Genomic DNA, 55,272 nt, shown 5'->3' with positions numbered 1-55,272 from the left:
CACGCATCCTAGTGGACTGTAACTGTTGGCGCCGACCGAAAACTGAGCCACTGGGGGTGCAGCGTAATTCTTGGACTGGTTTCAGTTGATTAAGCCCAGACTTTCGCGGTACTCGATGGGGCTGAGGGAACCCAACGACATCTTGATCCGTTTTTCGTTGTACCAGAGGATGTACTCGTGCACCGCTCGGATGAACACCTCGATGGTGGTCGACTTCCAATCCCGCGGGTAGAACATCTCATTCTTCAGGCGCCCAAAGAAACCTTCGCAGGCCGCGTTGTCCGGTGAGCACCCCTAACGCGACATCGACCGCGTCAGGTTCGCACTGTGCATCCGATCAAGCCAACCTGGCCAGCGGTAATGGGCGCCACGGTCGGAGTGAATGATCGGCTTGCTGTCGCACGATTGCACCGTGTCAATGGCCGCATCGAGCATCGTGTTCACCAACTCGGAGTCCGGTCGGGTACCAAGCGTCCAGCTCACCACCATGCCATCGAAGCAGTCGATCACAGGCGAGAGGTAAACCTTTCCAGCTGGGATCTGGAACTCCGTAATGTCGGTGAGCCACTTCTCATTCGGTGTCGCCGCCTGGAAGTCACGATTGAGGATGTTGTCGGGCGCAGGGCTGATCTCTCCGAGGTAGGACCCGTATCGACGCTTTTTGCGCGAGGGAACACTCAAGCCTTCCTGCTTCATCAGACGCTGCACGACTTTTTCAGACAGGTGCAACTGGCGTCTGCCCAGCGCCGCACGCATGCGCCGGTAACCATAGCTGCGGTGGTTGCTCTGAAACACATCGGCAGCGGCAACGCGGGCATCAGCGTATTTGTCAGGCCTTCGCTGGCGGGCGCAGTGGTAGAAGTAGGAACTGCGAGCCAGGCCAAGTTCGCCAAGTAGCTCTGTGAGCGAGTAGATGGGCTTCAGGGCGTCAACCAGCAGAGTCTTCTCCCGATTGCTCAGGAGCTGAGGGTTGACGCCCAGGCCTTTTTTTAGCAGTTCATTGGCCTTCTTCAAGATGTCATGTTCGAGCTGAAGACGGTGAATGCTCTGTTGAAGCGACTCGACTTGGCGCTGCAGTTCGGCAGCATCAGGCACTGGCGGTGAATTGTTTTGACGTTTCATGGATGCGGGTACCTCGCGGCCTAGCAACTGGTTTTTCCAGTTGTACAGCGTAGGCCGACACACCGCCAGCTTCTGGGCGATTTCTTGTGCGCTGGACTTTCGGGTGCAAAGCTCAATCACCGCTGCACTTTTAAGCTCGGCTGAGTGCAGGGTGTTCGGTGCCCGGCCCACCATTCGGTGGCGAACTTCGGGGTGCAACTCGTCAATCCACTCGGTCAGTAACTCCCGACCGGGATATCCCAATGCCCGCATGGTCGAGGCAATGCACCGATCGTGATCAAGGTAGTGCTTCACCGCCGCATGCTTCTGCAGATCGGAATACTTCTGTCCTGATCGCGAATACCCGACTCGCAGGTTCTGGCTCTGCTCGTACTCCCGGTACCAGCCAATGAGGGAGTTCTTGGTCGGATAGCCCAACTGGCGGATGGTGGCCCTGAGGCGCTTGCCAAGCTTGATGTAGAGCTTGACGGCTCGGATTCGGTCTTCGTAGGAATACATGAACTACCTCCATGTAGTCCAAGTTTTTAGCCGCATCCCCACTGGGTCACATTTACGTGGAAATCAACACTAACAGATCGACTGTGCGTCTGGCTTTTCAGCGCGCCTCGTGTCGAGGACACTTGAATCACAAGCTACCACCAGCGCGGAAACCGGCGGTATCAGCCATTGACGCGCGCTAACTTCTTTCACCGAGCGCAACTCATCAGACGCCTGACCGCCGCGCTGAACCCCACGATGAAGGACTGCTTTTGAAGGTGTGCAGCGGTCGGTCGCCTCGCAGAATGACGAAAGGCTGGTTCCGACGAAAGCTGTCATTGGGCTGCAAAACCGGCCGGCCTCTGTCAGCCTTCAACCGTCGCTGGGACCACGAAAATGAGTGTCAGCTCATGGCCGCAGCTCCACCTCAGCCGATCGAACTGCGGGCATACAAATCGCATAGGCCTGCGTGTGAAATCTCCTGCCCCGCGTGAACTCCTTCTAGGGCCTGTCACGCACGAATCACAGGCATGTCCTCCCATCGGGTTGTGTACTGCGGGGTACGTCGTTCCTGCTTCATGGCCCAATGCCGGCGATCACCTGCAAGCCCGGTGCTGGCGAGCAACACGGTACCCCGACCGTAGCGCCGGTTGATCTGATCAAGTGTCCCCATCAACCCACCCAGGTCCTTGTCCTGCTCTGGTTCCAGGTCCAGTTCATCCTGTTGTACCGAGTCCGGCTGCAGTTCGAGCAGCATCACACCTGCCTTGGCGTACAGAAAACCGGGCCTAAAAATCTGAGCCAAACCAGCCAGCGCGGCTTCCGCAATCCGGGTCGAATCGGCCGTCGCTCGTCGTAGAGGCACAACGATGGACCCGCTGTACTGGGGGTCTGGTCGGAACGGACTGGTTCTCACGAACGCGTGAACCAGGTTGGCCAATCCGTGCTGGCGACGCAGCTTCTCCCCTGCCCTACTGGCGAACTCACTGACGGCTTCTTTCAGATCGGCAAGCTCGGTCACCGGCCGACCGAATGAGCGCGTGCAAGCGATCTCCTGTTTGTCAGGGGCCACGTCCTCCAGGTCTACGCATGGCTGTCCCTGCAACTCTCGGACTGTGCGCTCCAGCACCACCGACCACCGGGTGCGCACGGTGGCCAGGTCCATCCGCGACAACTGCAGAACGGATTCAACCCCGGCCTGCTTGAGCTGGAATGAAATCCGCTTCCCCACCCCCCAGACCTCATCCACCGCTGTGTTGGCCAGCACCGATTCCAAGGCGCCACGGTCCAGGCTGGCCAGGTTGCAGACCTGGGCCATCTCGGCGGGGTAACTGCCCGGTTTGCGTTCGGCGGTCTTGGCAATGTGATTCGCCAGCTTGGCCAGGGTTTTGGTGGGTCCCAGTCCGATGCAGCAAGGGATACCCACCCACCGCAGCACACGCTCGCGGATCGTTCGGCAACGCTTGATCAGATCCCCCCGAATGCCGCTCATGTCGATGAAGGACTCGTCGATGGAATAGATCTCCTGACGATGGCCCAAGCCCGCGACCAAGCTCATCATCCGGTCACTGAGATCCCCGTACAGGCAGAAATTCGCGGACAGTGCGACCAACCCGTGGGTCTCCTGCAGCTGTTTGATCTTGAACCACGGAGCGCCCATGGCAATGCCCAGGGCCTTGGCTTCGTTGGAGCGCGCAATAGCACAGCCATCGTTGTTGGACAACACGATGACGGGTTGACCGTTCAGGCTCGGTCTGAATACGCGTTCGCACGACACATAGAAGTTATTGCCGTCCACGAGGGCATAAAGTGATGCGGCCATAAGGGGTCCCAACTCAAGCGCAACCGCTCAGCACTTGAACTGCTTGATCGATGCAATCACGACGCCCCACACCTCTACCGTCTGCCCCTCGGTGGGGACGATGTCGGCAAAGGTGGGATTGGCCGCCATCAGCTTGAGCCGACCACCGCGCATCCAGAGCTGCTTGCAGGTGAACTCGTTGTCCACCACAGCGACCACGATCTGTCCGTGAGCCGGCTTGACCGCCCGGTCCACCAGGACGACATCGCCATCAAAGATCCCCACGCCCTCCATGGAGTGCCCCCGGATAACCATGCTGTACGTGGCCTGGGGATGGGTGACCAGGCGTTCGAGGATGTCGATGCGTTGGGCCTGGAAATCCTCGGCTGGCGATGGAAACCCGGCATGTACAGGGGTCTCCAGTTCCAACACCGAGATAGGAAACTGGCCCAGAGGAATGGGTAGCTCCCCAGCGGAAGATCGCCCTCTTCTCTGCGCATCTGCAAAATCGGTGAAACTGTACATTTATCCAGTATATTCTCAGGACCGATTTCTGCGAAGAATCTTCGAGCGTCAAGTCACGGCAAGGGGTATGTGTGCCACGCGGTCCCTGAGGCAAACTGGTGGCGATTCCACAACCGCGGAGGTGGTCATGTGCTACTCGGCTCAGGTCTGGGCGGACTACAGGAGGTACGTGCGCGAATGGGGCGCAGACATCTCCATCAAGGAATTCTTTGACCTGTTTTTCCGGCGTGCGGGTGGCGAACGGGTGATCATTCCTCGCGCCATGGAGGCCTCCTTTGAAGACTCCACAGGACCAGATGGCGAGCGCATTCGAGCCCTCATCGAACAGCACCGAAACCAGCAGCGGCAACAGTTGCGGGATGACCTGGAAAAGCAGCGGGTTCGCCTGGCCGCCGCGGAAGCAGCGCTAACCGTGAAGACCACGAAAACAGCCACGGACAGCAAGCGCATCGCCAGCTCAAAGATCGCTGCAATCCAGAGGCGGTTGGATCAGTTGGACAACCCGGAACTGTTGCCCGGCGACTCGCGGATTTTTCCGGGGAGCTACGCCCTGGTCATGGTCTCCATCGATGGGCATCGGCAGGTCCTACCCATGCGCTATCAGTGCCGTCCGGCCGGCAAACCCGCTTCGTATGACACCCGTTTCCCGGGCACCTACAACGCGCGCAGAGACAACCTCGACGGGTTTTGGAGGGAGCAGTTCGGGCACACCGGCGCGCGTCAAGGTAGTTGTCGCCTGAGTCACGCAGCTTTGAGCTGAGTATGTTGAACGCAGGCAGCCATCTTGACCACCTCGTCGCGCTCGGGATTGAGGGTCACCACGTCGATGAGCGACCAGTCCCTTGTGGCGCCCGACCAGCGTGCCGGATGGCGCTGCTGGGCCTGGCGATACAGCGCGTGTCGTGCCGCCAGGATGGCCTGATCCTGCCCGGCGTGACGCTGCTGCGGGCTCACATAGCGGATACCGCTGTGGCGGTGCTCCACGTTGTACCAACGCACGAACTCGGCGGCCCAGGCGCGGGCATCGCCCAGCGTCTCAAAGCCCTGCGCCGGGAACTCCGGGCGGTACTTGGCCGTGCGGAACAGCGACTCGGCAAACGCGTTGTCGTCGCTCACCCGGGGCCGCGAGTACGAGGGCTTGATGCCCAGCCAGTTGAGCATGGCCAGCACCGTGGTGGCCTTGAGCGTGGAGCCGTTGTCGCCGTGCAGCACAGGTTTGCTGTCCATCGCCGCAATGCCCTCAGCCAGCGCGGTGCGCCGCACCAGATGCACGGCATGCACAGAGTCGTCGCTGTCGTGCACCTCGGCACCCACGATTTTGCGGCTGTACAAATCCAGGATCAGGTACAGGTGGAACCAGCGGCCCATCACCCTGGCGGGCAGGTAGGTCATGTCCCAGCACCACACCTGTCCTGGGGCCGTGGCGATGTGGGTGGTGGGCGGCCTTGTTGCCTTGGGCGTCTTGGCGCGACCACGGCGCTTGTTCTGCCCGGCGGCTTTGAGCACACGTGCCATGCTGGACTCGCTGCCCAGGTACACGCCCTCGTCAGCGAGCATGGGCACGATGCGCGCAGGCGGCACCGAGGCAAAGCGCGGTTCGTTGGCAACAGTCAGCAGCGCCACGCGCTCGGCCGCACTCAAGGCATGGCTGGGCATCGGGCGCACGGCGAGCGGCCTGCCATCGCCCGCTGTCAGGCCCGAGCTGGCCTTCCAGCGCTGAAGCGTGCGCAGCTCAATGCCGGCGATCTCACAGGCGGGCGCGAATCGGGCTCCGGCTGCATGCGCATCCTCGATGTCTCTGGCCAGGGCTTGGCGATCTTCGAGGCCGATCATTCGTCCTCGCCCTTGTTGAAGATCGCCGAGACTTTTTTTGAAAGCACCAGCAACGCGGCTGTCTCAGACAGCGCTCGGTCCTTGCGCAGCAGATCGCGTTCGAGTTCCTTGATGCGTTTGCGGTCCGCGCGTGTGGCCTGCGCACTGGCTGGCGCATCCTGCGGGTCGACCAGTGCGGTGGTGCAACTCACCCGCCATTTGTCCAGATCGGCCGGGTACACACCATGTTCGCGACACCAGGCGCTTTTGCTCGCCTCGTTCATCGCCGCCGTGGTGATCACGGCCTCAAGCCGGGCGCCCGCAGTCCAGGCCCGCCCTCGGGCGGGCCTGGACTGCGCATCCTCGCGCCAACGCTCCAGAGTTCCCGTTCCCACACCAACCTCGCGCGAGACCACCTCCACCGGCGCGCTCTCCGGTGGCAGCAACCTGGCTACTGCTTTGTCTTTGAATGCTTGTCCGTATCGAGCCACTGTCGTCCTTCATCTCCGCCCCCGGGTTCTTGGTTCTATCGGGGCGACAACTATTCTGACGCGGGGGGACACCCACGGGGTGCTGGTTGCAAACGCATTTTACGAAAACGTGCTGCTCCACCATGCCGAAGGACGTGATCTCAGGCCCGGAGAGGAGCCGCGGATGGTGGTGGTGGAGTTCACGACCGAACCACCCCAGGAGTTGCTGTTGGCGTGCTTGTGGTCGCACTGGACGGCACCAGGCGAGCCCGACTTGCTCTCGTTTGCGCTCATCACAGACGATCCACCGCCCGAAGTCGCAGCCGCTGGCCATGATCGGTGTGTGATCGCGTTGCGCCCCGAGAACCTGGACCAATGGCTCAACCCCGAGGAGCGGGACACGGATAGCCTGCTTAAGCTTCTGGATGATCGACCACCGCATTTGCACTATGTGCATTCACGGGCAACCTGAAGCTTTCAGATCATTCGCCATGTTGTGGTGGCCAAGTCATGGCTCAAGCTGAAACCGTGAACTTCAAGACCAGCCCAATCACCATCAGTGCGATGACGATTCGGCCCCAGCGCCAAGTGGTGAACCAGTAGCGGTGATTGACCCACACCGCGCGATGAATTCGTTCTGCCGAGAACAGGAGCGCAATCGCTACGACCATGGGACCTACGATCCCGACAGGCACATCAAACTGGCTTACAAGGAGCACCCAGACCATTGGCCAGGCCACTGCGTCGAGGGCCGAAAACCATCGACGACCGGTCCAATACGACGCATTGGCCCGAGGTTCACGCGCCACAAGCAGCCACATACCGCCTCCTTTCAATTCGTATTCTGCAGCTTCCATCCATGGCACAACTGCCCCTCTAGACAGCGGCACCGTCCAGAACTGCAAGGTAAACGAACTTCCTTCGCAAAGACTGCCACATCGAACTTGGCGGTTGAATTCGCATGGCAACCGCCTGTAAAAGATGTTCCACAGGTGGCAGTTCCGATGCCTATGCTGCACTTCAAAAAGTATGCCCCCTTCTCCCAGATGAACACCTGCCGACCCAATCAACCCGACAATTCGGACTTCAGGCCGAAGAAAAAACTGGTAACGATTGAGATGCGTTCGATACACGCGAAGTATGGACATGGCATGGCAGCGTTCCACTAAATGGATGACGTTGACGGGAAGCCCACAGAGGCCCTACGGGAGGAGCCCACCATGCTGGATCGTGACCATTTGGAAACGTTTGCCACAGTAGTCGAGCAGCAGAGCTTTGACCGAGCTGCAAGCGTCCTCAACATCACACGTGGCGCCGTTTCCCAGCGCATCAAAGCGCTGGAAGAATCGCTGTCCATCATTCTGGTCAAGCGTGAAAGACCGGTGGCGGCCACACAGGCAGGCGAGGTGCTGCTTCGACATGTGAAGGCGCTGCGCATTCTTGAAGGATCGGCGCTTCAAGAGTTGTCGCCCACTGCAAGGCCACACGCGCCCGTTGCGCTGGCAATCGCCGTGAATGCAGACTCCCTGGCCACCTGGTTCCCCGAAGTTCTCAGGGAGTTGTTGCTGAGCCAGTTGGTTGCCCTGGAAGTGATCGCAGATGATCAAGACCACACTTCTGCCCTGCTGGCTCGCGGGGATGTCATCGGGTGCATTTCAACGTCAGCCAAGCCGGCCGACGGGTTCTTTGCGGAATGCCTGGGTGCCATGGAATACCGCTGCTATGCGACGCCAGCCTTCGCCGCCACGCACTTTCCAGGAGGGCTCACTGTGCCCGCCGTGCTTTCAGCACCGGCTGTGTTGTTCAACCGCAAGGACTCGCTGCACGACGACTTCCTGAAGAGGCATTTCGGATTTGCTGTCGAGCGGTACGCCAGGCATTACCTGCCCTCACCTGTCGCTTTGCTCGAAGGTGTTGCTATGGGTGCTGGCTATGGGCTGATTCCCAGCTGGCAGGCAAGGCCTCTCGTTGATGCAGGCCAACTCGTGGACGTCTGCCCCAGCGTACTGGAGATGGTGGACCTGTTCTGGCACCACTGGGACCTTGAACCACCCATGGCCAGTGACATTACCGCCCTCATTGTCAAAGTGGCTCGACGAAGCTTGGAGCCTTCGGCCAGATTCGATCCATCACCGATGCAGGCCGGAGAACCTGCCAGACCAACCCCCGTCCACAAAGCGAAACCAAAGGGCAGTGGCAGCGGACAAGAGGCATCCGAGCACCAGTGACACCAGATCGGTGCCTTCGCCATGCTGCCCCATCCAGCCCACCAGATACACCACGACTGAAGCGGTGAAGCCCATTGCCATGATCCACCGCGCGTGCTGAGCAGGTATGACGATCCCCGTGACCATGGTTGCAAAGCAGACGCCGATGCTGGCGATGTAGACCACGTTGACCGACACCATGGTGTTCACGATGCCCTGGTCACGTGAAGCGAGGAATGCGCTCACGCCCAGGGCGATGAATGCAAACATTGGGTGGCGCGCCGAGCGATGGCCAGAAACGGCACACGCCAGTGCTTCTGACATGGCTCGCAAGACCGCTGCGCCTGCACCCAATGCGGCCACTGACAGTGAGATGAGCATCAGTTTGTCAGCGCCTTGCCCCGCGGATCCAGCGACCCGCCCCAGCACCCAGGGCACCACTTGCTTGGTGTCCGTCAAGGTGCCCAGCATTCCCCCCTTCTGCATGGCGACCACCACCGCCGACGGCAAGAAAGCGATCACAAACAGCAGCAGCCCAGCCAGAACGCAGCCACACACTGCGGCCACGGGCGAGCGCGCGGCCAACACGAACTGCTGATAGTCGGCACCGGTGCACACCAACAATCCAATGGCCAGTGCGATGGCGAATACGCGGGATGGTCTGAAGGTGGACAAGTCCTCGCTGAAAACGGGGATCGCCTGGAGGTATAGGTCAACGCCATCCGCAACAACCAGGGCATAGACCAGCACCGCAGCGCTCGCAAGGAGGCAAATGGCAAACACGGCAGATGCGAACCGCAGGTTCAAACGCGACGCGCCGTAGATCAGCAACAAAATCGTGATGTACCCGTTCACCTCACCAAGACCGAGCAACACCAGTACAGCCACTCCGCCCTGAATCTGGGCTGCCAGAACGCCCGACATCCAGATTAACGAGAGCAGAGCCACCATGCCTTCAAGCTGCGCCCCGTAAGCACGGCCAAACAGCGCCCAGACCGGGAGTCCCACGGCACACAGCTTCCGTGCAAAAACGGCCAACACCAGCATGCCGAAACCGGTTGCGACCCCGTAGATGCTGCCCGCCATGCCGTGAGAGAGCGCAAGCTCGCCCGAACCGAAAAGGAAGCCGATCCCGTAACTCGCAGAGACCAGCAGCGCAGCAACTTGCAGGCTGCCCAGCGACCTGTTCATTGAAACTGCCCCGGTCCTATCCATGTTGAAGTGACCGGGTCTGGGCCCGTGAAATACGAACAACAGACCTTGCCGCGCTCTTGAAAAACCCCCTGCCCTTTCAGCAGCCGGTGCGCCTCGGGCAGTCGGTAGTAAGGCACGGCCGGCAAGAGGTGATGGGTGAGGTGGTAGCCGTTGTTGCGCGGGTGGATGAGCTTGCGCCAGAAGCCGTGGCAAACCATGTCGCGGGAGAAGGTGAACACGCCGCCTGGTTGAAGGCCGAGGTGGTCACACATTTCACGAAAGGTGGTGATCAGATGAAAAGCGCTCGCCCTGGCCAGCAGCCACAAAGCCATGAAGGTGATGGTGAAGTCGGGGCCAGCCACGGTCCACATCAGCGCCATGGCACCGCCCCACCACGCGAGGATGTAGAGCTGACTGACGGTTCGGACCTGACACGAAAACAGGTGTCCACGAAACGAAGAAAGCCACGCGTTCAACGAAAGGACCTGGTCCAAGTAGTGCGACACCCAGGACGTTGAGGAATTCCGAGAAGAAAACAGAAGATCAGGATCTCCACCCTCGGTCCCCAGTTCCATGTGGTGTTTGAAGTGTGTTTCGCGGTAGCGGGACAGGCTGGAGAACAGCAAGGGCGCGATGAAAATTCGCGCCACCAGGTCGTTTCTCAGGGGATCCCGCCAAATATTTCGATGCCCCGCATCGTGGAGGATGTTGCCGAGCGCACGTTGACGGTTGGCGATCAGCACAACGGCCAGAGGCGCGCACATCTCGCTCCACCAAACGACCAGCGCCACCGAGCTGAGTACGATGAGCCAGTCGAAGGCTATGTCCAGCACAGCACGCCAAGGCTCTAATCGAAACAGCTGGCGGTGTGGATCACCCTGTTGGTGCAGCTCTGATCGAAGCGCGGCCATGTCCGCAAGGACATGCGAAGTCGTTGTCATGATGGACACCCCTTCCTCACGGCGTGTGGCTGCGGACGGCCTCGCAGCGCACGGGAGCGTATGTCGGAGCACAAGGCCCAGGCCGCGCCAAACGGTAGCAGGAGATCCCAGCAGCGTGCTGGTGGTTTAGGAACTTTGACCTCACGTCAATTCAGCTAAACCGGTCCTTTCAGCGGTGCACCCGCGTACTCCTGCACGCGCAGGATGAACTCCAGCCGACCATAATCAGCGCCGAAAGCCAACACCATTGCCCTGTGCAGGAGGCCATCGGATGATCGGAGAAAAAGACCAAGTTCGGCTGCAGCAGTTGATGGCCCCTGATCTTCGGCCAGAGACCTACGTGTACTGCACCTTCCCGGACCATCGCCTCCCTGTCGGCCTCGCTCCCATTTGCACGTTCACGGAGTCAGAAGGCCTGACGGCCATCGTTGAGTTCTCTCAAGCCATACGGGTCCAGGTGCCCTACATCTTCGAGGCCAAACTCATCACGCTCACCGTGCATTCGTCACTGGAGGCTATCGGCTTTCTTGCCATGATCTCCACAGCCCTGGCCAAGGCGGGCATACCTTGCAACGCGGTCGCCGCCTTCCACCACGATCACCTGTTCATTCCGGTGGACCGAGCCGACGATGCGTTCTCGTTGCTGAATGCTTTGAGCCAAAGCAGCGCACCGGCAGTGATTTGACGCGCAACGTGCACCGGGCTTTCGTCGTTTAGCCCGACTGAACCAGCTGCAGATTTGGTCGCCCTGACCGGATTTCCTTTGACAGCGCGAGACGGGCTTGTCTACCCTTCCCTCCATCCAGTCTGTTGAGACTTGATACGTGGGCCACGCAGTGTCAGCACTGAGCGGCCTGTCGGTCAACCAGGCCTGCAGGAGTGGGGATGAACAACCTTCAAACTCCCGAGGTGACGCCGTCAGCACCTTCGGTATTGGCTCGACCCCCGGTCAAACGTCGCATCGACCCCATCGACGCGCCCGCCCGACCCCTGGGGTCCAAACGTTCTGCATTGATCGCGAAGCGGGCCGGCATCTCGACGTCCACAGCAGGTCGCAATGCTCCGCCTGTTGCGGCAGGCGAGACCTCGCTGGCATCAGGCGATGGTGCTGTAACCTTCTTGCTGCGCGGGATCAACCATGGTCTGCTGATGGAGCGCACCCAACGTCAGGGTACGGGCATGCGGCTGGTACAGACGATGGTGTTTGGTGACGTGAAGAGCTTCGACCACTGGTGTGCCCATGAGCCCCTGAGGTTTGAAGATGGCCTGCTGTTCAGCAAGCTGGTGCGTGAAGGCCATGCGGCACTTGCAGACCAACGCCGATCCCAACCGGTTTGCATCGCGTGAGCGTGCCATCGTGGACAACGTTCGTGTTTTGAAGGTGCTTCCGCTGATCACAGATGTGAGGTCTTCCGGCGAGGTGATTTCACTGTTTCAAGAGGCCGTTGTAGGTCTCGGTGCGGATGCTGGCGTCTTTCTGAGTTGCCTTCGGGACGATGCGACCCGAACATCTCTTCGGTCACTGTGGGCCTGCGATCCATCATGGGCGGCGGAATACGCCTCTCACCGGTGGTTCGAACATGATCCCTGGTTGCGGTATGCATCGAGCAACGCGGAACCCGCCCGCTCCAGCAACTTGGCCTGCTCATCCACTGAAGAAGACGCCTTTGTCCAAGCAGCTGCAGAGCATGGCTTCGCCGCTGCCCTGATTGCTCCGGCTCCGAGCCCCGTGGGACTCTCCCGGGTGGGTGTCCTGTGCCTGGGATCTGCAGACTCCGATAGATTTGACGGCGAAAATTTTCCCCAGGTGCGGGTGCTGGCGCGTGCGCTGGCCATGGAGCTGCATCACTGGATCGCAAAATCCATGCGCGAGGAGCTGCTCCGAGGGGCGACCCTCACAGAAGCCGACTTGAACCTCCTGCGTCACGAGGCCGCCGGCCACAGCAGCAAGGTCATCGGCGCCGCTATGAATCTGGAGGCCAAAACCATCGACTGCCGGTTTCAGCGACTCAATGCCAAACTGGGGGCCCCTGACCGGCGTACAGCTGTTCGCATTGCCCGTCTTTACGGGCTGTTGTAGGCTGAGAGTCGTCACCAAGCTTGGCTTGGTCTATGACTGCTGGTGCCAATACCTGACTTTCATTTCCTGCGGCATGGTGTTCGCCTAAATCGAATTGGTGGACACCATCTTTGCCGCCTAGGTCTACTGCTTCAAAAGTGGGATGGCCGCGCGGTTGCGCCGATATATTGGGGGGAAGGCGCGCTTACTCAGTGCTTCATTGTTTCAGCGCGTACCATGCGACGCCGTTCCCGTCTACGGTGCATTCCACGGCCCGCTCCGCGATGAGGTAGTTCATGCAGGCCACGGCTTCCCCCGTGGCGAGACTCAGTTGCTGTCCGTCCTGCTCACCGATGGTGCGGTGAAACAGGGCAGGGAACACGTCCACAATCCGTTGCGGCCCACTACGCAACTGCTGACGCAGCCGCTTCAGCGCCTCAGTCTGGCCTGCCTTGAGCGAGTGCAGGCGTTCGTACAATCCGTAAAAGGGTTCGTTGTGAGAGGGAAGCACCAGCACATCAGCGGGCACATCCTGCAGCAGTTTTTCCAGCGAGTCGTACCACTCTTTGAGCGGGTTGGCCTGGGGTTCGCTGGCGAATACCGAGACGTTGGACGAGATTCGCGGCAGCACCTGGTCGCCAGCGATCAGCAGCTTCAAGTCCGGACAGTAGAGGCAGACATGTTCCGGTGAGTGGCCGCTTGTGCCGACCACCTGCCAGCCATGCGGGCCCAATGGAATGCGTTCACCGTCTTGCAATCGCCGGAAGCTCTCCGGCAGTGCGTGGATATGCTTGCCGAAGCTGCCGAAGCGGCTACGGTAGCTTTCGATGGCCACCTCCGACCAGCCGGCGCGCCGACAGAACAGCACGCCGTCGGGCGGTGCCTCGCGGCTCGTGTCGGCGTGCATCACGCGGCAGGTGAGGTATTCCAGGCGGCTCATGTGCAGCGGCACGCCAGCGCGGCGCGTGAACCAACCCGCCAGGCCGATGTGGTCAGGGTGCATGTGCGTGGCGTACACACCCTGCAGCGGGCGCGCCAGCGGACCTTGTGCCATGAGTTCCAGCCATGCTGCCACGGTGCCGGGGTCGTTCAGGCCGGTGTCCACCAACACCCATCCATCGTGCGTCTCGATGGCCCAGACGTTGATGTGGTCCAACCGGAATGGCATGGACAGCCGGATCCAGTGCACGCCAGAGGCGACTTCTACGGTCTGGCCAGGAGCGGGTGGCTCGAACGGGTACTGCAGTGCGGCGATTTCGGGCTTCGGCATGCGAATAATGGTTTGGGTGAAGGGTCAAATGCCTGTGAGTCCGCCCGTGCACAGCACGGTCTGGCCACTCACGTAGTCGGACTCGGGAATGCAGAACAGGTAGGCCGCACCGGCGGCCTCCTCCGGCGTACCAGCCCTGCCTAGCGGGATGCTGCGCTCCAGCATGGCCATCAGATCCGGGTTCACGCCCACCTTGATCTCACGCCCCTCGACCTCGATGGTGGCGTTCCCGTCCGAGGTGGCCTCGGTCGCACGGGTCTTGATGAGGCCATAGGCCACGCAATTGACCGTCGTATTCAAGCGGCCCCATTCCTTGGCCAGTGTCATGGTCAAGCCCATGATGCCGGCCTTGGCGGCGGAGTAGTTGGCCTGGCCGGCATTGCCGAAGACGCCTGAAACCGAGGAGATATTGACCACCTTGCGCACCACGCGGCGGCCCGCCTCTGCGTCGGCCTGGCTCAGCGCGCGAATCACCGGCTGGGCCGCCCGCAGTATGCGGAACGGCGCGGTCAGGTGCACATCCAGCATCGCGTCCCACTGCTCGTCGGTCATCTTCTGGATGACATTGTCCCAGGTGTAGCCAGCGTTGTTGATGAGGATGTCCAGCCCGCCGAACGCGCCGGTGGCGGTGCCGATCAGCCGGTCGGCGAAACCGGCGTCAGCCACGCTGCCGCAGCAGGCCACCGCTTCGCCGCCCAGCGCGAGGATTTCCTCGCGCACGGTTTCGGCGGGCGCAACGTCAAGGTCATTGAGGACGAGCCTGGCACCTTCGCTCGCGAGCTTGATGGCCATCGCACGGCCGATGCCCCGCCCAGAGCCGGTGACCACAGCCACCTTGCCGCGCAACTTTTCCGACATCGTGTGCTCTCGTGTTTACTGGCTGTGTGCCGCCTCGGCATCGTAGGCGTCGGCGCTGCCTTGCTGACGCAGGATGGCACGCTGGATCTTGCCCGTCGCCGTCTTCGGCAGACAGTCCATTTGGCGCAGGTAGCGCGGCTTGGCGAAGCGCGGCAACTGGGCGCTGGCCTGGCGGACGATGTCCGCCATGTCCAGCGTCACGCCTTCGCTGGGCACCAGGGCCAGCATCACCTCATCCTCGCCACCCGCACCTTGCGCCGGAACGGCGTAAGCCGCAACTTCGTGGATGCCGGGCAACTGGCTGACCACGGCCTCGACTTCCGTAGCCGAGATGTTTTCACCACGGCGACGGATGCAGTCCTTGATGCGGTCCACGAAGGTGATGAGTCCTTGCGCGTCCCGTATGCCCGCGTCCCCGGTATGGAACCAGAGGTTGCGCCATGCTTCGACCGTCTTTTCCGGAACGTTCAGGTAGCCTGCCATGAAGCCGAAGGGCACCTTGGGCCGCACCAGAATTTCGCCGACCTGTCCGGCGGGCACGGGCACGTCGGTTTCGGGGTCGGCGATGCAGATCTCGAACCGGTCCTCATGCGTCCACCCGGCAGCGTTCGGCGCCGCGTGCCCGATGCGCCCCCAGATGGGAATGCCGACCTCGGTCATGCCGAACCCGGACAGCACGTCCTTCACACCGAAGCGCTCGCGGAACACGGCCTCGTGCTGCGCCGGATTTGGCGCGCTCAGGCTCGCGCGCAGGCGGTGGTCGCGGTCCTGTCCTGTAGGCGGCTGGTTGATGACGAACATGGCCGTCGTGCCGAGGTGGTTGGTCAATGTGGCGCCGCTGCGCCGGAGGTCGCTCAGCCAGGTTCTGGCGCTGAACCGCTGCTTGAGGAAGGCCGGGATGCCCGCCAGCACCGTCGCCCCCAGCTGCATGAACAGGCCGTTGGCGTGGAACAGGGGCAGGCAGATGTAGTACTTGTCGGCGGCGGTGATTTCCAGGCTGCGTATGGCCCCCAGCCCGATCAGAGCGCAGTGGCAGTGCGGCATCAGCACGCCCTTGCTCGGCCCGGTGGTACCGGAGGTGTACATGATGCAGAAGATGTCCTCGGGTCGGGGAGCAGGGCCTTTCCACGCCGCGCAGGCGCTGCTGTCCATCCAGGCCACCTGACGCCAGCGTCCGGGTACGGCGGCGGGCGCGTCGCCCACCACGATCAGGGTGCGCAGGTGGGGCAATTCGTCCGCCAGGCTGGCGATGTGCTCGACCAGCACCGCGTCCACCACGATTGTGGCCAGTTGGCAGTCGTTCAACTGGTGGCGCAGGAAGGAGGAACGCAACTCGGTGTTGAGCATCACCGCCTTGGCCCGCAGGTAGCCAACGCCGAACGTGGTTGCTACCATGGCGCAGCTGTTGGACATGAAGATGCCGACGCGCTCCTCGGGCTGCACGCCCAGCTGGTGCAGGAAGCGGGCAAACCGCTGGCTGGCTTCTAAGGCCTGCCCGGCGGTGAGTGCGTTCCCCTGGCTGTCTTCCAGCCAGGGCGCACCGGGGTGGCTGGCGGCCCATACGCGCAGGGCATCGGTCAGCGTGCAGGCGTGGGGCTCGTGGATGCGGCTGTACATAGCCTTCTCTTTCTCCATTCCAGGAAATATGGATGCGCTGCGAGCTCAGACTTCGAGGTCCTGGAGCCAGGGGACATGGGACAGCGCCTCGGAGGGAACGGGTTCCAGCTCGGAACCCATCAGGCCGTTCCAGCGGTTGAACCAGCCGACGATGGCCACGCAGGACACGATCTCGACGATTTCCTCCTCGGTGAAGACCTGCCGGGCTTTCTCTATGGCCTGGGCCGGTTCGCGCACCGGCAGGCTACCGCCCGCGGTGGCGATGACCAGCGCCTTGCGCTCCTGTTCGGTGTACCGGGCGTCGTCCTGGTAGAACGGCAACGCGGCCAGTTTGTCCCAGCCGACGCCCAGGTGGTGGGCGGCATGGACGAGGTGCGTCGTCGTGTAGCGGCAGCGTGCGCCGCGCGCGGTTTCCGCCGCGATCAGGAAGCGCAGCGGCTCCGGGATCAGCCCGTCGCCGCGCAGCGTCACGCCCAGCAGTTGGAGCAGCGCAGGCACCACGCCGGGCTTGCGTGCCATGGTCAGCAGCGCATTCGGGCGGTAGCCAACGAATCCCACCAACTCTTCGAGCACGGGATCTTGGGAACGGGGGTCGTTTTCATGCAAGGGCGCAATGCGCGCGACGGTATGGGCGTTCATGGGCATGCATTGGCAGGGGGGTGATGTGGGCATGGCGCGGTCACGCCGCCGCGCCCGTCGTGATGAGGCCCTCGACGTGGTCGCGCTGCGCGTCCAGTTCCTGGGCCGTACCGGACCAGGCGACCTGTCCGTGGTCCAGCACGTACTGGCGGTGGGCCAGCTTCATGGGCACCTTGAGGTTCTGCTCCACCAGCACGATGCCGGTGCCCTGACGATGGACCTCACTGAACACCCGGACCAACTGGTCGACGATGACCGGCGCCAGCCCCTCGGTGGGCTCGTCGAGCAGCAGCATGCGCGGATTGCCCAGCAGGGCGCGGCCGATCGACAGCATCTGCTGCTCGCCTCCGGAAAGCTGGTCCCCGCCGAAGTCCAGCCGCTCCTGCAGGCGCGGGAAGGCGTCCAGTACCCGATTAAGGGTCCAGTGCCCCGGTTGGTGGGCCAGCGCGCCGATCTTGAGGTTCTCCAGCACCGACAGGTTAGGGAAGATCCGGCGCGTGTCCGGCACCAGCGCCACACCGAGCTTGGCGATGGCCTCGACACCCAGGCCTGAGATGTCCTGTTCGCCCAGCAGGCGACGGCCAGCCACCAGGGGCATCAGGCCGATCAAGGCTTTCAGCATGGTGGTTTTGCCCGCTCCGTTACGCCCGACGATGGCGACGATTTCATGGAAGTCGATACGCACGGAAATTTCTTCCAACGCCAGGGCTTGGCCATACCTGACGCTGGCTTTTTCAAGTTCGATCACTGCGCGTCCTCCCCCAGGTAAATCGACCGCACCGTTTCGTTTTTGCGAATGTCCTCGGGGGCGCCGCACGCGATGATCGAGCCGTTGCTCATGACCACGATTTCTTGCGACAACGACATCACCGCATCCATGTTGTGCTCGATCAGCAGCACCGTGCGCCCCTGCGCAGCCTTGCGTATCAGGGTCAGCGCGGCCTGGATCTCATGGTGGCCGATACCGGCCAACGGTTCGTCCAGCAGCAGGATCTTGGGGTCGGGCAGCAAGGTCACACCCAGCTCCAGCGAGCGCTGCAGGCCGTAGGGCAGCGTTCCAGCGACGGCGTCGCGGTGGGCTGTCAGCCCCGTCAGTTCCAGGATGGCGTCCAGTTGCTCGCGGAACTGCCGATCGAAGTGCCGGCTCATCCAGAAGGGCTGGAACCCCGGCCGCCGCGACTGGGCCGCGACCAGCAGGTTCTCAGCCACCGTCATCTCGCCGAAGATCTTGATGATCTGGAAGCTGCGCCCGATGCCCATGCGGGCCCGCTCGTAGGCGGAGCACTGGCTGATCTCCCCGCCGCCGCAGTACACCTTGCCCGCATGGCGCATCTGCCGCCCAGCCAGCACGTTCAGCAGCGTCGTTTTGCCCGCGCCGTTGGGTCCGATCAGGCCGTAGATACGCCCCTCCTCGAATACATGGCTGACGTCGTTGACCGCCTTCAGGGCGCCGTAGCTGACGGTCACCTCCTTGCATCGCAGTGCCGCCTGGCTCATCGCGCACCCCCGCGCCGGTTCTTCTGGTACGCCGCGAAGCCCTTCTCCAGCTCGCCGACGATGCCGCGCGGGAAAAAGATGGTTGCGAGGATGAACACCAGGCCCAGCACGCCGTACCAGTACTCGGTCCAGCTGCTCAGCCACTCCTTGAGCACCTCGAAGGCGATCACGCCGACGGTGGCGCCCCACAGCGAGCCGGAGCCGCCCAGCAGGGTCATGATGATCACGTCCCCCGAGGTGGTCCAATGCAGCATCTGCGGGTTCATGTACATGAGTAGCGAGGCCAGCAGCGCCCCAGCCAGGCCGCTCAGGCCGCCCGAGATCACGAAGGTGATCTGCTTGTAGCGGTTGACGTTGAAGCCCAGTTGGTCGGCGCGGGTTTCGTTACCTCGGATCGCCGCGATCACACGGCCGAAAGGCGAACTGCGCAGCGAGATCACCACCAGCATGACCAGGGCATACACGCCCAGCACGAACCAGTAGTAGTGGACGGGGTCGTAGAAGTCGATGTCCAGGAAGCTCGGGCGCTCCACACCCGAGATGCCGTCCGACCCGCCAGTGAAGCCGCGCAGCTTGCTGTCCGCCAGGATGAAGATCAGCTGGGACAGCGCCAGGGTCACCAGCGCGAAGAAGATACCGGAGACCCGCAGCGCGAAGAAGCTGAACAGCAGGGCGAACGCAGCCCCCACGCTGATGGCCAGCCCTACACCGACAGAGAACGGTAGTCCGTACTTCTGCGTCGCCAGGGCCACGGCGTAGCCGCCAACTCCGAGGAAGGTGGCATGCCCGAAGGACACCATGCCCAGCGCGCCGAACACGAAGTCAAAGCCGATGGCGAAGATCGCCCAGATGGCCGCCAGGGTGACCAACTGGATCAGCGCCTCCCCCGGGTGGAGGAAGGGCAGCAAGATGCCTGCCGCGGCCAGCAGCAGACCAAAGCAGATGTCGAACAGAGAGAGTTTCATGCCGTCCTCGCCGCGCGGTAGAAAAGGCCCTGCGGGCGCGTCAAAAGGGTGCCGATAAGCAGCACAAAGGTCATGATGTCCACCCAGCCCGGCAGGTACACGTAGCCGAGTGCGCGCACCATGCCGATCAGCATGGACGCGGCGATCACCCCCCGGATGTTACCCAGCCCTCCCAGGATCACGACGATAAAGCAGTCGATGATGGTGTTGGTCGCCATGCCCAGTTCGATGGGGAACAGCGGCGCCGCGATCGCGCCCGCGAGGCCCGACAAACCGCAGCCGGTGGCAAAGACCGCCATGCGGATCGCGCCCACCGGCAGGCCCAGGATGCGCACCATTTCCGCGTCGCTGCTGGCGGCCCGCACGAGCATGCCGAAGGTGCTCTTTTCCAGCACCAGGTACAGGCCCATCGAGACGATGGCGCCGAACCCGATCACGAACAGCCGGTACATCGGGATCGTGCTGCCCAGCATGTCCACGGTGCCGGCCCACAGCGGCGGAATCGCCACTTCCTGGTAGCCGGGTCCCCAGACGAAGCGCACCACGTCGCTGAGGATCAAGATCAGTCCGAAGGTCAGGATCAGCTGGTAGAAGTGCGGGCGCTCGTAAAGCGGGCGCAGCGTCAATTTCTCTATTACAGCGCCCGCCAGCGCGGTGAAGAACGTGGCGGCCAGAACCCCCATGAGAAACGAGCCCGTGCGCCGCCCCGTTTCATACGAGACGTAGGCGCCCAGCATATAGATGGCACCGTGGGCGAAATTGATCACGCCCAACATGCCGAAGATGAGCGTCAGGCCAGCCGCCAGCAAAAACAGCAGCATGCCCAGGCTCAATCCGATCACGATAGTTGACATAGCGATTCATCAAGCGCGGGAGGCCCCTGGCCTCCCGCAACAGGCCTCAGTTTTTGCAGGGCTCGAAAAGCTTCTCTTCGGCGAAGACCTTGGAGATCTTCATCGTCAGCGTAGGGGCTGGCGGGGTGCCCTGCACAACCTCGCCCCAGAAGCCCGGCTGCAGGGCCTGGTGGTCGCACGCGCGCATCGTCTTCTTGCCTTCCACAGAGTTCTCGCGGACGCTGGCGGCGAAGGCATCCACCCACTTTTCCTTGTCCCAGGATCCAGTCTTCTCCACCGTGTCCAGCCACCATGCCATGCCGTCGTAGGCCTCCCCGGCCGTCATGCTGGGGAAGACGCCGAACTTCTTGCGATATGCCTCGACGAACTTGCGGTTGGCGGCGGTGTCGATGGTGTGGTCGTAGCGCAAGCCGGTATTGACGCCCAGCGAGGCCTGTCCCACGGCCGCCGCCATGGTCTCATCGGAGGCCACGGGTCCGAAAAGTACCTTGCTTTTACCCAGGTTCACCTGGCCGGCCTGCTTGAGCAGGGTGACCACGTCCGAACCCGTCAGCATCAGCAGCACGCCGTCGGCATCGGACTTGGCGATCTTGTCCACGATGGACGAATAGTCGCGGTTGCCGAGGGGCGGAAAGTCCTCGCCCACGATCTGGATGCCATTGGGGCCGAGCTGCTGCTTGATCCACTCGAAGCCGTCACGGGTGGCTTGGTAGTCGGCGGTGACGGCGTAGATCTTCTTGAGCTTCCTGTCCTGCATGTACGCCAGCGCCATGCGGTTTTCCATACCCAGGGTGTTCGACGTGCGGAAGGTGTAGCGGGAGCCGCCGGGCACGGTGATCTTGTCGTCCGCTGAGATGGTGACAAGGTGGGGCACCTTGCGCTGCTTGGTCAGGTTCATAACCGCCAGCGTGGAGGCGGAGCTGAGTGCGCCGAAGATCATGTGCGAACCCTCGGAGATCAGCTTGGTGGCCTTCTGCACTGCCGGCTGGGGCTTGGTCTCGTCGTCCTCCCAGGTGATTTCGATCGGTACTCCCAGCACCTTGCCCCCGCGCTCTTCGACGGCGATTTGCACGCCCCGGCGCATGTCCTCGCCCAGTAGCCCGTAGGGGCCGGAGAGCGACAGCACGCCACCAATCTTGAACTTCTCGGGCTTGGCCTGAGCGTACCCGTTGGACACCAGCCCCATGGCCGCCGCTGCGGCGACCACCATGCTCTTCTTGAACCATTTCGTAACGCTATCCATGATTTGTCTCCTGTGTTTGTTCACCATGCACTCCAAGTCAGCCGATGCGGGCGGATATGCCCCCATCGACCATGATTTCGGCGGAAGTGACGTACTTGGATTCGTCACTCGCCAGCCACAGGGCCGTGTAGGCCACATCCCATGCCTCTCCCATGTGGCCCATGGGACACTGCCGGTCCCGCTTGGCCATCGCTTCCTCCAGCGACGCCTCCCGATATCCGTCCGCCAGCGACAGCAAGGGCTGGCGGACCATGGGCGTGTTCATCAGGCCGGGCATCAGCACGTTCGAGCGGATGCCCCGCTTGGCATATTCCAGGGCGACGCTGCGGGAAAAGCCGAGCACCGCGGCCTTCGAGGCGCTGTAGGACACGTAGGCCACGCCGCTGTCGCGCACGCCGGCCACCGAGCCGATGTTGACGATGCTCCCCCGGCCTTTCCTGAGCATCGAGGGAATCACATGCTTGCAAGTCAGGAACATGGAGGTGAGGTTGATGTCAAAAACCAGGCGCCAGTCCTCCAGGCTCTGCTCGACGACTCCGCCCAGGCGGGCGGTGCCGACGTTGTTCACCAGGATGTCGATGTCGCCGTAGGTGGCGATGCAGTCTTGGACCAGCGCCTCCACCGCGCCGGCGTCGGTCACGTCGCACTGGGCAACGCTCATGGCCCCGCCCTCTTCCCGCACGATCGCCTCGGTCTCCCGCGCTGCGTCCAGATTGATGTCGCAGCCATAGACCTCGGCTCCCTCGCGGGCGAACAACACCGCCATGGCCTTGCCATTGCCCCAGCCGGGGCCCGACGATCCGCAGCCGGTGACCAGAGCCACCTTGCCTTCCAAGCGTTTCACCATGTTGCGCCCCTCAGTCCGCGCGCCCGTACAGGGTCACCACAGTGGCGCCGCCCAGGCCCGCGTTGTGCTGAAGGGCCAGGCGCGCACCCTCCACCTGGCGCGCATCGGCGCTGCCGCGCAATTGATGAGTCAACTCGTAGCACTGCGCCAGGCCGGTTGCGCCCAACGGATGGCCCTTGGACAGCAGGCCGCCCGAGGGGTTGACGACGACCGCACCGCCATAGGTGTTGTTATCCGACTCAACGAAGGCCCGACCCTCGCCGACGGCGCAGAAACCCAGGCCCTCGTAGCTGAGCAGTTCGTTCTGCGCAAAGCAGTCATGCAGTTCGCACACGTCGATGTCCTGCGGCCCCACCCCTGCTGCTTCATAGACTTGGCGGGCGGCCTCGCGCGTCATGTCGAAGCCCACGACGGAAATCGCCGACATGTCGGCGAACGTGGCAGGGCCGTCGGATACCAGCGACTGGGCCAGCACCTGCACGTTGGCGCCCAGCCCCATCTTCTGAGCGAACTTCCTGCTCACGAAGACGGCTGCGGCAGCGCCGCAGGTCGGTGGGCAGGCCATCAGGCGGGTCATAGCGCCGGGCACCAGAGGTGAGCTGGCCAGCACCTCATCCACCGTTACTTCCTTTCGGAACAGCGCCAGCGGATTGCGCGCGGCGTGGCGGCTGGCCTTGGCGCGGATCCTGGCAAAGGTGTCCAGCAGGGTGCCGTACCGGTCCATGTGCTCCTTGCCCGCCGCGCCGAAGTAGCGGATCGCCATGGGCAGCTCGGGGTGCCCGAAGACCTCGTCCATCACCCCGTTGAAGCGGTCGAGCGGATCGGGCCGGTCTTCCCAGTAGGCCCGCAGGGCGCCGGCGGGCATCTGCTCGAAGCCCACCGCCAGGGCGCAGTCCGCCGAGCCGTTGGCCACGGCCTTGCGCGCCAGGTACAGGGCCGTGGAACCGGAAGAGCAGTTGTTGTTGACGTTGATTACCGGCACGCCGGTCATGCCGACCTCGTAGACCGCGCGCTGGCCGCTGGCCGAGTCGCCATAGACGTAGCCCGCATAGACGTCCTGCACGTCGGAATAGGCCAGGCCCGCGTCCTGCAGCGCCTCGCGGATCGCCTGCGCGGCCATTTCCGGGTACGGCAGGTTGTCTCCGGGCTTCTTGAAAGGGGTCATGCCGACACCGGCAACGAGAACGGGCTCTTGCATTGCGATACCTCCGGGTTGAATTACCAAACGTGCGTTGAATTGAAGCGCGCAGTGGTCAGGAGACCATCCGCTCCTGCGCGTGCCAATACTTCTTGCGGACTTCCTTCTTCAGGACCTTGCCCACCGCGCTGCGCGGCAGCTGCTCGACGATCTCGACCTCCTTGGGCGCCTTGACGCTGCCCAGGCGGTCCTTGACGAACTGGATGAGCGCCTGCGACTCCACGAACTGGCCCGGGCGCAGTTCGATGACCGCCCTGACGGCCTCGCCCCACTTGTCGTCGGGCACGCCGATGACGGCACAATCCTTCACGGCCGGGTGGGCCATGACGGCAGCCTCGACCTCGGACGAAAAGACGTTGAAGCCGCCCGTGACGATCATGTCCTTTTTGCGATCGACGATGAACAGAAAGCCCTGTTCGTCGAAGTAGCCGACGTCGCCCGTGCAGTGCCAGCCGTGGCGCTGCACTTCGGCAGTGGCATCGGGATTCTTGTAGTAGCCCGCGGTCACGATGTCGCCCTGCGCGACGATCTCGCCCACGGCCCCCGGCTGGGTGAGCAGGTTGCCGTCGTCATCCATGATCGCCACCCGCGTGAAGGGAAAGCGGCGCCCGGCGCTCAGCAGGCGCTGGCGGGGCGCCACCTGCCCGTCCACGAAATGGTCCTCGACCCGCAGCACAGAGATGGCGCCGGGCACTTCCGCCTGGCCATAGATCTGCAGCATGACGGGACCGAACACTTCAATGGCCTCCGCCAGTTTGTCGGGCGACATGGGCGCCGCGCCGTACATGAGGTAGCGCAGGGCAGAGAAGTCGAAATCACGCACGTTGGGCTGGGCCAGCAGTGTGTAGATGACCGTCGGCGGCAGGAACAGCATGTTCACCCGCTCCCGCTCGATCACCTGGAGCAGCTTCTGCGGGTCGATGCCGTCCATCAGCACGACGCGCCCGCCGCGCACCATGAAGGGCATCGACACCAGCCCCGCCGTGTGCGTGATGGGAGCCGCGGCCAGCACGGTCATGCGGTCAGTCACGGCCATGGCCGACAGGTGGTTGGCCATGGTCGCCGTCAGGTTGCGGTGGCTGAGCATGACGCCCTTGGAACGCCCCGTGGTGCCGCCGGTGCCCATGATCATGGCCAGCCCCTGAGGCTGCAGGGGCGCCGCGAACAGCTCGGGCGAATGGCCCTGGACCAACCGGGCGACCGACAGGTCCGGCCCCTGCTCATCGTCCAGCGCGATGCAATGGCGAATGCGGGGCAACTTGCCGCGGATCTCCGCGACCTGGCTCGCATAGCGGGCCTGGTAGAAGAGAACGTCGCAGTCCATGTCCTGCAGGAACTCGATGTTGGCCTCTACCGCGTTGCGCGCGTTGACGGGCAGCCAGACGCCCCCGGCACGCAATACCCCCAGCAGCGCCGTGAAGGCAGCCCCGGCATTGCCGCTCAACACAGCGCCATGGAAGCCCGGTGAGAGTCCCAGGGCCTGCAGCCCCCTGGCGATCTGGCAGGTCAACGCTCCGGCCTGCGCGTAGGTGATGGCCGGAGCCCCACTCTCGCAGTCCACGAAGCACGAGGCGTCCGGGTGACTGGCAACGCCAGCATCGAAGAAATCCAGCAAATTCATCGCGGCAGCTCTCCGTTCATGCCTGGGCCGGGAGCCCGCAATCGTTGACAATTTGCGTGTTTCCAGCACGGGCAGGCGGGTTGCACCTCTGCCCTGGGAAGCATTGAATACATGACATTTTTTCGGTACCAATGAAGATAAATTGGTACCATTAGACATGTCTTCACGGTACCAAGTCAATTGATTTGGTACCAAACTTCATCAGGACAAACCCGTATGAAAAAGAAGCTCACGGACGACGAGTTCTTCGATGCGCTCACCAATCTGCTGCTGGCGGAGGGCATCAAGGGCATGACGGTAGGTGAGATCGCTGCGCGGATGCACTGCTCGCGGCGACGTCTCTACGACATCGCACAGACGAAAGAGGAGATCTTCTGTGCGGCAGTGAAACACTTCTTCGACGGCATCCTGGCTCAGGGCGAAGCGCTGATCGAACGTGAGCAAGACCTGACGGCTGCGCTTGCCGCCTACCTCGGCGTGGGCGTCCGTGCTGCCAGCCGCATCGGCGTCCAGTTCCTGAAAGATGTGGAGGACTCCGCAACCGCCCGAAGCATCTTCGACCGCTACCAACAGGCGCGCACCGTGAGACTGTCCCAACTGATCGACGAGGGGGTACACCAGGGCGTCTTCGCGCCTTGCCACGGACTGGTGGTGTCCGAGCTCATCCTGGGAGCCGCACTGAGGTTGCGCCGCCCCACATTCCTCGCCCAGGCCGACCTGACCATCGAGGAGGCGTTCCAGGAGTTCTACCGGGTATTGCTGGGTGGGCTCCTGATCGACTCAGCAGCTCCCAAAATGGGTCACGGCGGCGTGCGGTCAGGCCGGGCCACCGCTCGACGCACTTCCGCAAAGACAGATGTTGGCGCAGATGAAGTCGGCACGGTGCTGATGGCCGCCTGGAATCGCGATTAGTTGACATCCTCACCACCCTGAAGAAGCGGTGACTCCTTCTGAAACATACAGCGCAGGTGCAAGGAGCGGGACGTCAATGAACTCTCTGCCGCTATGGTCAGCTGGCGGTTTGAAGGACGGCGTGGGGTCGAGCGCGTGATCTCGGCGCTTTGAGGAGAAATCATGTCAGTGACGAGGTCGGCGGTGCCTTTCGAATCAGTCATCCCCGCCGCTGGCAGCGCGGGTGCCCAATGACTCCAATGTCGCCGGGCCCGTGAGTTCAGCGTGTCGCTGCGGCGGACAGCAATCGCTGCACAGTAGCCACTCCGGTCACGGTGGCGTCGTTGAACCAGACGACTCAAACTGGAATGCGTCATAGGGGCACCAAGCATAGTTTTTCGTAGACGCTTTGCGCGGTGTGAATCGATAATGCGCCCGGGTCGGCCTTAACAGTCGGCCCTCCTCCCTGAAAAGTCGTGTGACAGCGACTTTGCTTTGCCCGGCCCTCGCGCCGGGCGTTCTTTTTTCTGGGGTACCGGATAGAACCCGTTTTCTGCAAAGCATGTATCTGCTGGAAAACAGCCCAAATCCAGCAGCGAAACAGGCGCATCTCAGTCCTACATTGACCTCACAGCACCCAGCGAGATGAAGTGACCTTCACCTCCAGCGGATGCGGAAACTGTGAGGTGTCTGATGGACTTCGTCCCCGATCGGCTACAGCGACCAGATCGACTATCTGGAGGCGCACAAGCGGGCACTGGACTTGGGAAGCTCCGGAGAGCGGGTGCGGCAGCAACTGTTCTTGCTCTGGCGACAACCGGGCAGCTTGGCTTCGCTCTCGTCCTTGACGCAAGTGCCATTGAAGCCTCATCGTTTGCTGCTCTCGCCAGTGCTTGCGCGCCACAAGTCCATCTGACCACGGCATATGCGCTCGTCTTTGTAGAGAGTGCCTTCAACCCCTGGGCCATCGGCGTGGTAGGTGGTGCGTTGCGCCGCCAGCCCAACAACCGGGATGAAGCACTGGCCACCGCGCACCAGTTGTTCTCCGACGGACACAAATTCAGCGTCGGCCTGGGGCAGATCAACGTGGGCAACTTCCGGCGTCTGGGGTTGAACACCAGCAGTGCCTTCGACCCCTGCCAAAACCTGTCGGCCATGCAGTCCGTGCTGACGGAATGCTTCGAGCGAGCCGGGCAGTCTCGGGGTGGCGCTGACACCCGGCAGGCCGCTCTGCGCAAAGCCCTCTCCTGCTACTACAGCGGCAACTTCTCGACTGGCTTTCGCCATGGCTATGTGCAGAAGGTCGTCTCTGCGGCCCGATCTCTGTCCCTCCCTCGTTCCCACCCGTCATCCAAGGAGCCATCATGAACCGCCAAAAACTGTCTCAAGGCCAGGTCCGCGCCCTCAGCCTGTTGATGTTGCTGCCACCCCAGGTCTGGGCGCAAGGCTTCGACAAGGTGAACACGACGGTCACCAACGTCAACGCAATCCTGGTGACGATCTCCGTGGCCGTGGTGACGATCGCGATCATCTGGGCCGGCTTCAAGATGATCTTTCAAGGCGCGCGCCTTGCCGATGTGGCCAACGTGCTCATTGGCGGCACGCTGGTGGGTGGGGCCGCGGCCTTTGCCAGCTACATCGTCAGCTGACGGCTGAAGGTGCAGACCATGCAAGCCGAAGCGATTTACAAGGGTGCCACGCGCCCTGCCATGAAGCTGGGCATTCCGCTGGTGCCGCTGGTGATCCTGTTTGGCACCGGCATGTTGCTGATCATGTGGGGCGGCATCCTGGTGAGCTGGTGGATCGCGCTGGGCGTGCTGCTGTCCTTCGTGCCCACCCTCTTCTGGATGCGCTGGGTGACATCCCGGGACGACCAGCGGTTTCGGCAAATCTTCATCGCACTCAAGCTGCACCTGCACGACCGCAACCGGCGGTTCTGGCGCGCGCGCAGCTACTCACCCACCCTTTTCCGGGGAGCGTCCGATGTCTGGCATCTTTGACCGCTTGGGCAAAGGCTCACGTCGCACGAAGCGGCGCGCTGAGACGGGTGGCCCGCAGCCGCGCCATTGGTCGCAGGCTCTGGCGGAGAACCCATTGACAAGGTTCGTGCCCTTCTCGTCACTGCTGAGCGACCACGATGTGATCACCCGTGGTGGCGATTTCCTTCGGGTGTGGCGGCTCGATGGCGTGGCGTTCGAGTGCGCCGACGACTACCTGGTCTCGGAACGGCACGAGGCGTTCTGTAGCCTGCTGCGCAACCTCTCGGGTGGCCAGTGGGCCATCTGGACCCACCGGCTGCACCGCAAGATTCAGGACGCGCTGACCGACCCAGCGGAAGACGGGTTTGCCAAAGACCTGTCGCAGGCCTATCAGGCGCACCTGAACCAGCGTTCGATGATGAGCAACGAGCTGTACCTGACCTTGGTCTACCGGCCCACCTCTTCCCGCATCAGCCGGGCGCTGCAGTCGCCGCAGCGGTCCAAGGCCGCCATCGCGGAGGCTCATGCCGAAGCGCTGCGCGTGATGGAGGAGCGCACCGCGTTCGTGCACCGGGTGCTGCGCGGTTTTGGTCCGCAGTTGCTGGGGGTGCGTGAACAACGAGGTCGCCTTTATTCGGAAGTCGCCGAGTTTCTGGGTTACCTGGTCAACGGGTACTGGAAGCCCGTGCCTTTCACGGCCGGACCATTGCACCGCATCCTGCCCTCGACCCGTCTTTCGTTTGGCGGTGACAAGCTGGAGCTTCGAAATGGGGACCAGCGGCGCTGCGCGGCCCTGGTGGACATCAAGGAATACGCCGACGCCGTTGAGCCGGGCATCCTCAACGCGCTGCTGTACGAAGACAGCGAGTTCATCGAGACGCAGAGCTTTTCGATCCTGCCGCGCCGCGAGGCCACCCGAGCATTGGAGCTGCAGCGCGATCAGCTGATCGCCAGCGACGATGTCGTGTCCAGCCAGATTTCGGACATGGACGAAGCGCTGAACGAACTGGGCGACGGCCAGTTCTGCATGGGTGAGTACCACTACAGCCTGGTGGTCTTCGGCAACCCGGGTGAGGACAGCCTGGCAGACGCTGGCCGCCGTGCGGCACAGGCCATCGGCGCCGTGGGTGAGTCGTCAAGCCTGCAGATGTCGCCGGTGGACCTGGTGGCCGACGCCGCCTGGTTCGCCCAGATGCCGGGCAACTGGCAATGGCGCCCGCGCGATGCCAAGTTGTCTTCCCGCGCCTTCGCTGCCCTGGCCAGTGGGCACAACTTCGCGCGGGGTAAGCGCGACGGCAACCCTTGGGGCGAAGCGCTGGCCCTTCTGAGGACGCCCTCCGGTCAACCGTTCTACCTGAACTTCCACAGCAGTCCCGACGGTGAAGACTCGGCCGACAAGAAGCTGCCCGGCAACACCATCATCATCGGGTCCACCGGGGTTGGCAAAACCACGCTGGAGATGTTCCTGCTGGCACTGACGCGAAAGTGGGACCCAGCACCCCGACTGGTGTTGTTCGATCTGGATCGGGGTTGCGAGATTGCCATCCGTGCCATGAACGGCCGGTACTTCACACTCGAAGCGGGCAAGCCCACGCACCTCAACCCGCTGCAGCGCGATCCCACGCCGGCCCGCATCCAGTTCTGGGAACAGCTGGTGCGCACCTGCATCGCTACCCCCGCACTGCCGCTGCTGCCGGCCGACGAGCGCGCCATCGCCGACGCCGTAAAAACGGTGGCGATGATGCCGACAGCCCTGCGCCGCTTCTCGACCATCCGCCAGAACCTGCCCAAGTCCGGTGAGAACAGCCTGTACGAACGGCTGGGCCGTTGGTGCGAGGGCGGCGCACTCGGCTGGGTGTTCGACCAGGCCAACGATCAGCTGATGGATCTGCAATCCGCCTCGATCATCGCTTTCGACACCACCGAGTTCCTGGACCTGCCCGAGGTCCGCACGCCGGTCATGCTGTACCTGCTCCAGGTGATGGAAGAGCTGGTCAACGGCGAGCGGCTGATCTATGTGATCTCGGAGTTCTGGAAAGCGCTGGACCACGAGATCTTCAGCGACTTCGCCAAACAGAAGCAGAAGACCATCCGCAAGCAAAACGGGCTGGGCATCTTCGATACGCAGAGTCCCTCCGACGTGCTGCGCCACCCCATCGGCCGCACGATGGTGGAACAGAGCGTCACCAAAATTTTTCTAGCCAACCCGGAAGCGGTGCGCGAGGAATACGTGGAGGGCTTCGGGCTCAGCGAAGCCGAATTCGGCATCGTGCGCAGCCTGGGTGCACAGGGCGGCCGACGCTTCCTGGTCAAGCAGGGGCACAGCAGTGCGATCTGTGAGCTGGACCTCAGCAACTTGCAGGACTTCGTGACCGTGCTGTCGGCCACCACCGACAACGTCGCCCTGCTGGACACCGTTCGTGAACAACACGGTAACGATCCGTTTCTCTGGCTTCCCGTGTTGTTGCGCGAGGTTCAGGATCGCAAATCCCGCAACTCCAGGAGAGCGTCATGAACCGATTCCACACCTTGCCCGTCGTGTTGACGCTTGCCGTCTTCAGCGCGAACGCCAATGCCCAGTTCGTCAAGGGCAACGAGGCTGTGAGCATCTCGGCCATCGGTGAACGGTTGGTTGAGTTGGCAACGCTGCCGAGCTCGGGACCCATCCGCAAGTCCAAACCTTGCCTTGCTCAAGCGGGTTGCCACGCAGGCCCTTGGCACATGGTTGAGACGCGCGACGGATTGCAAGAATGCACCGAGGTCTATGCACGTGAGGGCACTTGCCGCAAGTCGAGCTACGGCACGACCAAGCTCTCGCGCATCTGGGTCGTGAAGGTCAGCGGCCAGTGGCTGCAGTGCCAGCTTCCCGATCTGGGCAGCAAGTGCGTCAAGGTCTTCGCGCCACCCCCGACCAACCTGCCCTACCCGGCGGTGCAGTAAGGAAGCGATGCCATGTTCGCCTGGGTCGGTTCCAACTTCGATGCGATTCTCAGCACCTACGTGCTGGGCGTGGTTTCCTCGCTCATGTCGGCGATCACGCCGATTGCGTTGTCGGCGATGACGGTGTGGGTCGCACTCTACGGTTGGGCGGTTCTGCGCAATGAGGTGTCTGAAACCGTGCCCACCTTCGTGTGGAAGGTCTTCAAGATCGGGCTGGTGCTGGCCTTTGCTTTGCAGTCGGGCTTCTACATCAGCAACGTGTCGGACACCGCCAATGCGCTGGCCATGGGCGTGGCCAACACCTTTCTGCCTTCTGGTGTTGACCCCGCCACGATCAGCTCGCCCTACGCCTTGCTCGACAAATTCAACGACGACGCCAGCGCCCAGGTGGCCGACATCATGAAAGAGGCCAGCGTGCTCCGGCTGGACCTGCTGCTGGCCGGCGGCATCTTCTCCATCGGCACTGTCTTCTTCCTCTGCATCGCTCTTTTCGCTATCACGCTGGCCAAGCTGTTTCTGACCTTTGTGATCGCCATCGGGCCGCTGTTCATCCTGTGCCTGGCCTGGCGCCCCACCGCGCGCTTCTTCGACAGCTGGTTGTCGATGGTGCTGAACGCTGTGGTGCTCACCTGGTTTGCCTTCTTCGCGCTGGGTCTGAGCGCCTACATGGGCGCCGCCATGTTCAAGGCCATCAACGACGGTGGCGGTTTCCTCGGCAGCACCTTCAACGTGCTGGGCGAAGCCACCCGCTACTGCGTGCTCATGATCCTCATGGCCATCCTCTGCTTCCAGGCGCCCAGCCTTGCCTCGGCTCTGACCGGTGGTGCGGCCATTCAGCAAGGCGTGCAGATGATCCAGAACGCCATGATGGTTTCGGGCCTGCGCTCAGCCTCCTCAGCCCGATCAGCCGCCGCCGGTACAGGCGCTGGGGGCGTGATCCGTTCAGGCGCTGGCGCGGTTGCCACGGCTGGTGACGCCGCATCGGCCACGGGTCGATACGCCGGAAACATGGCCCGCAGGGGCTACGGAGCCGCACGGTCTGCGGCATACCGACTCGCCGCCTTGCGCGGCCGGTCTTGATCTCCCACTTGCCAAGGAGCACACCATGAAGTACCGCCTCAAGGTCGCCGCTGCCGTGTTGATTTCGCTGGGCGCCAGCCACGCGCGCGCCACCGGCATCCCCGTGATCGATGTCGCCAACCTGTTCCAGGCGGTGCAGCAGGTGATCAACGACATCACCCAGATCAACAACCAGATCCAGCAGATCAGACAGTTGCAGACCCAGATCGAGAGCATCAATGGCATGCGCAACCTGGGCGACGTGTTCAACAACCCGCTGCTCAAGAACTACATCCCGGCCGAGGCCTACACCTACCTCAACGCCATCAACACCTCGGGTTACAGCGGCCTCAACGCCACGGCCAAGGTACTGCGCGATGTCGGGATGCTCTACAACTGCATGGACCGCTCGGGCGACGCGCGCACCGAGTGCCAGGCCACCCTGGCGCAGCCGTACCAGCAAAAGGGGCTGCTGCAGGACGCCATGAAGTCGGCGGCCCAGCGGCTGGAGCAGATCCAGTCGCTGATGACCCAGATCAACGCCACTACCGACCAGAAGTCGGTGCAGGAGATTCAGGCCCGCATTGGCGCCGAGAACGCCCTGCTGGCGCACGAGTCCTCGCAAATCCAGATGCTGCAGAGCATGGCCGACAGCGAAGAGCGCATCGCCCGGTCCCGTGAGCGCGAACGCCAGTACCAGATGCTGGGCCGGACCGGCAAGGTGTCCGACTTCCTTCCGTAACCACCACCCCACCGGAGTCCCCCATGAGTGCCATCCTGATGTCAGGTGAGGCCGCCGCATGGCCGAAACAGCCCAAAACATCCCCTCCTGCGCCTGAAGCACCGTCGCTGCAGGCCAACCGGGACTGGGAAATCGACCGCGCCCTGATGCTGGAACGCTCCGAACGCCGGGCCTGGGCCGCCGCCGCAGCAGGTCTGGCGATTGGCCTGATCGGCATCGCCGCCGTCTTCGTGCAGGGACCGCTGCGCCAGGTGGTGGAGATCCCCATCGTGGTGGACCGGGTCACAGGCGAAACAACCATTCAGCAGCGCCTGAGCGAAGAAACCATTCCCGCCATGGAGGCACTGGACAAACACAACCTGGCCACCTTCGTGCGTTCCCGCGAAGCCTACAGCTGGATGTTCCTTCAGCGGGACTTTGACCAGGTGGCCCGCATGGCGGTGCCCGCCGTTTTCTCCGAATACAACCGGCAGTTCGAAGGCGACGGAGCATTGCAGAAGAAGGTCGGCTCCACCGAAGAGTGGCGCATCAACATCGTCGGCGTCCGGCTGCGCGCATCGGGCCGCAGCGGCAACCAGAGCGACGCCACAGTCACCTACGACAAAGTTGTTCGCATGACCGACCGCAACCTGCCGGATGTGACCACACGGCACGTGGCCAGCGTGGTCTACCAGTACCAGCCCAAGGTGCTGGCCAAAGAGTCGGACCGGCTGGAGAACCCTTTCGGCTTCGTGGTCACGGCCTACCGATCCGACCCCGAGATCAACACCCCGACCACGGGAGCGAAGCCATGAACCGCCCTGCACTCATCCTGGCGCTGCTGTCGTTGGCCTTGGCCCACCAGCCCGCCTCAGCGACTCAGCCCATAGGCAAGACCGATCCGCGCTTGCGTGAGGTGGTCTACGACGCCACTGCGGTGGTCACCGTCCCGGTCAAGCGCGGCATGGTGACGCTGGTGGAGTTCGACAAGGGGGAGGTCATCACTGAGGTGGCGGTCGGCCAGGGCGGTGATTGCAGCAAACCCGATGGCGCTTGGTGCGTGGCCGCCCAACCGGGCGGGCACCACCTCTACGTCAAGGCCAAGAGCGCCGCCGACGCGCCCAACAACCTGGCGGTCATCACCGACCGACGCTCACACATGCTGCGCTTTGTGGTCCTTTCGGACCATGACCGCCAGACGCCGGTCTATCGCCTGGCCATCCGGTCCCCCAAACCCGCAGCAGCCCCGCCCAGTCTGGCGGAGAGGGAACTCGCCGCGTTGGCGAGCCTGCCACCGATTCCACCCCCACCGACAGCCCTGCAGATCGTGGCGGAGCGCCTGGCGGCCAAACCCACCGTGCTCAACACCCAATACGCACTAGCCGAAGGCGCCGGCTCTGCGGACATCGTCCCCACGCTGGTCTACGACGACGGCCGCTTCACCTACCTGAAGTTCCCGGGCAACCGCGAGGTACCCGCGGTCTTCCACATGCTGGGCGACGGCAGCGAAACCTTGGTCAACGCCCGCATGGAGGACGACGCCCTGGTGGTGGACCGCGTCAGCCGCCGCCTGATGCTGCGTGCGGGATCGGCCGTGGTGGGCATCTGGAACGAAGCCTTCGATCTGGAGGGATCGGCAGCCAAGGGCGCCACCACGGTTCCGGGTGTACAGCGGGTTCTGAAGTCCGATTCCTCTGTATCGCCCTCAAGCACGGGAGCACAGCCATGACCGAGCAAGTCCATAGTTCGTCGGTACCGAACGACGAGTCATCGCCGCAGGACTGCGGAAACACCATCAGTCCCTTGCCGGGCGAAGCGGGCATTCCCAACGTGGCCCGGCGGCAGCCTCTCAACCTGTCCTGGAAGAACATCTCGGTCATCGGCCTGGTGGTCATCATGGTCGCAGGCATGAGCGGCCTGTACCTGTACCGCTACATCGACCACAACAGGGATGCAGACAAGGACAAGTCTTTGCTGAGGGATCGCCCCTCGGCAGCGGGCGCTGGCACCAGGCAGCTGGATATGACCCAGCCCGCTACACCTCGTGTGCCTGCATTGATTCCCACGCCCGCAGAAGCGGCTGACCCCATTGGGCTGCGGAACACTGGCACTGCCACACCGGCCGGACCCAATGCCCTCTCACCGGACGACGCTCCAGTGCTGGTGGTGTCGTCCCGCCCGGGCGACATCACTGGCGCCAGCGGCGACACAACGCAGTCGTCCAACGATCCGGCGGCGTCCACCTCCAAGCAACTGCAGGACTACCAGCGACGGCTGCAAGGGCTTCTGGACAACCTGACCCAGGGCAATGCCCTGCCGGCTGGGCTGGGTGGTTCTGCCACCGAGTCAACGCCGTCGCCTGACATCGTGTCGAGTCTTCGCTCCGCAGCGGCTGGCTTGTTCGGCGGCGAGCTACAGGGCTCTGCCACACCCCGGGTGAAAGCCACCACGCTGGGCGACCGCAGCCTCACCCTGCCCAAGGGCACAGCCTTCACTTGTGCACTCAAAACCCGAGTCATCAGCGCCACCTCGGGCCTGGTCGGCTGCCAAGTGCAGCGCGACGTGTACAGCGACAACGGCCGGGTGCTGCTGGTCGAGCGCGGATCACACCTGGATGGCGAATACCGCATCGCGTCGGTACGGCCCGGCACAGTTCGCATTCCAGTTTTGTGGACGCGAATCCGCACACCGCACGGCGTCACAGTGGACATCGAGTCGCCCGGCACCGGGCAGCTGGGCGAGTCGGGCATTGATGGCCACGTGGACAACCGGTGGGGCGACCGCATCGGTGCTGCCATGCTGCTGTCGTTAATCGACGACTCGGTCAAGCTGGTCATCCAGAACCAGATGCAGGACCGGGATGCAGACACCATCGTTCTGCCATCCACTACCGAAAACACCAGCAAACTGGCCGAAAAGGTGCTGGACAGCACCATCAACATCCCGCCGTTGATCTACCAGAACCAGGGTGGCATCGTCGGCATCTACGTGGCCCGCGACGTGGACTTCTCATCGGTCTACGCACTGCAGCCGGTCGAGCGATGAACGCCCTGCCCTTCACCGACGACGCCCAGCCGGACGGCTGGTGTGGCGATGCCACCTCGGTGGTCGAGTTCCTGCGCCCGCTGCGCGAACAGCTGGATGCTCCGGGGGTACTGGAAGTCTGCGTGAACCGCCCTGGCGAGCTGCAGGTGGAGACCGTGCAAGGCTGGCAGCAGGTAGACGCACCCAACATGACACAAGAACGCTGCCTCTCGCTGGCCACGGCCGTGGCCACCTACTGCGACCAGCAGATCAACCAGGAACGGCCCCTGCTGTCGGCCACGCTGCCCAGCGGCGAGCGCATCCAGTTCGTCATTCCGCCTGCCGTGACGCGCGGCACCGTGTCCATCACGGTGCGCAAACCATCGGAACTGATCAAACGCTTGGACGATTTTGAAAGCGACGGCCTGTTCAACCGAATCGATGAGCGCGCTGAAATGGGCGCCGATGACGACGGCCTTCAACTCTTTGAAAAGCAGCTGCTTGCGTTGAAAGCGGCCGGTCGCTATGCAGAGTTTCTGCGGCTCGCGGTGCAGAAGCACCAGACCATCGTGGTCAGCGGGAAGACCGGATCGGGCAAGACCACTTTCATGAAAGGTCTGGTGGAGGAGGTGCCACAACACGAGCGCCTGATCACCATCCAGGACACGGCCGAACTCACCCTGCCCAACCACCCGAACGTGGTGCACCTGTACTACAGCAAAGACGCACAGGGCATGGCGCGCGTGACGGCCAAGTCCCTGCTGGAAGCCTGCCTGCGCATGAAGCCCGACCGCATCTTCCTGGCCGAACTGCGCGGCGAAGAGTGTTTCTCCTTCATCCGCCTGGCCGCCTCCGGTCACCCTGGCAGCATCACCAGCGTACACGCCGGCAGCTGCGCCCTGGCGCTGGAGCAGATGTCACTCATGATCCGCGAGAGCAGCGCCGGGGGCGGCCTGCGTCTGGACGAGATCAATGGACTCCTGGGCATCGTGATCGACGTCATCGTGCAGTTCAACCGAGACGAACGGGGCCGCTACATCTCCGAGATTGCCTACGAACCGCGCCGCAAACGTTTCGCCACTGACGACAACCACTCTGGCAGCGCACCCGATGCGCAAGCCAGTCTGTTTGAAGGGGCGCCGACATGAGCGCGTTCTTGGCCCTGCCCATGGCGTCCTGGCCGACTGCGCGGAAGCTTTCGGCCAGCGTGTTCATGCTCGTCGGGATCGCTACGCTTGTGGGCGCTGCGTTGTACCTGTCGGCCGTGCTGTTCCTGGTTTTCAGCAAGGCAAACCCCAGGCTTGCGGGCTGGAACAGCATCCTTGACTACTGGCAGCTCTATGCTGATGTGCCAGTGCTTCGGCGGCGGCTGGTCACGGCCATCGGCATGGCGGGTTTTGCCACGCTGATCGTTTTGCCGAGCGCCCTGTACGCCGCCAGCCGCCCGCGCCGAGCCTTGCATGGCGATGCCCGCTTCGCTTCGTCGGCCGAGGTCAAGCGCGCTGGCCTGTTGCTCACCGACCAGCAGACCAACACCCCCAGCATCCTGATAGGCCGCTTCCGTGGCCAGTTCCTGGCCTTGCCCGGGCAACTCTCCGTCATGCTGTCTGCCCCCACCCGCAGCGGCAAGGGTGTCGGTGTGGTGGTGCCCAACCTGCTGAACTGGCCGGACTCGGTGGTTGTGCTCGACATCAAGGGCGAAAACCATGCCATCACGGCGGGCTACCGCGCCGCCCATGGCCAGGCTGTCTTCGCCTTCTCCCCTTTCGACGAAGAAGCCCGCAGCCACCGCTGGAACCCACTCACTGCGGTCCGCACCAGCACCTTACACCGCGTGGGTGACCTGTTGGGCATCGGCCAGGTCTTCTACCCCAACGACGGCAGCGGCACCTCGTCCGAGGCATTCTTCAACGACCAGGCCCGCAACCTCTTCCTAGGTCTGGGCTTGCTGCTGCTGGAAACATCCGACCTGCCCCGCACCGTTGGCGAAATGCTGCGCCAGTCTTCCGGACAAGGGCGGTCACTGAAAGAACACCTCAGCGGTTTGATCGAGCAACGTAAGGAAGCCGGAAAACCGTTCTCTGATGAATGCCTGGATGCGTTGCAGCGCCTGCTGTGCAACTCAGAGAACACGCTGTCCAGCGTGGTGGCCACCTTCCACGCGCCAATGACGATCTTTGCGGATGCGGTGGTCGATGCCGCCACCAGCGCCGACGACTTCGACCTGAGCCAGTTGCGCCGCCAGCGCATGTCGGTCTATGTGCGCATTCCACCGCACCGCTTGGCCAACGCCCGGCCGCTGCTCACCCTGTTCTTCTCCCAGCTCGTCAGCCTCAACACGCAGCACCTGCCGGAGCACGACAAGTCACTCAAGTACCAGTGCCTGATGGTCAATGACGAGTTCACCGCCATGGGCCGTGTGGGGATCATCACCCACTCCGCCGCCTTCCTGGCCGGCTACAACCTGCGCCTGCTCACCGTGGTGCAGGCGATGTCTCAGCTGGATGCCGTCTATGGCGACAAGGAGGCCCGCACCTTCGCCACCAATCATGGCCTGCAGATCCTCTTCGCCCCGCGCGAACAGCGCGACGCTGACGAATACAGCGCCATGCTGGGGCATTTCACCGAACGCGTCACCTCTCGGGGTCGCAGCCGCTCCTTCAGCGGTCACGGTCACAGCTCGGTCAGCCGCAACGAGAGCGAACAGCGCCGCTCCCTGCTGTTGCCACAGGAGTTCAAGGAACTGGGCTCCGAACGGCTGGTGGTGATCTGCGAGAACAGCAAACCGATCCTGGGCGAAAAAATTCGCTACCACCGGGACGAGGTATTTACGGCTCGGCTCCGTCCTGCCCCGGAGGTACCCCGGATGAACACGGACCTTCACCTGGCCAAAGTGCAGCAGCGCTGGCACTACGCCGACGACGAGCTTGCCGCAGGTGAAGGTCTGGACATGGAACAACTGGCGTACGACATAGACCAACTGCCCGCTCTGCATGACGGGCAAGCCGAAGAGGTTGCCGAGTCCGTGCTGGACTTCATCGTGGGTCCCAAGCCTGGCGACAGCGCGGCCGGCGGCGCAATCGAACCCCTACCTGACGACGACGGGGTGCTGATCACCAAGCCCAACGGGATCGAACGCGCCGACATCACCTGACACCTGGAGCACCACCATGCGAGCCTCAATCGCCTTCACTGCACCATTGATTGTTCTGCTCACCGCCTGCAGCTCGCCTCCCAAGCCACCCACCGTGGACGAATCACAGAAGCGACCGGTCAACTCGCAAATGGCCATCGAGCTGCAAGTCTGCAAGAACGAGCTGCAGAACACCCGCATCCTGGCCACCGAATCCAGCCGCCTGGCCAAAACCACGGCTGCCACCCTGGCCCACATGGCCGCGCGGCAGCAACTGATGGCATCGATTCAGGAGAAGTCGGTGGCCAACAGCGTGCGCATCGTCCATTTCGGGTTCAACAGCACCCGGGTGTCGATTCCCTCGGACGAAGCAACGGCTTTGGTGGAAGAAACCAAAGCCGCCCCGCTCGTAGTCCTCAGGGGCCGAACAGACGGCTCCAGCGACTCATCTGCCGAGAGCCGGATCGCTCAAGCCCGAGCCAACGCGGTCCGCGACTACCTGGTCGCGTCCGGAGTGGAACCCTCCCGGATTCGCACCACCCACCAGCCCAGTGGCGACCACTTGGCCGACAACCGCAGCGCGCAAGGCAGAAACCTCAACCGCCGCGTCGAGATCGAGGTCTACCGGGTTCTCCCGCTGTCCCCCCAGTTGTCTGTGTCCCCGCAGCCCTGACCCTGCCCTGTGCCGCCACCGATGAAGGAGAAACCCCATGGACGAAAAATCTGTATCAGCCCAACGCATTGGTCGATCCGCATCGGATGCCTCGTCGCCCGTGGGCGGCACGGTGGAACCTGCAGATCGAGCACAGGTCGCCATCCGAACCTTCCAGACGCCTGAACCGGAGCCAAGCGAACGATTCGAACTGCGCGACCCTTTTGCCGACCTCACCTACCGCAGCGACCGATACCAGGACATGGTGGCCAAAGCCGACCAACTGGGCGCCAACCGCTTTGTTGTCCTCGACGCAAGGGGACAGAAGTCGTTCGTACACAAGATCGATGGTCAGTGGCAACACGAAGAAACACGCAACCCGCAACCAGACCCCACCCACCAAAAAACCGACTTGAACGTCATCCCGCTTCCCGCCAAAAACAAAGGCGTCAAACCACAAGACCACTCAGCGCTTCAGGCAACCGCCCGCATGGACGCCCAGGCCGAGCGCGAAGCCCTCGTTGCCCGGCTGGAGGCGTCGCTGAATGATCGCTACCTCATCAAGCGCGCGCCGGTCACCGTGGGTGACGTCAGCATCGGCCTCACGGAATACCGGTTCCGCGGTGACGCTTCGCGCGTGGCCTTCACCGAGTCCACCTTCCGGCTGGCGACCGACACCAACAGCCCCTCGGTCGCCCGCTCCATGGTCGATGTGGCCGAAGCCCGGAACTGGCATTCACTGAGGATTTCAGGCAGCGAAGACTTCAAACGTCTGGTCTGGCTGGAGGCCGCAGCGCGCGGCGTGAAGACGCTCGGCTACGAACCCAACCAGGCCGATCTGGAACGCCTCAAGGTGGAGCGCGAGGCGCGCCAGATCAACCGTATTGAACCAACGCGTGACACCAGCTCCACCCAAGGTGCAGCCACCGCAGACAAAGCCACTGGCCGTGGCAGTGGCGGGCGAAAAACCGTGCTCGCTGCGATCGAAGCCATCCTCGTGGCCAATCGCGTGCCTGAGAAACGGCGCGAAGCCATCATGGTGGCGGCAGCAGAAAAGCTGGCCGAGCGCATCCGAAACGGCCAGGCACCCAAGGTCAAGGTCTACGACAAGGCGGCGCCATCGCAGCGAACCGTCGCAGTGCCAACGCCCGAAAGGCAACGCTCGCGCGACCGGGCCATGCCTGCGCCCGCCCGTTGAGGCCACAACAGTGGAAGTGTCGGCCTATGGCGTTTCAGCGACTGGCACGGTCTACGAGATCGGGGGCCAGCGCTTCGAGGTCGCGACCAGCGGGTTTGCACAGGCCATCGCCAATGCCCACGCCGCCCGCCAGCGGCCGCGCTGCCAGTGCACCCCAGAAGGCGTCGAGATGTACGTGGCGCGGCTGGCGGGGCCGCACGGGGGTTACATCGTCAAACGCATGCCGGACACCGGCTGTCGCCATGCCTGCGACTGTGCGTCCTACGAGCCACCGGCTGATCTCTCAGGCCTGGGCCAGGTGCTGGGCACTGCAATCAACGAAGACCCCGCCACCGGTCAGACCAGCTTGCGGCTGGGATTTTCTTTAACCAAGTTACCCGGTCGCTCACAGATGCCAACGGCAGGCGGCGAAAGTGAAAGCGTCGCCACCGACGGTACCAAGCTCTCCCTCCGCGGCCTGCTCCACTACCTGTGGGACGAGGCAGAACTGACGAAGTGGCATCCCGGGTTTGCGGGCAAGCGAACCTGGGGCACGGTGCGCAGGCAACTGCTGTCGGCGTCTGAGGACAAGTTCGCGCGCGGCGACTCGCTGCGCTCGCGCCTGTACATCCCCGAAACGTTCTTTGTTGACCAGCGCGACGAGCTCAATATCAGGCGATCAGCACAATGGTTGCAAGCCCTCTCAGCTCCCGGCAAGCCGCAGTGCCTGATGCTGCTAATAGGCGAAGTCAAGGCAATCGTGCCTGCACGCTATGGCTTCAAGATCGTGGTGAAACATGTTCCCGACCAGGCTTTCGCACTCGATCACCAGCTCTACCGCCGGCTTGGCAGGCGCTTCGAGACGGAGCTGGCGCTCTGGGGTGCCTCCGACCACATACACATGGTGATCATTGCCACGTTCGGCGTCGCAGAGACGGGCGTCCCCGTTATCTCGGAACTGTCCTTGATGCCAGTCACCCAGCACTGGCTGCCTGTTGAGAACGCATTTGACGAACAGCTCTTGGACCGCCTAGTGAACCAGGGACGCACGTTCAGAAAGGGCCTTCGATACAACCTACCCGCATCGATCCCGGTAGCCAGCGCAACGCTCATCGATACAGGCGGTGAACCCTGTTCTCTCCGAATATCTCGCGAAGCAGAAGTCGACATTGAAGAGCGGATGCAGACGGAGACCCACCAACACTCCCACCAGCCGCAGAGCTGGGTCTGGCACCTGGATGATGGGGCAATGCCCCCATTGCCGAAGAAGCGTTTACTCACCGAAACCGCCGACCTTCGCCCGTAGGCTCCAAGCGTAGAATGCACAGAATTCTGTCATCTACCCGCAAGGAACCGGTCATGGGTTTTTCTGCCAGCGACGTGGTGCCCTTCACACAGGCACGCTCCAACCTCTCTGAACTGGCCGACCAGGCCAAGGCCGGTGCAGAGAAGATCATCACCAAGAATGGCGAGAGCTATGTTGCGCTGATCGATGCCGACAGGCTTGACTACTACCACCGGCTGGAGCGCGAGCGTATCCACCTGCTGTTGATCGACGACGCAAAGCGCGGCCTGGCCGATATCGCAGCCGGCCGCACCTTTGAGGCAGACACCGCCCTCGCCCAGATGCAGCAGCGGCGCAAGACTACCGCCAAGCCAAGTGGCTTGGCAAACGCTGGCAAGCTCCCGACCAAGAAACGTGGCTGATCAGCTGTACCGGGTCGAGCTGACCGCCAGCTTCCTGGAGCGCCTGGACGCCATTGAAGCGTTCCTGGTCGAAGCGGATGCTGGCTTTGCGTTCGATGACCTGTTGGCCGAGATTCGCGCCACAGTCATCCCGAACCTGCGGCGCTTCCCGCGCATTGGCCGACGCTATCTGGCCAACCCGCCACAGTCGGCTGAGGCGCTGGCGCAGCTGGCTGCGCTGCCAACAGGCGCCCCGGATGCCCTGCGCGAATACCTGCACGGCGACTACCTGATGCTGTATTCGGTGGTGGATGCATCTTTGCAGACCGATGCCACGGTGTACCTGCTGTCCATTCGGCATCACCGCCAGCTTTCCTTTGACTTCGCTCGGCTTTGGCCCGGAACAGGATCATGAACCTCGTCAAGTCCAAACAACGTGTAGCCGATCATGGTGAGGTTTTCACCCCCCCATGGATGGTTGAAGCCATGCTTGATCTCGTGAAGGACGAAACCGAGCGCATCGACGCGCGGTTTCTAGAGCCTGCCTGCGGCAGTGGCAACTTCATCGACCGCATATTGCAGCGCAAGCTGGCGGCTGTGGAGCTGAAATATGGCCGCTCAACGTTCGAGCGCCAGTACCACGCCCTGTTGGGCCTGATGTGCATTTACGGCATCGAACTGCTGGCCGACAACGTGGCAGAGTGCCGGGCCAATGCGCTGGCGATTTTTGCCGAGTACACCAACGTGGGCGAAGTTGACGACCTGTACCGAGCAGCGTCCCATGTACTGAGAACCAACATCCTGCACGGTGACGCGCTGACCATGCGTTCGCGCAGCGGCGACCCCATCGTCTTTGCCGAATGGGCTGCCTTGAGCAAGGGCAAGTACCAGCGGCGCGACTTTCGTCTGGACGTTCTCATCGGGTCATCCAACTTCAGCGCCGAAGGTTCGCTGTTTGGCAAACACGACATCTTCACACCCATCAAGACCTACCCGCCCATGACCGTACGCGATCTCGCGGCAGCCGGCGAAGGCGAGAAAACAACGGAGGCCGTTTGAACAACCCAGCCAACGAGCAAGTCTGTTTCACGCTGCGTGGGCGAAATCCCGATGTTCTTACCTGCATCGCGAACTTGTCGAACGATGAGGTGTTCACCCCACCGGAATTGGCCAACCGCATGCTCGACATGCTGGCTCAAGCTTGGGCGGCAGACCATGGCGGAGCCAACCTGTGGGCCGACCCCTCCGTCCGTTTTCTCGACCCGTTCACCAAGTCGGGCGTGTTTCTGCGCGAGATCACCAACCGGTTGGTCAAAGGGCTGGCCGAACAGATGCCAGACCTGCAAGTGCGCGTAAATCACATCCTGATGCGCCAGATCTTCGGTATCGGCATCACTCGCCTGACCAGCCTGCTGGCGCGGCGCAGCCTGTATTGCTCCAAAAAGGCCAACGGGCCGCACGCCGTGGCCAAGGGCTTCACCACCGAGGCGGGCAATATCTGGTTTGATCGGACGGAACACACCTGGGCGAGGGGCAAGTGCACTTTTTGCGGCGCCAGCCAGGAAACATTGGATCGGGGTGAGGGCATGGAAACCCATGCCTACGCCTTCATCCACACCCATGACATCAAGACTCGCATTGCCGAGTTGTTTGGAGACGATATGCAATTCGACGTGATCATCGGCAATCCTCCCTACCAACTTGGAGATGGAGGCGGTGGCGGTGGCGCTTCAGCCACACCAATTTACAACCTATTCGTGGAGGCTGCTATTCAATTGGAGCCACGATACATTTCCATGATCACGCCGTCACGGTGGTTTTCCGGTGGAAAGGGACTAGATGAATTCAGAGATCGAATGCTTCAAGATCAGAGATTCGTAAAACTTGTGGATTTTCCGCAGTTATATGATGTTTTTCCCGGAGTCAAAATTCGAGGCGGAGTTTCTTATTGGCTTTGGGGTAGAGATCATCAAGGCGCCTGCGAGGTGACAACAATGATTTCCAACGAAATAATTGGGAACCCAGTTCACAGAAGACTTGATGCGTACGATGTCTTTGTTCGCCGCAATGAGGCTGTTTGCATTTTAGATAAGGTCTCTCAATACAGGCTGAACGGCCGCCCCGAAGCCAGCCTTGGCGATCAGGTTTCTGCCAGGAAACCGTTTGGGCTAACAAATCAACGCGGAAAGTCTAACCCCAAGGGAATCAATGACCCGATTCTTCTGTTTGGCAATCAGTGCCAATCTTACATTGATAGATCATTGGTGACTAGCAATGGAGAATGGATAGACAGATGGAAGATTCTTCTTGTAAAGGCACACGGAACCAGTGGTCGAGATGATTTTAGTATTCTGGGTGAGCCTGTCGTTGCTGGCCCAGGTACGGCATGCACAGAGACATATTTAGTCATCGGGCTTTGCGGCTCCGAATCTGAAGCAAAAAACTTTGCATCTTACATGCGAACTAGATTTGTTAGGTTTCTAGTCTCCCTCCGAAAAATTACTCAAAACATTACGCGTAGTTCGTACAAATTCGTCCCTGCGCTACCAATGGACCGGGTTTGGACCGATGCTGATTTGTATCAAAGATACGGAATAACCTCCGTCGAGATTGCATTCATCGAATCACTTATTGCTGATCGCCCAAGCGAAGACGCGGGAGAAGTTGACGAGATGGACGATGAATAAGCCGCCGATCGAGGAAGTCCTCGCCCCCAAACCCGCCGCCCGCCCGCGCATCTACGCTTACACCATTGAGGACGCGGGCCACCAAGGCCTGCACAAAGTGGGCCAGACCACGCGCGACGTGGCCTTGCGCGTGGCCGAACAGTTGAAGACGGCGGCCATCAAGAATTACCGCATCGTGCTGGACGAGCCAGCAGAGCGCGACGATGGCTCGGTCTTCACCGACCACGACGTACGCGCTGCGCTGGCGAAGCGGGGCCTGGACAACCCGGAACTGGAATGGGTGCGCTGCACGGTGGACGACGTGAAAACCGTGCTCGCGGAATTGCGCACGGGTCAACGCTTCAGCGGCACCCACCACGAGACCTTTGGCATGCGCGCCGAGCAGACCGAAGCGGTGAGCAAGACGCTGAGCTACTACCGCTCCATCTGGGCGGAGGATGCCAATGCGGCTCCGCGTTTCCTCTGGAATGCCAAGATGCGTTTTGGCAAGACCTTCACCAGCTACCAATTGGCCAAGCAATTGGGTGCCAAGCGCGTGCTGGTGTTGACCTTCAAGCCAGCGGTGGAAGATGCCTGGCAGACCGATCTGGAAAGTCATGTGGACTTTGATGGTTGGCAGTACCTCTCGCGCAACTCGGGCAGCGACCCGACACAGATCGACAGGCACAAGCCGGTTGTCTATTTCGGCTCGTTTCAGGACTTGCTTGGGCGCGATACCACGGGCAACATCAAGCCACGCAATGAATGGCTGCACGCCGTGAACTGGGACCTGGTGGTGTTCGACGAATACCACTTTGGCGCCTGGCGCGACACCGCCAAAGAACTGTTCGAGGGTGAAGACGATGCGGAGGCCAAGAAGGAGAGCAAACTCGAATACGGTGGCGATCTCGATGGTGTCAACGAAGACTTGACGGTGTTGGCTGACCAGGAGGCTGAGTTCCTGCCCATCACCACCCGGGCTTACCTGTACCTGTCGGGCACACCTTTCAAGGCCCTGGCCACGGGCGAGTTCATCGAAGAGCAGATTTTCAACTGGACCTACACCGACGAGCAGCGGGCCAAGGCAGCTTATGCCGCCGAGCACCCAGGCCTGCGCAACCCCTATGGCGCTTTGCCGCAGATGCGGCTGCTGACCTACCAGATGCCCGATGAACTGCTGGCCGTGGCCAGTGGTGGCGAGTTCGACGAGTTCGACCTCAACGCATTTTTTGAGGCCACAGGCGCGGGGTCCAGCGCCGAGTTCAAGCACAAAGGCGATGTGCAGAAGTGGCTGGACATCATCCGCGGCGGACACACGGCGCACGCAGCCGAATTGCTGAAGGTGGGCACCCGACCGCCATTCCCCTATTCGGATGTGCGCTTGCTGCCCTACCTGCAGCATTCGTTCTGGTTCATGCCCAGCGTAGCGTCATGCCATGCCATGGCGAATTTGCTGGCCGAGAAACACAACACGTTCTGGCACGCGTACCAAGTGGTGGTTGCAGCCGGCACTTCGGCGGGCATTGGGCTGGAGGCTTTGCCACCGGTTCGGCGCGCCATCAGCAGCGGCTTCGACAGCCAGACCATCACTTTGTCGTGCGGCAAGCTCACCACGGGCGTCACGGTGGCGCAGTGGTCGTCCATTTTGATGCTGCGTAATCTCAAGTCGCCAGAGACCTACTTTCAGGCTGCGTTTCGCGTGCAGTCGCCGTGGTCCATCAAGAACCCGAACGGCGACAACCCCAACGAGGAAGAAATCCTAAAGCCGGTGTGCTTTGTGTTTGACTTCGCACCTACGCGTGCGCTGCGACAGTTGTGCGAATACGGCATAGGGCTTTCGCCCAACGAATCGAACCCCGAAAACGCCGTGAAAGACCTTGTGGCCTTCCTGCCCGTATTGGCCTACGACGGCGCCAACATGACGCAGATCGATGCGGGCAGCATCTTGGACATTGCGATGGCTGGCACATCGGCCACGCTGCTGGCACGCAAGTGGGAAAGCGCACTGCTGGTCAACGTGGATAACGGCACCCTGCGCCGCATCCTGGACAGCCCTGAGGCGATGGCCGCGGTTGCGCGTATTGAAGGCTGGCGCACGCTCGGCGACAACGTTATCGAGACAATCATCAACAAGAGCGAGAAGGTCAAGGACCTCAAAAAGAAGGCCAAGGAAAAGGATCTCACAGAGCGCGAGAAGCAGCAGCTATCGGAAGCAGAGAGGGAGTACAAATCGAAACGCAAGCTGATTCAGGAGAAGCTGATCAAGTTCGCAACTCGCATTCCCGCATTCATGTACCTGACCGACTTCCGAGAGAACACGCTGCAGGACGTCATCACCAAGCTGGAGCCCGACCTGTTCTTGACGGTGACAGGTCTGACTGTTCAGGACTTTCACCTGTTGGTGCGGCTCAAGGTGTTCAACACTGAGCATATGAACCAAGCGGTTTTCGCGTTTCGTCGGTATGAAGACGCGTCTCTGCGCTACACAGGAATTGAATCGCACTCAGGCCTCACCCACTACGGTTTGTATGACACCGTGATAGCAAAGGAACTTGAGTCCTAGCCCCGAGACGACCCGCTGGTCTACAAATCAGTCATCCAAATGAGCCGATTCAATCCGCACTTCCCCAATGCAGCCAAGGTCTTTGACGCTGCCGACAAGTTCAAGCAGCGCTGTCTGCTGAATCAGGAGTCCTTGTTTCTGGACGGCCAGACCTTGTGGACGCCTGAGCACTTCAAGTCGCTGATTGAGAACTATGTGGACCGCCCGGACACTGGCGACCGCGGTTTTTATGAGAAGTTGGCTGACCAGCTGGCAACCTGTGAACCCCTGGACGTGGCCTTGATGGCAGAGGTGTTCTGGATCGTGCAGCTTGGCCCGACCAACCTTCGAGCACCGACGAAGGTCAAGACGGTGGAGCGCATCTGGAACATGAAGCCGGCGGCTCCCTTTCCAACATCGTCGCCCTTCCTGCAGAGCCCTGTTTTGTCCGGCCTTGGCAGCGCCGGCCCCGGCTACAACAACTATCTGCCGATGGAGATCATCTTTGCCGTGGAAGCGTTCGCTGCGTTCGTGGCAAAGCCACTTACTGAGCGCGAAGCGCTGTTGAATGACGCGCAAGGGTTCGCTAAATGGCTGGAGAGCATTCCCAGCGGCAAGGGGCGACAGCTATACCACACGCTGTGCCACGTCCTGTTCCCCGACTCGTTTGAACGGATCTTCAGCCAGGGCAACAAATTCCAGGTGGCGCGTGCACACAAGATCTGGACACCAGCCCTGGGCGAGAGCCGCCCTGCCATGGATGCGGCGTTGCTGGAACTGCGCAAACGGCTTGAACTGCAGCATCCTGGCGCCGTGGACTACTACGAACTCCCTGTGGGTACGCTCGTCAAGGAGGAAGCGACTCATCCAGCCAAGGGTTCTGACGGCACTTCCGGCAAAGACGACGCGGCCAAGGGCACTGCGGCACTGTCCGCATATGAGCCCGACCCTGAATACGACGTTGAAGTCGCAACCAACGCCAAGCCTACGCTTCGCCTGGCCGACAACCTGATCCTCTTCGGACCTCCGGGAACCGGCAAGACTTATGAGATGCAGGAGCGCATGAAGGCGGCGTACGACAAGGGGGAAGACTTTGCCTTCGTGGCCTTCCACCCCAGCTATGCCTACGAGGACTTCATTGGCGGGCTGCGCCCAGTCGCCGCCCAAGACGGAGCAGGCGTAACCGTGGTGTTCCAGAAAGGCCCGTTTCTGACCCTGTGCGAAAAGGCCCATGCCAACTCGACCCAGCAGTTCACGCTGTTCATCGACGAGATCAACCGCGCGAATGTGGCCAAGGTTTTTGGTGAGCTGATCACGCTGATCGAACCCAGCAAGCGCGTGATTGCTGGAAGCAAGTTAAAGGACGAAGGCGCCTGGGTGACTTTGCCCGGTCTGCCAGAGCGCTTTGGGGTGCCTGACAACCTGAACATCGTCGCCACGATGAACACGGCTGATCGATCCATCGCGATGATGGACATCGCCCTGCGGCGGCGATTCCGCTTTCAGGAGTGCGCACCGGACCCCAAGTTGATCGTACCGGCCAAGGTGGGCGCGGTTGACTTGCCCGAGCTGCTCCAGTGCTTGAACGACCGATTGGAGTATTTGCTCGACCGCGACCACGCCATCGGTCACGCCGTGTTTATGGGCATCACATCTCTGGCCGAGCTGCAACTGGTGCTGGCACAGCGGGTGATTCCGCTGCTTCAGGAGTACTTCTTTGAAGACATGGAAAAGGTGCGTCTGGTCTTGACTGGCAACGGCAAGGACAGCGTTTTCTTCAAGTCGCGCTCGCTGTCGCCATCCGAACTTTTCCCCGGTGCAAAGCAAGCCTTGGGCACTGAAGCAAGGTTGACGTTCGCGGTGGGCGAACCCAGCAGCTGGAGCGAAGCGCACATCATGGGGCTGTACGGCGCTGCACCACCCGCTATGGCGACGCCAGCTCAGTCTGAAGAAGCAGCCAACACCCAGAACCCGGTTTGATCACATGGGCGGTCTGCGCACTGTCACCGTGCTGGAGCATGAGGTCATCCCTGTCTTCGAGGGGGGGCATGTGCCTGATGTCTCGGCAGATGTCGCCCCATGGCTGTCCGAGGCCGAAGCGCAAGCACTTCTCCGTTTGAACGATCTTCGTCGAGGCTTCTGTCAGCGACTTTCCGGCGGAATCAAGCTCGCGCAACACTGCGGAATCGTTCGGCTGCCAACCTGCGTGGTCGAAGTGCTGCCCAAAGTGGGTATGGCAGATGCGCGAACAACCGACGAACTGGAGCGCTCTCGCGGCGCCTTGCTGGCGATGCTGCACAGCGCCCGGCAAGTTGCGATCACGAAAGCTGGCACCGCACCGCAGCAGGCCGTGCGCGCGCCACTGCTGGATATCTTCATTGAGGCCTTTCTGCATTGCGCACTTGATCAAGCCCGAAAAGGCTTGATCAGCCGGTATGTGGCGCATGCAGACGACCTTCCCGTCATCAAGGGGCGCTTCCAGGCGCATGGTCATGTCCGTCGCAACCTCGCGCGGCCACACCTGCTGCATTGCGAGTACGACGAATTCACCGCTGACAACGCCTACAACCGCGCTGTACGTGCGACGCTGGACGCCTGCAGAACGTGGCTCATCAATGGCAATACACAGCGCCTGTGGTTCGAAACTCATGCCCGGTACGCCGGCATTTCATCGGTGAGGATGTTGTCGAAGGACGTTGCATCCCTTCCGCGAGACCGCACCACGCACCGCTACGACCCCCTTCTCACCTGGTGCGAGTGGATACTGGCGATGGCCAGCCCGGCGATGAGCGCAGGAGCTACGCAGGCGCCCGGGCTGCTGTTCGACATGAACAAGTTGTTCGAAGCACACGTCGCCAAGCGTGAGGAAGACGGGGCCGGGCCTGATCGAATCGTTCACAAGCAAGGACCTCCTTTGCACCTCGGAGTTCGTGGTGCAACCGATGTGTTCTTGCTGAAGCCGGATATCACGGTCTGGAAGGTTGACCAGAACGGCGCAGCTTCTGGCATTGATCGCGTGGTCGATGCGAAGTGGAAGCGCCTTAACCCGGCCGTGCCTGACTACGGCGTGGATGAAGCCGACGTGTACCAACTTCTGGCCTATGCCATGCGCTATGGGTGCTCTGCTCTTGAGCTTGTCTACCCGATGCCTGATGGCTTGGTCTCACAGCTTCCGCCCCCTGCTTTCAAAATCTCGACTGCGGGCGATGACCAGAACACAGAGATCGTGGTCACGGTCAAGCTGATCCCTCTTTGGACGAGAGATATGTCCACCCCTTCGATGCAAGACCCGCGATTGACCGAGGCCGAAACCGAATTCGCCTCCACGTGACCGCGTCTCGTTGCGTCAACGGCGTGGAACGGCATCGCGTGGAATCGGTTGTTGTGTGACGTCGGGTGCTCTCTTTGGAGAGGTCTGAACCTGGCTCGAAAACATCTCCCGGGTGAATTCGGCGATGGATCGCGCCAGTTCCCGGTCAGCCAAGTCACCTGACCTCGCCAACGCGTGGCCGACGTGGACCCATGCTTCGGCTGCCTCAGAGCGCGTGGCGCGGGCCTGCGCGCTGCTTTTGACACCCGTGCGGGTGGTGTGCAGTCTCCCTTCATGCCGCGCCTTGATGCGCCAAAGCGCATCGTGGTTGCGGTTGTGCCCCCGCGTCGCTTGCCGGGTCGCTTCAGCCTCCACGCCATGCCCGCGCAGCTTTTCGGCAAAGGTCTCGCGCCAGCGTTGCAGGTCAGCCTTGCGCGGGTTGAGGCGCTTTCCCAGCATCGACTCGGCCCGCACGCTGATGTGCACGTGCGGGTTGGCCTGGTGATCGTGCAGCACCATGACGTATTTGTGGTCCCTCAGCTCGATCTGAGCGAATTCCCGGGCTGCGCGCTGCACGGTCAGCGGGTCGGTGCCGCGTGGCATCGACAGCATGATGTTGAAAGCCTCACGGCGATGCCCGGGCTCTGCCCCGTCGGGGATCAAGGAGCCACTGAAGCGCCATTCCTCGGCCAAGTCGTACAGGACGTCCTTGCCCCGCATGATCTCGCCGCGCTGGTCTTCGATCTCCAGCCGGCCGTTCTTGCTGATGTAGCGAAAGTGGGCGGCAATGGCCCGCAAGCCGCGCCCTCCCCCCGTCACCTTCACCATGACCTGAGGCGCACGACGCACCACCGTGGCCGCGATGCGCTGGCGGATGACGGCAGCGCGTTGCCGTGCCGCGTCCCCATTCAGTCGAGGTGACAGCTTCACCTTCACCACACGGTTGCCGGGGTAGAACAGGCGATCACCCCAGGTGATCAGGATGCCGTCCAGGTTGTCTGGTATAGCCATGGCGAACTCCTCTCGCTACGTTGTGGGGAAAGTGGTTGACCCTGTGCCTCGGCTGCGCGGTTGCAGGTCGGCCAGGGCGCGGGCGGCCAGCTCCAGGTGGCGACGCACGTCGCCGGCCAGCGTGTCCAGCATTTCACGGTAGGGCCTGGCGTGCTCCACATTGGCCTGGCGTAGCAGCGCCGTGAGGCGGTAGATGTTTCGGCTCAGGGTCGCCAGTTCGGCGCTGGAAACCCTGAGCGCAGCGATGTGTTCGGCCCGGCCGCCAGCGGTTGACAGCACAGGCACGTTGGTCACCAGTCCGGCCAGGTATGAACCGCGTGACAGGCCTGCGGCTCGGGCGCCTGCAGCCAGTTGCGAAGCCTCCTGGGCCGTCATGCGGATCGACAGCTTGACGCTGGCCGTGTGTCCAGCCGGGTGGGGCATCTCCCCGATACGGGGCTCACCCTTCGTCGAAAGGCCCAGATCGCGCGCCACAGCGCTGCGCACCAGCTCCGACACGCTGACCCGTTGCGCCTGCGCACGGGCCACCAGCGCGGCCTTCAAGCCGCGCATTTCGACCGTGACGAAGTCATGGGAGGAGGTGTTCATGGACCGACGAATGGAGGGGCGCGGAGCGCTTGTGAAACTGGCGGCAGACCGCCTATCTCTGCACTCACCCATGAACCCAGTATTGGTCTGAATCGAGGCTCTGAAGCCGCTGGATTTGGGTCCGAATCCAGCAGGCAAACAAGCACCAGGCGGGTTGAAGATGAGTACGTACCGATCAGCACAGCTCAGGACGTGAGCAGACAGCACGAGCAGTGAACAGCACGCAAACAGCCACTGCAAGAACTGATCAGCAATTGACGAACTGCCGACCAACGCCTGACCTGAAACCGAACGATGAAACTGGTTCCAACCGATCCACCGGGCAGAAGCTCCCGCAAGGCCAAGCGCTTTGCGCAGGACATGCGGGAGCTGCGCGCCCAGGGCTACACCTTCGAGGCGATCCGCATAGCCTTGGCTGCGGTCGGCGTGCACGTGAGCAACGCGACCGTGCAGCGCGAAGTGGCCAGGGCCTGCAAAGCAGCTTCCGTCGCGCAGGTCTCGGGCTCCGGTGTTCGTCCACATGAACTTCCGCCCGCTCTTACCCAGCCGCAGGTGTCTGCATCCCCGCCATCAACCACCGCGCCCCAGTCACCTCAGTTCGCCTCCGTGGAAACGGACATGCGCAGCGGCAAAGAGATCGCCGAAGCGTTCGCCAGCAGCCGAATCACCAACCCCCTGGCCCGCGCCAGGCTCAACGCAAAGGACCCGTCATGAAAATCGCCGTCATCAACTTTTCGGGGAACGTGGGCAAAACCACCATCGCCAGGCATCTGCTGCTGCCGCGTATCGACGGCGCGGAGCTGTTTTCTGTGGAGAGCCTGAACGCGGCCGACGGCGAAGGCCATGCGATGCGTGGCCGGCAGTTCGGCGAGCTGCAGGAGCTCCTGCAGACCATGGACAGCGCGGTGGTGGACATCGGGGCCAGCAACGTGGAGGAATTGCTCGACCTGATGCATAAGTACCAAGGCAGTCATGAGGACTTCGATGCGTTCGTGGTTCCCACGGTGCCCACCCTGAAGCAGCAGCAGGACACCATCGCCACCCTGGTCGAGCTGGCGCGGCTGGGCGTGCCCCGTTCAAGGGTGCGGCTGGTGTTCAACATGGTCAACAGCGCCGCAGACGTCCCGGCGCACTTCGATCTGTTGCGGGCCTTCCTCAAAGCGCAGCCCATCGCCACAGAGAACGTGGCCTGCCATCTGGGCCCCAACGAGGTGTATGGCCGCATCCGGGGCAGCAATGTCGACCTCGCCACCCTGGCCCGTGACGACACCGACTACAAGGCCTTGATCATCAAGGCCAGCGACACCGCTGAAAAGCTCACACTGGCCCAGAAGCTGGCCACACGGCGGCTGGCGGTGGGGGTGTTGCCGCAGCTGGATGCCTGCTTTGCGGCGCTCGGCCTGGCCGAGAGCGCCGCCAGCAACGTGGTGCCACTGGCACGGCAGGCCCAGTGAGCGACCTGGTCACGGTCCGAGAAGAGCTGATGGCGGTGGCCATCGGCGATCTGGGCACGTTGCTGGATCGGGTCGAAAAATTTGCACCCCAACTGGATGCCAGCCGCATGGAGTTGCTGAGTGCCAGCTCCGATCTGGCGGACATGGTCGAGGCGTATGCAAAACGCATGGATGAAATCACCGAGAACGCGAAGGTTCAGACGGTGAAGCACATTGCCCGCCGCGCCGACGAAATGGCACGGGCGACTGTGGACACACAGACCCGTGCCATGGAGGAAGCGGCGCGTGTGGTGTTCCGAAATGAAATCGGCCCGGTCCTGCAGCGGGTGACGTTGCCGCTGCAGGAGTTTGCAGACCTGGCCCGCAAGGATGCACGACCCTGGGAAGGGTGGTTGCTGCACGCCGCGACAGCGGTGCTTGCTTCGGCCATCAGCTGGGCGATGGCCGCCTGGCTATGGCTTCGGTGAGAAGCCGCTGCCAGGATCGCGCGAGCCGGCGACAGCCGGCGAGCGGATTTCGGAATTGCTGGTGAACCACACCGCCCAGCGAGGGCGGTGTGACGTTGGACCCGTTCAGGCCTTGAGCTTGCGCATCTCTTCGGCCAGCACCCACAGCGCCCGGTTCAGGCTCACGCTGCGGTCGATGCTGGCCACCGGGCGGGTGTGCAGGCGCCGACCCTTGGCACCGCGCCCGGGCTGGCCACCACGCAGGGCGTTCTCCTGCACCCGCTGAAACGTGGTCCACAGGCTGTTGCCGAAGTCTTCGGGCCGGCGGGCTTCGATCAACTGTTCGGCGGTCACCGGGGCCGGAGGTTCGCCCTCCCCCCGTTCACCGTAGCGCAGCGCCAGGGCGGCGGTGGCAAAGGCCTGCTGTTCCTCCCGCTGCAGCGGCAGGGCCTTCATGCTGTCGGTGGACGCGTCCACCAGCTCGAAGTCCTCCAGCACCCGGAACGCGCCATCGATCACCTCGTCCTGGATGTTGCCTTTGTGCGGGATGCGGATGTCATTGGTGACATCGCCAACCACCAATCCGTTGCAACAGACAAAGCGGAACACGCCCGCGAGCATCTGGTAGCTGCTGGCGCCGTCGTGGCTGTTGATCAGAATGATCTCGTTGGCCTCGGGCCGGGTGTTCACTTGACCGGCATGGCGCATGCGGATCATGTGTTTGGTGAACTCGGTCTTGCCTTCGATGCGGCTCTTGCTCTGGGCCACCATGAAGG

General features: G+C 62.3%; 52 protein-coding genes and 2 pseudogenes. 32 read left to right on the top strand and 22 right to left on the bottom strand.

Features of this window, described 5'->3' with window-relative positions:
* Nucleotides 1-81: 81 nt before the first annotated feature.
* The 3 genes and pseudogenes from IV088_RS19385 to IV088_RS19375 form a co-directional block, all read right to left on the bottom strand.
* Nucleotides 82-1,620, bottom strand: a pseudogene (locus tag IV088_RS19385) (IS3 family transposase).
* A 490-nt stretch (nucleotides 1,621-2,110) separates the two neighbouring features.
* Nucleotides 2,111-3,421, bottom strand: a complete 1,311-nt coding sequence (locus IV088_RS19380; RefSeq protein WP_291105494.1) for a Y-family DNA polymerase — start codon at nucleotides 3,419-3,421, stop codon at nucleotides 2,111-2,113.
* A 27-nt stretch (nucleotides 3,422-3,448) separates the two neighbouring features.
* Nucleotides 3,449-3,925: a LexA family transcriptional regulator gene (locus tag IV088_RS19375; RefSeq protein WP_291105493.1), complete on the bottom strand. Its 477-nt coding sequence runs from the start codon at nucleotides 3,923-3,925 to the stop codon at nucleotides 3,449-3,451.
* 169 nt (nucleotides 3,926-4,094) lie between these two features.
* Between IV088_RS19375 and IV088_RS19370 the strand changes: the two genes are divergently transcribed.
* The gene (locus tag IV088_RS19370; protein WP_291105492.1) at nucleotides 4,095-4,685 is read left to right on the top strand and encodes a hypothetical protein; all 591 of its coding nucleotides are present in this window, start codon (nucleotides 4,095-4,097) and stop codon (nucleotides 4,683-4,685) included.
* On the opposite strand, the pseudogene IV088_RS19365 reads toward IV088_RS19370, so the two are convergent.
* Nucleotides 4,667-6,228, bottom strand: a pseudogene (locus tag IV088_RS19365) (IS3 family transposase). The gene IV088_RS19370 and the pseudogene IV088_RS19365 overlap by 19 nt on opposite strands.
* 79 nt (nucleotides 6,229-6,307) lie before the next feature.
* On the opposite strand from IV088_RS19365, the gene IV088_RS19360 reads away from it, so the two are divergent.
* Entirely contained in the window at nucleotides 6,308-6,679 is a 372-nt protein-coding gene (locus tag IV088_RS19360; protein ID WP_291105490.1) for an SOS response-associated peptidase family protein, read from the top strand.
* A 43-nt stretch (nucleotides 6,680-6,722) separates the two neighbouring features.
* Here IV088_RS19360 and IV088_RS19355 read toward each other — a convergent pair whose 3' ends face one another.
* Entirely contained in the window at nucleotides 6,723-7,112 is a 390-nt protein-coding gene (locus IV088_RS19355; RefSeq protein ID WP_291105488.1) for a hypothetical protein, read from the bottom strand.
* Nucleotides 7,113-7,427: 315 nt separating this feature from the next.
* On the opposite strand from IV088_RS19355, the gene argP reads away from it, so the two are divergent.
* Complete coding sequence (gene argP, locus IV088_RS19350; RefSeq protein WP_291105487.1) at nucleotides 7,428-8,435, top strand: HTH-type transcriptional regulator ArgP; 1,008 nt, start codon at nucleotides 7,428-7,430, stop codon at nucleotides 8,433-8,435.
* On the opposite strand, the gene IV088_RS19345 is transcribed toward argP, so the two are convergent.
* Entirely contained in the window at nucleotides 8,337-9,605 is a 1,269-nt protein-coding gene (locus IV088_RS19345) for a hypothetical protein (protein ID WP_291105486.1), read from the bottom strand. The genes argP and IV088_RS19345 overlap by 99 nt on opposite strands.
* On the bottom strand, nucleotides 9,602-10,549 hold the full coding sequence (locus IV088_RS19340; protein ID WP_291105485.1) for a fatty acid desaturase family protein: 948 nt from the start codon (nucleotides 10,547-10,549) through the stop codon (nucleotides 9,602-9,604). The genes IV088_RS19345 and IV088_RS19340 overlap by 4 nt, the downstream gene beginning before the upstream one ends.
* Before the next feature lie 271 nt (nucleotides 10,550-10,820).
* Between IV088_RS19340 and IV088_RS19335 the strand changes: the two genes are divergently transcribed.
* The 3 genes from IV088_RS19335 (at nucleotide 10,821) to IV088_RS19325 (ending at nucleotide 12,629) form a co-directional block, all read left to right on the top strand.
* On the top strand, nucleotides 10,821-11,234 hold the full coding sequence (locus IV088_RS19335) for an ACT domain-containing protein (protein WP_291105484.1): 414 nt from the start codon (nucleotides 10,821-10,823) through the stop codon (nucleotides 11,232-11,234).
* Nucleotides 11,235-11,434: 200 nt separating this feature from the next.
* The gene (locus IV088_RS19330) at nucleotides 11,435-11,896 is read left to right on the top strand and encodes a hypothetical protein (RefSeq protein ID WP_291105483.1); all 462 of its coding nucleotides are present in this window, start codon (nucleotides 11,435-11,437) and stop codon (nucleotides 11,894-11,896) included.
* Nucleotides 11,856-12,629 (top strand): autoinducer binding domain-containing protein, encoded by a 774-nt coding sequence (locus IV088_RS19325; protein ID WP_291105481.1) that lies wholly within the window; start codon nucleotides 11,856-11,858, stop codon nucleotides 12,627-12,629. Before IV088_RS19330 ends, IV088_RS19325 begins: the two co-directional genes overlap by 41 nt.
* Nucleotides 12,630-12,825: 196 nt before the next feature.
* Here IV088_RS19325 and IV088_RS19320 read toward each other — a convergent pair whose 3' ends face one another.
* Genes IV088_RS19320 through IV088_RS19265 form a run of 12 tightly spaced genes read right to left on the bottom strand, consistent with a single transcriptional unit; the run spans nucleotide 12,826 to nucleotide 25,217 of the window.
* Complete coding sequence (locus IV088_RS19320; RefSeq protein WP_291105479.1) at nucleotides 12,826-13,878, bottom strand: MBL fold metallo-hydrolase; 1,053 nt, start codon at nucleotides 13,876-13,878, stop codon at nucleotides 12,826-12,828.
* Between the two features lie 24 nt (nucleotides 13,879-13,902).
* A complete protein-coding gene (locus IV088_RS19315; RefSeq protein WP_291105477.1) occupies nucleotides 13,903-14,736 on the bottom strand; it encodes an SDR family NAD(P)-dependent oxidoreductase in 834 nt (277 codons plus the stop codon).
* 15 nt (nucleotides 14,737-14,751) lie between these two features.
* Entirely contained in the window at nucleotides 14,752-16,353 is a 1,602-nt protein-coding gene (locus tag IV088_RS19310; protein ID WP_291105476.1) for an AMP-binding protein, read from the bottom strand.
* A 45-nt stretch (nucleotides 16,354-16,398) separates the two neighbouring features.
* A complete protein-coding gene (locus IV088_RS19305; protein ID WP_291105474.1) occupies nucleotides 16,399-16,992 on the bottom strand; it encodes a carboxymuconolactone decarboxylase family protein in 594 nt (197 codons plus the stop codon).
* A 40-nt stretch (nucleotides 16,993-17,032) separates the two neighbouring features.
* The gene (locus IV088_RS19300; RefSeq protein WP_291105473.1) at nucleotides 17,033-17,740 is read right to left on the bottom strand and encodes an ABC transporter ATP-binding protein; all 708 of its coding nucleotides are present in this window, start codon (nucleotides 17,738-17,740) and stop codon (nucleotides 17,033-17,035) included.
* The gene (locus tag IV088_RS19295; RefSeq protein WP_291105472.1) at nucleotides 17,737-18,459 is read right to left on the bottom strand and encodes an ABC transporter ATP-binding protein; all 723 of its coding nucleotides are present in this window, start codon (nucleotides 18,457-18,459) and stop codon (nucleotides 17,737-17,739) included. The genes IV088_RS19300 and IV088_RS19295 overlap by 4 nt, the downstream gene beginning before the upstream one ends.
* A gap of 26 nt (nucleotides 18,460-18,485) precedes the next feature.
* Complete coding sequence (locus tag IV088_RS19290) at nucleotides 18,486-19,454, bottom strand: branched-chain amino acid ABC transporter permease (RefSeq protein ID WP_291105471.1); 969 nt, start codon at nucleotides 19,452-19,454, stop codon at nucleotides 18,486-18,488.
* Nucleotides 19,451-20,308 (bottom strand): branched-chain amino acid ABC transporter permease, encoded by an 858-nt coding sequence (locus IV088_RS19285; RefSeq protein ID WP_291105470.1) that lies wholly within the window; start codon nucleotides 20,306-20,308, stop codon nucleotides 19,451-19,453. The genes IV088_RS19290 and IV088_RS19285 overlap by 4 nt, the downstream gene beginning before the upstream one ends.
* A 46-nt stretch (nucleotides 20,309-20,354) precedes the next feature.
* Nucleotides 20,355-21,578: an ABC transporter substrate-binding protein gene (locus IV088_RS19280; RefSeq protein WP_291105469.1), complete on the bottom strand. Its 1,224-nt coding sequence runs from the start codon at nucleotides 21,576-21,578 to the stop codon at nucleotides 20,355-20,357.
* Between the two features lie 10 nt (nucleotides 21,579-21,588).
* The gene (locus tag IV088_RS19275) at nucleotides 21,589-22,398 is read right to left on the bottom strand and encodes an SDR family NAD(P)-dependent oxidoreductase (protein WP_291105468.1); all 810 of its coding nucleotides are present in this window, start codon (nucleotides 22,396-22,398) and stop codon (nucleotides 21,589-21,591) included.
* A gap of 10 nt (nucleotides 22,399-22,408) precedes the next feature.
* The gene (locus IV088_RS19270) at nucleotides 22,409-23,596 is read right to left on the bottom strand and encodes a lipid-transfer protein (protein ID WP_291105467.1); all 1,188 of its coding nucleotides are present in this window, start codon (nucleotides 23,594-23,596) and stop codon (nucleotides 22,409-22,411) included.
* Nucleotides 23,597-23,651: 55 nt separating this feature from the next.
* Complete coding sequence (locus IV088_RS19265) at nucleotides 23,652-25,217, bottom strand: AMP-binding protein (protein ID WP_291105465.1); 1,566 nt, start codon at nucleotides 25,215-25,217, stop codon at nucleotides 23,652-23,654.
* Between the two features lie 216 nt (nucleotides 25,218-25,433).
* On the opposite strand from IV088_RS19265, the gene IV088_RS19260 reads away from it, so the two are divergent.
* The 23 genes from IV088_RS19260 (at nucleotide 25,434) to IV088_RS19150 (ending at nucleotide 51,018) form a co-directional block, all read left to right on the top strand.
* The gene (locus IV088_RS19260; RefSeq protein WP_291105464.1) at nucleotides 25,434-26,129 is read left to right on the top strand and encodes a TetR/AcrR family transcriptional regulator; all 696 of its coding nucleotides are present in this window, start codon (nucleotides 25,434-25,436) and stop codon (nucleotides 26,127-26,129) included.
* Nucleotides 26,130-26,801: 672 nt separating this feature from the next.
* A complete protein-coding gene (locus IV088_RS19255; RefSeq protein ID WP_291105463.1) occupies nucleotides 26,802-27,476 on the top strand; it encodes a lytic transglycosylase domain-containing protein in 675 nt (224 codons plus the stop codon).
* Nucleotides 27,473-27,757, top strand: coding sequence for a TrbC/VirB2 family protein (locus tag IV088_RS19250; protein ID WP_291105462.1), 285 nt, complete (start codon nucleotides 27,473-27,475; stop codon nucleotides 27,755-27,757). Before IV088_RS19255 ends, IV088_RS19250 begins: the two co-directional genes overlap by 4 nt.
* A gap of 18 nt (nucleotides 27,758-27,775) precedes the next feature.
* Nucleotides 27,776-28,108 (top strand): VirB3 family type IV secretion system protein, encoded by a 333-nt coding sequence (locus IV088_RS19245; RefSeq protein ID WP_291105461.1) that lies wholly within the window; start codon nucleotides 27,776-27,778, stop codon nucleotides 28,106-28,108.
* A 4-nt stretch (nucleotides 28,109-28,112) separates the two neighbouring features.
* Nucleotides 28,113-30,602: a VirB4 family type IV secretion/conjugal transfer ATPase gene (locus IV088_RS19240; protein ID WP_291105495.1), complete on the top strand. Its 2,490-nt coding sequence runs from the start codon at nucleotides 28,113-28,115 to the stop codon at nucleotides 30,600-30,602.
* Nucleotides 30,599-31,027 carry a hypothetical protein gene (locus IV088_RS19235; RefSeq protein WP_291105459.1) on the top strand — a complete coding sequence of 143 codons (429 nt, stop codon included), beginning with the start codon at nucleotides 30,599-30,601 and terminating at the stop codon, nucleotides 31,025-31,027. Before IV088_RS19240 ends, IV088_RS19235 begins: the two co-directional genes overlap by 4 nt.
* 12 nt (nucleotides 31,028-31,039) lie before the next feature.
* Complete coding sequence (locus IV088_RS19230) at nucleotides 31,040-32,107, top strand: type IV secretion system protein (protein ID WP_291105458.1); 1,068 nt, start codon at nucleotides 31,040-31,042, stop codon at nucleotides 32,105-32,107.
* A gap of 25 nt (nucleotides 32,108-32,132) precedes the next feature.
* Entirely contained in the window at nucleotides 32,133-32,828 is a 696-nt protein-coding gene (locus IV088_RS19225) for a type IV secretion system protein (protein ID WP_291105457.1), read from the top strand.
* 23 nt (nucleotides 32,829-32,851) lie between these two features.
* Nucleotides 32,852-33,622, top strand: a complete 771-nt coding sequence (locus tag IV088_RS19220) for a type IV secretion system protein (RefSeq protein ID WP_291105456.1) — start codon at nucleotides 32,852-32,854, stop codon at nucleotides 33,620-33,622.
* Nucleotides 33,619-34,536: a TrbG/VirB9 family P-type conjugative transfer protein gene (locus IV088_RS19215; protein WP_291105455.1), complete on the top strand. Its 918-nt coding sequence runs from the start codon at nucleotides 33,619-33,621 to the stop codon at nucleotides 34,534-34,536. Before IV088_RS19220 ends, IV088_RS19215 begins: the two co-directional genes overlap by 4 nt.
* The gene (virB10, locus tag IV088_RS19210; protein WP_291105453.1) at nucleotides 34,533-35,852 is read left to right on the top strand and encodes a type IV secretion system protein VirB10; all 1,320 of its coding nucleotides are present in this window, start codon (nucleotides 34,533-34,535) and stop codon (nucleotides 35,850-35,852) included. Before IV088_RS19215 ends, virB10 begins: the two co-directional genes overlap by 4 nt.
* On the top strand, nucleotides 35,849-36,979 hold the full coding sequence (gene virB11, locus IV088_RS19205) for a P-type DNA transfer ATPase VirB11 (protein WP_291105451.1): 1,131 nt from the start codon (nucleotides 35,849-35,851) through the stop codon (nucleotides 36,977-36,979). The genes virB10 and virB11 overlap by 4 nt, the downstream gene beginning before the upstream one ends.
* Nucleotides 36,976-38,985 (top strand): type IV secretory system conjugative DNA transfer family protein, encoded by a 2,010-nt coding sequence (locus IV088_RS19200; RefSeq protein WP_291105449.1) that lies wholly within the window; start codon nucleotides 36,976-36,978, stop codon nucleotides 38,983-38,985. The genes virB11 and IV088_RS19200 overlap by 4 nt, the downstream gene beginning before the upstream one ends.
* 130 nt (nucleotides 38,986-39,115) lie before the next feature.
* Nucleotides 39,116-39,637, top strand: a complete 522-nt coding sequence (locus IV088_RS19195; protein ID WP_291105447.1) for an OmpA family protein — start codon at nucleotides 39,116-39,118, stop codon at nucleotides 39,635-39,637.
* A gap of 37 nt (nucleotides 39,638-39,674) precedes the next feature.
* On the top strand, nucleotides 39,675-40,814 hold the full coding sequence (locus IV088_RS19190) for an LPD7 domain-containing protein (RefSeq protein ID WP_291105445.1): 1,140 nt from the start codon (nucleotides 39,675-39,677) through the stop codon (nucleotides 40,812-40,814).
* Between the two features lie 16 nt (nucleotides 40,815-40,830).
* Nucleotides 40,831-42,099: a DUF1173 domain-containing protein gene (locus IV088_RS19185; protein WP_291105443.1), complete on the top strand. Its 1,269-nt coding sequence runs from the start codon at nucleotides 40,831-40,833 to the stop codon at nucleotides 42,097-42,099.
* A gap of 53 nt (nucleotides 42,100-42,152) precedes the next feature.
* Entirely contained in the window at nucleotides 42,153-42,500 is a 348-nt protein-coding gene (locus tag IV088_RS19180; RefSeq protein ID WP_291105440.1) for a type II toxin-antitoxin system Phd/YefM family antitoxin, read from the top strand.
* The gene (locus IV088_RS19175) at nucleotides 42,493-42,894 is read left to right on the top strand and encodes a type II toxin-antitoxin system RelE/ParE family toxin (RefSeq protein ID WP_291105438.1); all 402 of its coding nucleotides are present in this window, start codon (nucleotides 42,493-42,495) and stop codon (nucleotides 42,892-42,894) included. The genes IV088_RS19180 and IV088_RS19175 overlap by 8 nt, the downstream gene beginning before the upstream one ends.
* The gene (locus IV088_RS19170; RefSeq protein WP_291105436.1) at nucleotides 42,891-43,538 is read left to right on the top strand and encodes an SAM-dependent DNA methyltransferase; all 648 of its coding nucleotides are present in this window, start codon (nucleotides 42,891-42,893) and stop codon (nucleotides 43,536-43,538) included. Before IV088_RS19175 ends, IV088_RS19170 begins: the two co-directional genes overlap by 4 nt.
* Nucleotides 43,535-45,166 (top strand): Eco57I restriction-modification methylase domain-containing protein, encoded by a 1,632-nt coding sequence (locus tag IV088_RS19165; protein ID WP_291105434.1) that lies wholly within the window; start codon nucleotides 43,535-43,537, stop codon nucleotides 45,164-45,166. Before IV088_RS19170 ends, IV088_RS19165 begins: the two co-directional genes overlap by 4 nt.
* Nucleotides 45,111-47,708, top strand: a complete 2,598-nt coding sequence (locus tag IV088_RS19160) for a DEAD/DEAH box helicase family protein (RefSeq protein ID WP_291105433.1) — start codon at nucleotides 45,111-45,113, stop codon at nucleotides 47,706-47,708. The genes IV088_RS19165 and IV088_RS19160 overlap by 56 nt, the downstream gene beginning before the upstream one ends.
* A gap of 39 nt (nucleotides 47,709-47,747) precedes the next feature.
* Nucleotides 47,748-49,667 (top strand): AAA family ATPase, encoded by a 1,920-nt coding sequence (locus IV088_RS19155; protein WP_291105432.1) that lies wholly within the window; start codon nucleotides 47,748-47,750, stop codon nucleotides 49,665-49,667.
* Nucleotides 49,668-49,671: 4 nt separating this feature from the next.
* On the top strand, nucleotides 49,672-51,018 hold the full coding sequence (locus IV088_RS19150; protein WP_291105430.1) for a restriction endonuclease: 1,347 nt from the start codon (nucleotides 49,672-49,674) through the stop codon (nucleotides 51,016-51,018).
* Nucleotides 51,019-51,033: 15 nt separating this feature from the next.
* Here IV088_RS19150 and IV088_RS19145 read toward each other — a convergent pair whose 3' ends face one another.
* Nucleotides 51,034-52,008 (bottom strand): conjugal transfer protein TraS, encoded by a 975-nt coding sequence (locus tag IV088_RS19145; RefSeq protein ID WP_291105429.1) that lies wholly within the window; start codon nucleotides 52,006-52,008, stop codon nucleotides 51,034-51,036.
* Nucleotides 52,009-52,023: 15 nt separating this feature from the next.
* Complete coding sequence (locus IV088_RS19140) at nucleotides 52,024-52,596, bottom strand: hypothetical protein (RefSeq protein ID WP_291105428.1); 573 nt, start codon at nucleotides 52,594-52,596, stop codon at nucleotides 52,024-52,026.
* A 294-nt stretch (nucleotides 52,597-52,890) separates the two neighbouring features.
* Between IV088_RS19140 and IV088_RS19135 the strand changes: the two genes are divergently transcribed.
* The 3 genes from IV088_RS19135 to IV088_RS19125 are packed head-to-tail and all read left to right on the top strand — an operon-like array spanning nucleotide 52,891 to nucleotide 54,517.
* Complete coding sequence (locus tag IV088_RS19135) at nucleotides 52,891-53,310, top strand: hypothetical protein (protein ID WP_291105426.1); 420 nt, start codon at nucleotides 52,891-52,893, stop codon at nucleotides 53,308-53,310.
* Nucleotides 53,307-54,050 carry a StbB family protein gene (gene stbB, locus IV088_RS19130; RefSeq protein WP_291105424.1) on the top strand — a complete coding sequence of 248 codons (744 nt, stop codon included), beginning with the start codon at nucleotides 53,307-53,309 and terminating at the stop codon, nucleotides 54,048-54,050. The genes IV088_RS19135 and stbB overlap by 4 nt, the downstream gene beginning before the upstream one ends.
* Nucleotides 54,047-54,517, top strand: coding sequence for a hypothetical protein (locus IV088_RS19125; RefSeq protein ID WP_291105423.1), 471 nt, complete (start codon nucleotides 54,047-54,049; stop codon nucleotides 54,515-54,517). Before stbB ends, IV088_RS19125 begins: the two co-directional genes overlap by 4 nt.
* Nucleotides 54,518-54,622: 105 nt before the next feature.
* Here IV088_RS19125 and IV088_RS19120 read toward each other — a convergent pair.
* Nucleotides 54,623-55,272, bottom strand: a 650-nt coding sequence (locus IV088_RS19120) for a DUF932 domain-containing protein (RefSeq protein WP_291105422.1), incomplete at its 5' end; no start/stop codon positions are given.

The sequence above is a fragment of the Hydrogenophaga sp. genome (assembly GCF_018780075.1).
Taxonomy (GTDB): Bacteria; Pseudomonadota; Gammaproteobacteria; order Burkholderiales; family Burkholderiaceae_C; genus Hydrogenophaga.
The sequence above is the reverse complement of the archived record's forward strand: the minus strand, read 5'-3'. Positions and strand labels throughout refer to the sequence as shown.

Coding starts and splice junctions, on each gene's coding strand:
- IV088_RS19335 (WP_291105484.1), top strand. CDS start 10,821: ATGATCGGAGAAAAAGACCAAGTTCGGCTGCAGCAGTTGATGGCCCCT.
- IV088_RS19270 (WP_291105467.1), bottom strand. CDS start 23,596: ATGCAAGAGCCCGTTCTCGTTGCCGGTGTCGGCATGACCCCTTTCAAG.
- IV088_RS19180 (WP_291105440.1), top strand. CDS start 42,153: ATGGGTTTTTCTGCCAGCGACGTGGTGCCCTTCACACAGGCACGCTCC.
- IV088_RS19245 (WP_291105461.1), top strand. CDS start 27,776: ATGCAAGCCGAAGCGATTTACAAGGGTGCCACGCGCCCTGCCATGAAG.
- IV088_RS19255 (WP_291105463.1), top strand. CDS start 26,802: ATGGACTTCGTCCCCGATCGGCTACAGCGACCAGATCGACTATCTGGA.
- IV088_RS19170 (WP_291105436.1), top strand. CDS start 42,891: ATGAACCTCGTCAAGTCCAAACAACGTGTAGCCGATCATGGTGAGGTT.
- IV088_RS19235 (WP_291105459.1), top strand. CDS start 30,599: ATGAACCGATTCCACACCTTGCCCGTCGTGTTGACGCTTGCCGTCTTC.
- IV088_RS19150 (WP_291105430.1), top strand. CDS start 49,672: ATGGGCGGTCTGCGCACTGTCACCGTGCTGGAGCATGAGGTCATCCCT.
- IV088_RS19380 (WP_291105494.1), bottom strand. CDS start 3,421: ATGGCCGCATCACTTTATGCCCTCGTGGACGGCAATAACTTCTATGTG.
- IV088_RS19280 (WP_291105469.1), bottom strand. CDS start 21,578: ATGGTGAACAAACACAGGAGACAAATCATGGATAGCGTTACGAAATGG.
- IV088_RS19340 (WP_291105485.1), bottom strand. CDS start 10,549: ATGACAACGACTTCGCATGTCCTTGCGGACATGGCCGCGCTTCGATCA.
- virB10 (WP_291105453.1), top strand. CDS start 34,533: ATGACCGAGCAAGTCCATAGTTCGTCGGTACCGAACGACGAGTCATCG.
- IV088_RS19230 (WP_291105458.1), top strand. CDS start 31,040: ATGTTCGCCTGGGTCGGTTCCAACTTCGATGCGATTCTCAGCACCTAC.
- IV088_RS19275 (WP_291105468.1), bottom strand. CDS start 22,398: ATGGTGAAACGCTTGGAAGGCAAGGTGGCTCTGGTCACCGGCTGCGGA.
- IV088_RS19215 (WP_291105455.1), top strand. CDS start 33,619: ATGAACCGCCCTGCACTCATCCTGGCGCTGCTGTCGTTGGCCTTGGCC.
- IV088_RS19135 (WP_291105426.1), top strand. CDS start 52,891: ATGAAACTGGTTCCAACCGATCCACCGGGCAGAAGCTCCCGCAAGGCC.
- IV088_RS19260 (WP_291105464.1), top strand. CDS start 25,434: ATGAAAAAGAAGCTCACGGACGACGAGTTCTTCGATGCGCTCACCAAT.
- IV088_RS19285 (WP_291105470.1), bottom strand. CDS start 20,308: ATGTCAACTATCGTGATCGGATTGAGCCTGGGCATGCTGCTGTTTTTG.
- IV088_RS19320 (WP_291105479.1), bottom strand. CDS start 13,878: ATGCCGAAGCCCGAAATCGCCGCACTGCAGTACCCGTTCGAGCCACCC.
- IV088_RS19305 (WP_291105474.1), bottom strand. CDS start 16,992: ATGAACGCCCATACCGTCGCGCGCATTGCGCCCTTGCATGAAAACGAC.
- IV088_RS19190 (WP_291105445.1), top strand. CDS start 39,675: ATGGACGAAAAATCTGTATCAGCCCAACGCATTGGTCGATCCGCATCG.
- IV088_RS19250 (WP_291105462.1), top strand. CDS start 27,473: ATGAACCGCCAAAAACTGTCTCAAGGCCAGGTCCGCGCCCTCAGCCTG.
- IV088_RS19140 (WP_291105428.1), bottom strand. CDS start 52,596: ATGAACACCTCCTCCCATGACTTCGTCACGGTCGAAATGCGCGGCTTG.
- IV088_RS19310 (WP_291105476.1), bottom strand. CDS start 16,353: ATGTACAGCCGCATCCACGAGCCCCACGCCTGCACGCTGACCGATGCC.
- IV088_RS19345 (WP_291105486.1), bottom strand. CDS start 9,605: ATGAACAGGTCGCTGGGCAGCCTGCAAGTTGCTGCGCTGCTGGTCTCT.
- IV088_RS19375 (WP_291105493.1), bottom strand. CDS start 3,925: ATGTACAGTTTCACCGATTTTGCAGATGCGCAGAGAAGAGGGCGATCT.
- IV088_RS19315 (WP_291105477.1), bottom strand. CDS start 14,736: ATGTCGGAAAAGTTGCGCGGCAAGGTGGCTGTGGTCACCGGCTCTGGG.
- IV088_RS19225 (WP_291105457.1), top strand. CDS start 32,133: ATGAAGTACCGCCTCAAGGTCGCCGCTGCCGTGTTGATTTCGCTGGGC.
- IV088_RS19265 (WP_291105465.1), bottom strand. CDS start 25,217: ATGAATTTGCTGGATTTCTTCGATGCTGGCGTTGCCAGTCACCCGGAC.
- argP (WP_291105487.1), top strand. CDS start 7,428: ATGCTGGATCGTGACCATTTGGAAACGTTTGCCACAGTAGTCGAGCAG.
- IV088_RS19200 (WP_291105449.1), top strand. CDS start 36,976: ATGAGCGCGTTCTTGGCCCTGCCCATGGCGTCCTGGCCGACTGCGCGG.
- IV088_RS19155 (WP_291105432.1), top strand. CDS start 47,748: ATGAGCCGATTCAATCCGCACTTCCCCAATGCAGCCAAGGTCTTTGAC.
- stbB (WP_291105424.1), top strand. CDS start 53,307: ATGAAAATCGCCGTCATCAACTTTTCGGGGAACGTGGGCAAAACCACC.
- IV088_RS19195 (WP_291105447.1), top strand. CDS start 39,116: ATGGCCATCGAGCTGCAAGTCTGCAAGAACGAGCTGCAGAACACCCGC.
- virB11 (WP_291105451.1), top strand. CDS start 35,849: ATGAACGCCCTGCCCTTCACCGACGACGCCCAGCCGGACGGCTGGTGT.
- IV088_RS19220 (WP_291105456.1), top strand. CDS start 32,852: ATGAGTGCCATCCTGATGTCAGGTGAGGCCGCCGCATGGCCGAAACAG.
- IV088_RS19145 (WP_291105429.1), bottom strand. CDS start 52,008: ATGGCTATACCAGACAACCTGGACGGCATCCTGATCACCTGGGGTGAT.
- IV088_RS19290 (WP_291105471.1), bottom strand. CDS start 19,454: ATGAAACTCTCTCTGTTCGACATCTGCTTTGGTCTGCTGCTGGCCGCG.
- IV088_RS19330 (WP_291105483.1), top strand. CDS start 11,435: ATGAACAACCTTCAAACTCCCGAGGTGACGCCGTCAGCACCTTCGGTA.